The sequence below is a fragment of the Pseudoalteromonas sp. bablab_jr011 genome (assembly GCF_016464045.1).
GTDB classification, from domain to species: Bacteria; Pseudomonadota; Gammaproteobacteria; order Enterobacterales; family Alteromonadaceae; genus Pseudoalteromonas; species Pseudoalteromonas lipolytica.
Window position 1 is genome coordinate 57,672 of sequence record NZ_JACDWU010000187.1, and the last position, 55,375, is coordinate 113,046.

The 55,375-nt window shown below is 42.3% G+C and carries 48 protein-coding genes (1 of these 48 running past the window's edge); 24 read left to right on the plus strand and 24 right to left on the minus strand.

Translation table 11 applies throughout. From position 1 onward, the window contains the following. On the minus strand, window positions 1-2,874 hold the 5' portion of the coding sequence (gene rapA, locus JIG41_RS10895; protein WP_074988942.1) for an RNA polymerase-associated protein RapA. Its footprint begins 21 nt before the window's first position; 2,874 of the gene's 2,895 nt are visible here — the first part of the coding sequence; it begins with the start codon at window positions 2,872-2,874; its stop codon lies beyond the left edge, outside the window. Window positions 2,875-3,172: 298 nt separating this feature from the next. On the opposite strand from rapA, the gene JIG41_RS10900 reads away from it, so the two are divergent. The 3 genes from JIG41_RS10900 (at window position 3,173) to JIG41_RS10910 (ending at window position 8,959) form a co-directional block, all read left to right on the plus strand. Then, complete coding sequence (locus JIG41_RS10900) at window positions 3,173-4,570, plus strand: PhoH family protein (protein WP_036966010.1); 1,398 nt, start codon at window positions 3,173-3,175, stop codon at window positions 4,568-4,570. A gap of 62 nt (window positions 4,571-4,632) precedes the next feature. After that, window positions 4,633-8,073 (plus strand): PAS domain-containing hybrid sensor histidine kinase/response regulator, encoded by a 3,441-nt coding sequence (locus JIG41_RS10905; protein WP_199524733.1) that lies wholly within the window; start codon window positions 4,633-4,635, stop codon window positions 8,071-8,073. Next, on the plus strand, window positions 8,042-8,959 hold the full coding sequence (locus JIG41_RS10910; protein ID WP_036966017.1) for a diguanylate cyclase: 918 nt from the start codon (window positions 8,042-8,044) through the stop codon (window positions 8,957-8,959). The genes JIG41_RS10905 and JIG41_RS10910 overlap by 32 nt, the downstream gene beginning before the upstream one ends. A gap of 36 nt (window positions 8,960-8,995) precedes the next feature. Here the strand turns inward: JIG41_RS10910 and JIG41_RS10915 are convergent, their stop codons facing one another. Both JIG41_RS10915 and JIG41_RS10920 read right to left on the minus strand, forming a co-directional pair. After that, on the minus strand, window positions 8,996-9,379 hold the full coding sequence (locus JIG41_RS10915; protein ID WP_036966020.1) for a DUF3192 domain-containing protein: 384 nt from the start codon (window positions 9,377-9,379) through the stop codon (window positions 8,996-8,998). 160 nt (window positions 9,380-9,539) lie between these two features. Next, window positions 9,540-10,484 (minus strand): D-2-hydroxyacid dehydrogenase, encoded by a 945-nt coding sequence (locus JIG41_RS10920; protein WP_065979680.1) that lies wholly within the window; start codon window positions 10,482-10,484, stop codon window positions 9,540-9,542. Between the two features lie 92 nt (window positions 10,485-10,576). Between JIG41_RS10920 and zntR the strand changes: the two genes are divergently transcribed. The 4 genes from zntR to JIG41_RS10940 all read left to right on the plus strand — a co-directional run bounded on the left by zntR (window position 10,577) and on the right by JIG41_RS10940 (window position 13,862). Continuing rightward, on the plus strand, window positions 10,577-10,990 hold the full coding sequence (gene zntR / locus JIG41_RS10925) for a Zn(2+)-responsive transcriptional regulator (protein WP_083202809.1): 414 nt from the start codon (window positions 10,577-10,579) through the stop codon (window positions 10,988-10,990). Beyond that, window positions 10,974-12,170, plus strand: a complete 1,197-nt coding sequence (locus tag JIG41_RS10930) for an SO_0444 family Cu/Zn efflux transporter (protein ID WP_199524734.1) — start codon at window positions 10,974-10,976, stop codon at window positions 12,168-12,170. Before zntR ends, JIG41_RS10930 begins: the two co-directional genes overlap by 17 nt. Window positions 12,171-12,323: 153 nt before the next feature. Beyond that, window positions 12,324-13,454: a 1-acyl-sn-glycerol-3-phosphate acyltransferase gene (locus JIG41_RS10935; protein WP_074988933.1), complete on the plus strand. Its 1,131-nt coding sequence runs from the start codon at window positions 12,324-12,326 to the stop codon at window positions 13,452-13,454. A gap of 162 nt (window positions 13,455-13,616) precedes the next feature. Then, on the plus strand, window positions 13,617-13,862 hold the full coding sequence (locus tag JIG41_RS10940) for a DUF1289 domain-containing protein (RefSeq protein WP_036966031.1): 246 nt from the start codon (window positions 13,617-13,619) through the stop codon (window positions 13,860-13,862). Here JIG41_RS10940 and JIG41_RS10945 read toward each other — a convergent pair. After that, a complete protein-coding gene (locus JIG41_RS10945; RefSeq protein ID WP_249406641.1) occupies window positions 13,859-14,560 on the minus strand; it encodes a transporter substrate-binding domain-containing protein in 702 nt (233 codons plus the stop codon). The two genes, JIG41_RS10940 and JIG41_RS10945, sit on opposite strands and share 4 nt — an antisense overlap. 134 nt (window positions 14,561-14,694) lie before the next feature. On the opposite strand from JIG41_RS10945, the gene JIG41_RS10950 reads away from it, so the two are divergent. The 3 genes from JIG41_RS10950 to JIG41_RS10960 are packed head-to-tail and all read left to right on the plus strand — an operon-like array spanning window position 14,695 to window position 19,844. Next, entirely contained in the window at window positions 14,695-14,895 is a 201-nt protein-coding gene (locus JIG41_RS10950; RefSeq protein ID WP_036966037.1) for a DUF3283 family protein, read from the plus strand. A gap of 2 nt (window positions 14,896-14,897) precedes the next feature. Then, entirely contained in the window at window positions 14,898-15,323 is a 426-nt protein-coding gene (locus JIG41_RS10955) for a GNAT family N-acetyltransferase (RefSeq protein WP_118844608.1), read from the plus strand. 15 nt (window positions 15,324-15,338) lie between these two features. Further along, on the plus strand, window positions 15,339-19,844 hold the full coding sequence (locus JIG41_RS10960; protein WP_199524735.1) for an EAL domain-containing protein: 4,506 nt from the start codon (window positions 15,339-15,341) through the stop codon (window positions 19,842-19,844). A gap of 35 nt (window positions 19,845-19,879) precedes the next feature. On the opposite strand, the gene JIG41_RS10965 is transcribed toward JIG41_RS10960, so the two are convergent. Next, on the minus strand, window positions 19,880-20,827 hold the full coding sequence (locus JIG41_RS10965; RefSeq protein ID WP_036966045.1) for an ion transporter: 948 nt from the start codon (window positions 20,825-20,827) through the stop codon (window positions 19,880-19,882). 15 nt (window positions 20,828-20,842) lie between these two features. Further along, window positions 20,843-23,512, minus strand: coding sequence for a bifunctional acetate--CoA ligase family protein/GNAT family N-acetyltransferase (locus JIG41_RS10970; protein WP_036966048.1), 2,670 nt, complete (start codon window positions 23,510-23,512; stop codon window positions 20,843-20,845). A 146-nt stretch (window positions 23,513-23,658) separates the two neighbouring features. Here JIG41_RS10970 and JIG41_RS10975 point away from each other — a divergent pair, with 146 nt between their 5' ends. After that, window positions 23,659-24,375: an SIMPL domain-containing protein gene (locus JIG41_RS10975; RefSeq protein ID WP_036966051.1), complete on the plus strand. Its 717-nt coding sequence runs from the start codon at window positions 23,659-23,661 to the stop codon at window positions 24,373-24,375. Here the strand turns inward: JIG41_RS10975 and JIG41_RS10980 are convergent. The 9 genes from JIG41_RS10980 to JIG41_RS11020 form a co-directional block, all read right to left on the minus strand. Next, a complete protein-coding gene (locus JIG41_RS10980) occupies window positions 24,364-25,620 on the minus strand; it encodes a lipopolysaccharide biosynthesis protein (RefSeq protein ID WP_036966054.1) in 1,257 nt (418 codons plus the stop codon). The two genes, JIG41_RS10975 and JIG41_RS10980, sit on opposite strands and share 12 nt — an antisense overlap. A gap of 1 nt (window position 25,621) precedes the next feature. Continuing rightward, window positions 25,622-26,308, minus strand: coding sequence for a hypothetical protein (locus JIG41_RS10985; RefSeq protein WP_199524736.1), 687 nt, complete (start codon window positions 26,306-26,308; stop codon window positions 25,622-25,624). A 99-nt stretch (window positions 26,309-26,407) separates the two neighbouring features. Further along, entirely contained in the window at window positions 26,408-28,243 is a 1,836-nt protein-coding gene (locus JIG41_RS10990; protein WP_036966060.1) for a DUF885 family protein, read from the minus strand. Between the two features lie 43 nt (window positions 28,244-28,286). After that, window positions 28,287-29,423 (minus strand): radical SAM family heme chaperone HemW, encoded by a 1,137-nt coding sequence (hemW, locus tag JIG41_RS10995; RefSeq protein WP_036966064.1) that lies wholly within the window; start codon window positions 29,421-29,423, stop codon window positions 28,287-28,289. After that, on the minus strand, window positions 29,420-30,019 hold the full coding sequence (locus tag JIG41_RS11000) for an XTP/dITP diphosphatase (RefSeq protein WP_065979689.1): 600 nt from the start codon (window positions 30,017-30,019) through the stop codon (window positions 29,420-29,422). The genes hemW and JIG41_RS11000 overlap by 4 nt, the downstream gene beginning before the upstream one ends. 7 nt (window positions 30,020-30,026) lie before the next feature. Beyond that, entirely contained in the window at window positions 30,027-30,467 is a 441-nt protein-coding gene (locus JIG41_RS11005; RefSeq protein ID WP_036966069.1) for a DUF4426 domain-containing protein, read from the minus strand. A gap of 56 nt (window positions 30,468-30,523) precedes the next feature. Further along, window positions 30,524-31,057 (minus strand): YggT family protein, encoded by a 534-nt coding sequence (locus tag JIG41_RS11010; RefSeq protein ID WP_036966072.1) that lies wholly within the window; start codon window positions 31,055-31,057, stop codon window positions 30,524-30,526. 24 nt (window positions 31,058-31,081) lie between these two features. Beyond that, window positions 31,082-31,903 (minus strand): pyrroline-5-carboxylate reductase, encoded by an 822-nt coding sequence (proC, locus tag JIG41_RS11015; protein WP_036966075.1) that lies wholly within the window; start codon window positions 31,901-31,903, stop codon window positions 31,082-31,084. Between the two features lie 17 nt (window positions 31,904-31,920). Next, window positions 31,921-32,634: a YggS family pyridoxal phosphate-dependent enzyme gene (locus JIG41_RS11020; RefSeq protein WP_036966078.1), complete on the minus strand. Its 714-nt coding sequence runs from the start codon at window positions 32,632-32,634 to the stop codon at window positions 31,921-31,923. Window positions 32,635-32,636: 2 nt separating this feature from the next. Here JIG41_RS11020 and JIG41_RS11025 point away from each other — a divergent pair, with 2 nt between their 5' ends. Genes JIG41_RS11025 through JIG41_RS11035 form a run of 3 tightly spaced genes read left to right on the plus strand, consistent with a single transcriptional unit; the run spans window position 32,637 to window position 35,697 of the window. Beyond that, window positions 32,637-33,677, plus strand: a complete 1,041-nt coding sequence (locus JIG41_RS11025; protein ID WP_036966081.1) for a type IV pilus twitching motility protein PilT — start codon at window positions 32,637-32,639, stop codon at window positions 33,675-33,677. A gap of 14 nt (window positions 33,678-33,691) precedes the next feature. Continuing rightward, window positions 33,692-34,825, plus strand: coding sequence for a PilT/PilU family type 4a pilus ATPase (locus tag JIG41_RS11030; RefSeq protein ID WP_036966084.1), 1,134 nt, complete (start codon window positions 33,692-33,694; stop codon window positions 34,823-34,825). Further along, window positions 34,825-35,697: a hypothetical protein gene (locus tag JIG41_RS11035; RefSeq protein ID WP_065979692.1), complete on the plus strand. Its 873-nt coding sequence runs from the start codon at window positions 34,825-34,827 to the stop codon at window positions 35,695-35,697. Before JIG41_RS11030 ends, JIG41_RS11035 begins: the two co-directional genes overlap by 1 nt. Here JIG41_RS11035 and ruvX read toward each other — a convergent pair. The 6 genes from ruvX to JIG41_RS11065 all read right to left on the minus strand — a co-directional run bounded on the left by ruvX (window position 35,694) and on the right by JIG41_RS11065 (window position 39,957). Continuing rightward, complete coding sequence (ruvX, locus tag JIG41_RS11040; RefSeq protein ID WP_036966089.1) at window positions 35,694-36,143, minus strand: Holliday junction resolvase RuvX; 450 nt, start codon at window positions 36,141-36,143, stop codon at window positions 35,694-35,696. The two genes, JIG41_RS11035 and ruvX, sit on opposite strands and share 4 nt — an antisense overlap. 27 nt (window positions 36,144-36,170) lie before the next feature. Then, complete coding sequence (locus tag JIG41_RS11045; protein WP_036966093.1) at window positions 36,171-36,728, minus strand: YqgE/AlgH family protein; 558 nt, start codon at window positions 36,726-36,728, stop codon at window positions 36,171-36,173. Between the two features lie 25 nt (window positions 36,729-36,753). Then, on the minus strand, window positions 36,754-37,707 hold the full coding sequence (gene gshB / locus JIG41_RS11050; RefSeq protein WP_182395428.1) for a glutathione synthase: 954 nt from the start codon (window positions 37,705-37,707) through the stop codon (window positions 36,754-36,756). A gap of 69 nt (window positions 37,708-37,776) precedes the next feature. Continuing rightward, entirely contained in the window at window positions 37,777-38,511 is a 735-nt protein-coding gene (gene rsmE, locus JIG41_RS11055; RefSeq protein ID WP_182395426.1) for a 16S rRNA (uracil(1498)-N(3))-methyltransferase, read from the minus strand. Between the two features lie 59 nt (window positions 38,512-38,570). Beyond that, window positions 38,571-39,035, minus strand: a complete 465-nt coding sequence (locus tag JIG41_RS11060) for a hypothetical protein (protein ID WP_036966101.1) — start codon at window positions 39,033-39,035, stop codon at window positions 38,571-38,573. A gap of 28 nt (window positions 39,036-39,063) precedes the next feature. Then, window positions 39,064-39,957, minus strand: coding sequence for a hypothetical protein (locus JIG41_RS11065; protein WP_199524737.1), 894 nt, complete (start codon window positions 39,955-39,957; stop codon window positions 39,064-39,066). Window positions 39,958-40,030: 73 nt separating this feature from the next. Here JIG41_RS11065 and glnE point away from each other — a divergent pair, with 73 nt between their 5' ends. Next, window positions 40,031-42,823 carry a bifunctional [glutamate--ammonia ligase]-adenylyl-L-tyrosine phosphorylase/[glutamate--ammonia-ligase] adenylyltransferase gene (gene glnE, locus JIG41_RS11070; protein ID WP_199524738.1) on the plus strand — a complete coding sequence of 931 codons (2,793 nt, stop codon included), beginning with the start codon at window positions 40,031-40,033 and terminating at the stop codon, window positions 42,821-42,823. On the opposite strand, the gene JIG41_RS11075 is transcribed toward glnE, so the two are convergent. The 3 genes from JIG41_RS11075 to tolC all read right to left on the minus strand — a co-directional run bounded on the left by JIG41_RS11075 (window position 42,812) and on the right by tolC (window position 45,821). Then, window positions 42,812-43,387, minus strand: coding sequence for a TcpQ domain-containing protein (locus tag JIG41_RS11075; protein WP_036966110.1), 576 nt, complete (start codon window positions 43,385-43,387; stop codon window positions 42,812-42,814). The genes glnE and JIG41_RS11075 overlap by 12 nt on opposite strands. A gap of 59 nt (window positions 43,388-43,446) precedes the next feature. Beyond that, window positions 43,447-44,373: an LpxL/LpxP family Kdo(2)-lipid IV(A) lauroyl/palmitoleoyl acyltransferase gene (gene lpxL, locus JIG41_RS11080; protein ID WP_180311072.1), complete on the minus strand. Its 927-nt coding sequence runs from the start codon at window positions 44,371-44,373 to the stop codon at window positions 43,447-43,449. A gap of 107 nt (window positions 44,374-44,480) precedes the next feature. Beyond that, window positions 44,481-45,821 carry an outer membrane channel protein TolC gene (gene tolC, locus JIG41_RS11085; protein ID WP_036966116.1) on the minus strand — a complete coding sequence of 447 codons (1,341 nt, stop codon included), beginning with the start codon at window positions 45,819-45,821 and terminating at the stop codon, window positions 44,481-44,483. 151 nt (window positions 45,822-45,972) lie between these two features. Between tolC and JIG41_RS11090 the strand changes: the two genes are divergently transcribed. From JIG41_RS11090 to rraB, 9 genes are all read left to right on the plus strand, one after another. Beyond that, window positions 45,973-46,605, plus strand: coding sequence for an NUDIX domain-containing protein (locus tag JIG41_RS11090; RefSeq protein ID WP_036966119.1), 633 nt, complete (start codon window positions 45,973-45,975; stop codon window positions 46,603-46,605). Window positions 46,606-46,620: 15 nt separating this feature from the next. Further along, on the plus strand, window positions 46,621-47,079 hold the full coding sequence (locus JIG41_RS11095) for a DUF1249 domain-containing protein (RefSeq protein ID WP_036966122.1): 459 nt from the start codon (window positions 46,621-46,623) through the stop codon (window positions 47,077-47,079). Further along, window positions 47,066-47,848, plus strand: coding sequence for a metallophosphoesterase (locus JIG41_RS11100; RefSeq protein WP_182395417.1), 783 nt, complete (start codon window positions 47,066-47,068; stop codon window positions 47,846-47,848). The genes JIG41_RS11095 and JIG41_RS11100 overlap by 14 nt, the downstream gene beginning before the upstream one ends. Next, a complete protein-coding gene (locus JIG41_RS11105) occupies window positions 47,833-48,393 on the plus strand; it encodes a YqiA/YcfP family alpha/beta fold hydrolase (protein WP_036966129.1) in 561 nt (186 codons plus the stop codon). The genes JIG41_RS11100 and JIG41_RS11105 overlap by 16 nt, the downstream gene beginning before the upstream one ends. Window positions 48,394-48,426: 33 nt before the next feature. Further along, window positions 48,427-50,316, plus strand: a complete 1,890-nt coding sequence (gene parE / locus JIG41_RS11110) for a DNA topoisomerase IV subunit B (RefSeq protein ID WP_036966132.1) — start codon at window positions 48,427-48,429, stop codon at window positions 50,314-50,316. A gap of 49 nt (window positions 50,317-50,365) precedes the next feature. Continuing rightward, complete coding sequence (locus tag JIG41_RS11115; RefSeq protein ID WP_036966136.1) at window positions 50,366-51,466, plus strand: sorbosone dehydrogenase family protein; 1,101 nt, start codon at window positions 50,366-50,368, stop codon at window positions 51,464-51,466. Window positions 51,467-51,476: 10 nt separating this feature from the next. Beyond that, window positions 51,477-53,774 carry a DNA topoisomerase IV subunit A gene (gene parC / locus JIG41_RS11120; protein ID WP_036966139.1) on the plus strand — a complete coding sequence of 766 codons (2,298 nt, stop codon included), beginning with the start codon at window positions 51,477-51,479 and terminating at the stop codon, window positions 53,772-53,774. Between the two features lie 140 nt (window positions 53,775-53,914). After that, window positions 53,915-54,628 carry a 1-acylglycerol-3-phosphate O-acyltransferase gene (locus tag JIG41_RS11125; RefSeq protein WP_036966142.1) on the plus strand — a complete coding sequence of 238 codons (714 nt, stop codon included), beginning with the start codon at window positions 53,915-53,917 and terminating at the stop codon, window positions 54,626-54,628. After that, entirely contained in the window at window positions 54,628-54,963 is a 336-nt protein-coding gene (rraB, locus tag JIG41_RS11130) for a ribonuclease E inhibitor RraB (RefSeq protein WP_036966145.1), read from the plus strand. Before JIG41_RS11125 ends, rraB begins: the two co-directional genes overlap by 1 nt. Window positions 54,964-55,375: the final 412 nt, after the last annotated feature.

The window sequence follows — 55,375 nt, forward strand, 5'->3', positions numbered from 1 at the left end:
ACGAATCGCATCTAATTTAACTTGGGCTTTTTCAATATAGGTCGTCAGGTCACTGCGTTGTTTATCAAAGAAGCTAAGCTCTTCATCACGAATATTCGGATTAATTTGTTTAAGCGCGGTTAAACGGGCTTGCTCTTCACCTAATGCGGTATGCATTTTTTCTAATGACTCAACACGCAATGCGTCGAGTTTTGTTTGGGCTAACCCCTGAGCGCTGGTGATCATTGGGTGAATGGCACTTTGTAGCGCACTGGCTAACTTGCTTGCCGTTTGACGACCAACCGCAGAAAGCTGTTGGTTAAAGGCATCAAAGGCAACATTATCGGCTAAGTTATTGCTGCTTTTATCAAGTAAAACTCGAATAGGAGTCGGCGGTAAGAAACGACCTACCTGTAATGACTTCGGTGCCATGGCTTCTGCAATGAAGATAAGCTCAACAAAAAATGTACCCGCAGGGAGTTTTTTGTTTTTCAGCAGGGCAACCGATGCTGTACCAAAGTCATCATCGCAAATCATGTCTAAACTGCCTTGCACCATCGGGTGATCCCAGCTGATAAAATGCGCATCTTCTTGCGATAGTGCAGTTGCACGGTCAAAGGTCACGGTAATACCGTCATCTTTTAAGCAAGGGAAAGAGGGATTCAACATATGCTCGGTTGGTTTTAAGATAATGGTATTTTCACCTTTATCTTCTTGGCTTACACCAAAAGTGTCGAACACATTGATCATGTAACTTGGCAATGTAAACTGGTCATCTAGCTCTTCGATATCAGCGACTAAGCTTTCAGCACGGCCTTGACCACTTGAGTGCAGCTCTAATAAACGGTCACGACCACTTTCCATTTGTTTGCGCAGTTTTGCATTTTGGCTAGCAACTTGTTCGAGTAGTGGGTCTAGCTCTTCTTCATCACAATTATGTGTACCAATGAATTCAAGCAGCTCTTCACCGAATTCTTTATACAACATTTGCCCTGTGGTTGATGTTGTTTCAAACGCATCTAGGCCTTCGTTATACCAGCGTAGCAAGACTTCTTGTGCTGTATTTTCAAAGTAAGGCACATGAATGTTTACATCTTGCGTTTGACCAATACGGTCAAGGCGACCAATACGTTGCTCTAACAAATCAGGGTTCAAAGGTAAATCAAAGAGCACTAAATGATGTGAGAACTGGAAGTTACGGCCTTCTGAACCAATCTCTGAACACAGAAGGATTTGTGCGCTGTCGTATTCATCAGCAAAAAATGCCGCAGCACGGTCACGCTCAACAATCGACATACCTTCATGGAACACAGATGCTTTAATGGCTTCGCGCTCTCGTAAAATTTGTTCAAGGCTAATCGCTGTTTCAGCTTTAGCACAAATTAGCAGGACTTTTTCGTGTTTTAGTGTTTTTAATGTTTCGATTAACCAGTCAACGCGTGGGTCGAAGGCGCCCCAACTGGCGTTTTCACCTTCAAATTCTTGAAATATTTTTTCTGGGAATAACGCGCGCAGGGCGCTTAGTTCAGCACTTTGAATGCCGCCTATATTCCCTAAGACCGACATTGCGGTTTTATATTGCTTTGGCATCGCCATTGGGTAAGCGTGGAGTTTACGGCTTGGGTAACCATCAATACCGCTGCGACTATTTCTGAACAAAATACGGCCCGTACCATGGCGGTCCAGTAGCATTGATAAAATTTCATTACGCGCGGTTTCATCACCTTGCTCAGCTTTAGCAAGCACCTCAGTGATATCGGTTTCTTTTAATAAGGCTTTTAATGTCTCGCGAGCCGTGTCATCTAAGCGTTGCTCACTGAGTAGTTGATTAGCAGCTTCTGCGACATCTTTGTAGTTACTTTCTTCTTCAACAAAAGCATCGTAATCATAAAAACGATCAGGGTCGAGTAATTGCAAACGCGCAAAGTGGCTGCGGTGGCCTAATTGATCGGGTGTTGCTGTCAGTAAAATAAGGCCCGGAATATCTTGGCTAAGCTCAGCCATGCGTTGATATTCTGTGCTTGGTTTACCATTTGTAATACTCAAATGGTGCGCTTCATCAACCACGAGTAAATCCCAATCGGCTAATGTTGCTTGTTCAAACCAGCGTTTTTTCTTGCTTAAAAATTCAAGGCTAGTAAGTACTAACTGTTCTGTTTCGAATACATTCGGTGAGTCTGCGAATGCTTCATCACAACGTTCCTCATCAAAAATAGAGAAACGTAAATTAAAGCGACGAAGCATCTCAACGAGCCATTGGTGTTGCAGGTTTTCAGGCACCACAATTAATACGCGGCTAGCTCGGCCACTAATGATTTGTTGATGTAAAATCATCCCCGCTTCAATGGTTTTACCAAGGCCCACTTCATCTGACAATAAAACACGCGGCGCGAAACGTTTACCCACTTCTTGTGCAATATAAAGCTGGTGAGGTATTAGGTTGGCACGTTGACCAATTAAGCCTTTTAAAGGTGATTGCTGACGCTCGAACTGGTGCTGCCAAGTTTGATAGCGAAGGGTGTAACGATCAAAACGGTCTACTTGGCCTGCAAATAAGCGGTCTTGCGGTTTATTAAATTTAATAAAGTGATCTAAAAAGGTCTCTTTTAACTGAACTTTTTCACCGTTATCAACGCGTGTACCGTGGTAGCATAAAAGCTCACCTTGTTCTTCAACTGACTCTACTTCAAGTTCCCACTCTTCAACGCTGCGAATAACATCGCCTGGATTAAATGCGACACGAGTAACAGGTGCTTCTGTTAAAGAATAAACTCTGTTTTCACCACTGGCTGGAAATAAAATGCTGACCTGACGGCCTTCAAGGGCAACTACGGTGCCTAATCCTAAATCTGACTCAGTATCACTGATCCAACGCTGACCTAAGGAAAAATTCATGTATGTCTCGTCTATGAAGAAAAAGGCGGCTATGTTACCTGTAACATCAGGCTACTTCAAGGCAGTAAACTCGCCGCACACAATTAAATTTAGTCAACCTTTTTAAGTCAATATTACAGGTAAATTTTGTATGTATTTTAACCACTTAAATAATTGTAATTTTGGCTGTCATAAAAAGGACTTTTGCTGCAAATAGACTAAACTGAGTATATACCTAACAAATAAATAACCGCTTTAATCGCTGCTTGTTTAGTTAATTGGGTATAGCATAAAAATCATAAAACGTAAGGAAAGTGCTATGGAAAAAGCTTCGAACCTTGATAGTAAAATGTATGTGCTCGATACCAATGTCTTACTCCACGAACCCCTCGCTTATTTATCTTTTCAAGAACACGATGTTGTTGTCCCGATGACCGTATTAGAAGAGCTCGATCATATAAAGGATAGAAAACATGATGTTAGCCGTGATGCCCGTGTTGCAATTCGTGGTTTGGATGAAATACTCAAAGACGCCTCACCAGAGCAAATGTTGCAAGGTGTCGCGTTGCCAAGTAATAAAAAGGCGAAAACAGAGTCTCGCGGTCGTTTAATTATTGTCAATGACCATTTATTTGCCGATAGCATTTCAGGGTTACCAGGCAATGAAAATGATCACCGCATAATTAACTGCGCGGTACATTTACAAAAACAGCACAGTGATAGCAAAGTTGTGTTAGTTACCAAAGACATCAACATGCGCCTTAAAGCGAAAGGAGCAGGGTTGAAGTTTGTTGAAGACTATCGCACAGATCAATTAATTGATGATATTGCGCTATTAACCAGCGGCTACAAAAAAATAGAAGGTGATTTTTGGCAACATGTCGGTGAGTGTGAAACAGAGCAACAAGGACGCGACACTTACCATCATATAGCAAAGAGTACCATAAGTGATGTGTTTTATAACGAGTATATACTTGATAGCAGCGACCATTTTGCGGCACGAGTAAAAAGCTACGACGATAAAACCATTACTTTAAAAGACATTAGTGTCGAACGTCTAATGAACCAAACTGCGTGGGGCGTTAAGCCAAAAAATGTGTACCAAGGCATGGCGCTTGATGCTTTACTAGACCCAACTATTGAACTGGTTATTTTAACCGGCCCTGCAGGCTGTGGTAAAACTCTACTTGCCCTTGCCAGCGCACTTGAAATGATTATTGAAAAAGGCATTTACGATAAAGTTATCGTAACCCGAAATACCCCCGAAATAGCTGAATCAATAGGCTTTTTACCTGGTACCGAAGAAGAAAAAATGGCCCCTTGGCTTGCTGCCATAACCGATACCCTAGAAGTGTTACACAAAGGCGATGAAAACCCGGTGTCTAGTCGCAACTACATTATGGAAAAAGCCAACATGCAGTTTAAGTCGGTTAACTTTATGCGAGGAAGAAGTATTCAAAATGCCGTGGTGATATTAGATGAAAGTCAAAATTTAACCGCCTCTCAATTGAAGACCATAATCACCCGCTGTGGTGAGGGCACGAAGTTAATTTGCTCAGGAAACTTAGCGCAAATCGATAGTAACTATTTAACCCCTGTTACCTCAGGTTTAACCTATATTGTTGAACGATTTAAAAATTTTGAAGGAAGTGCAACGGTTAACTTGAATGGTGTTGTTCGTAGTCGCTTGGCAAGCTTCGCTGAAGAAAATTTATAACTTGCCAGTGAATCTTTGCCTCGTTAATCTAGGTGTTACCGAGGCAAGGTACTTAAAATCGAGTGAATTTTTTACCACTAAAGCATTATTATCGTTCTCTGGCCGTGGCGCTTATTGTGCCATTGCTGGTGGCGTTTATTCTGTGTTTACACTTATATAATTTAAAGCTAGAACGCTCACAAGAAAGCCGACAAAGTAGTTTTAATAATATCTCTGCTCAGCTTGGTCATGCAATGCATGCGGCTGATGGATTGATTGATACGATGTTTAAGTTGTATGAGCAACCACTATCATATGACTTCGACCCCAACTGGGCCCGCAATGTAAATCAGTTTGATCACTACTATTATCAACCCATAAAGGGGGGAGTGGGTGAAATTGTGGGGCAAGGTAAATTTGCATCCACCGCCTTTGCTCTTACTCAGTGGCGTCAAGTGCTTGCATTAGGGCCCTCGTTCAACACAACGCTGGCATTGATTCAATCGTTGCAAGGTGTTGCCTATGTTAACGAACAGGGTTTTGTTTATATAAAGCGCCGTTCAACAGCTGAAAGTGAATTGCTGACGAGTGTGTTGGATAATAAATTTCGACCGTCACGTTTAAATGATAAAGCGCTGGCCTCAAGTGCTGTAATTACTGTTAATGGCCACGCGTACTTTGCAATAGGAAAAAGACGAGCGTTACAAAGCGACGACTACATCATTTTAATTTATGACTTAGAGGCAATCTCTAAGTGGTTAATGAAAACTGCCCCGAGTAACGGCGAGTATATTTTCATTAATCAAGATAACCAAGTAATAGCCAGCTCAAGTAAAATATTAAAAACAGCGATTAATGCAGATGATTATTGGCCCGAAAGTGAGATAAACAAAAACACAAAAAGTCACAGTCACTTAGTGCAACCATCGTCTGATTTACCAATTTATACCCGTTACTTTGAATCTCAAAAAGCACTCAGTGGGCCTGTCCGCTACGACATGTTTATAGAATTTGTGTTCTTAAGTGTTTTTTTAGTCATGATGTTCAGCGCGGTATTTTGGTTGAGTCAGCGCATATTTGTAAAGCCAATGACTCACTTGATGAATTACCTAGAAAAACATGATGAAGGCCAACATACACTGGTAAATTATCGTATTCCTGCTGATTGGCAACCTTGGTTTAGCCGAGTTAAGCGGGTTTTTACCCGTAATGAAGAGCTTGTTCAATCATTGCAAGAGGCGAACAAAGCGCTTGATTCACAAGTGCAAGTTAAATCAAAACAATTGCGCCGCAGTATTGATGCCAAAGAACGTCATTTAGCCTTACTGAACACCATGCTTAATAATGTGCCAGATCTTATTTATTTTAAAAATATTGATGGTTCATTTTTAGGCTGTAACAAGGCGTATGAGAGTTATATCGGTTTACCGCAAGAGAAACTCGTTGGCCAGCAGTTATGTGATATCAGTGACGATAACGGCGAGCTAAGTGAACTTGAGCGACAAGTATTACAAGACCGCCAAGTGTATCAAAAACGTTTAGTAACCAATGATAAAACCTATCATTTGAGTATTGCGCCTTTTTATAACGAGCATCAACAATTATTGGGAACTATGGCGATAGGCCGTGATATTACTGAGCAGCACGCGGCATTAAACGCATTACAAAGCTCTGAAGCCAAATTACGCAGTGCAATGGAGTACGCTGCCAATGGGGTTATATTACTGTCTCTTGATTACCGCGTACTGCAAATGAATAAAGCGGCGCGTAAAATATTTTCACTAGAACGCAGTGACACCTTGAGCAGCCAATATAGGTTGGATGATTTGTTTGGCGAGCAATCACTAGACACGTTAAAAGGTACCTTACTTGAATTGCTTAGCGAAAAGAAAAAAGTGTATCACTTTAGTTTGCCCCAGCAAGAACAAAAATGTTGGCTACAAATTAGTGTTTCATTGGTATGGAATGGTGAAAAAAATCCAGATTACTTTGTTGTCCATGTCCAAGATATCACTGACTTAATACAAGCTAAAAATGACGCCGAGCGTGCCACATTAGCTAAAAGCCGCTTTATTGCCAATTTAAGTCATGAGATACGCACCCCACTTAATGCCGTACTGGGGCTAATAGATGTCATTGCGTTGCAAGGCTTGTCGTTGGAGCAGCGCACACATGCTGAGCAAGCGAAGTCAGCAGCCAACAGCTTATTGTCTTTATTAAACCGTATGCTCGATTTTGCCCGAGCCGAAAGTTCGCAAGTTAAATTAACTAAAGCCCCCTTTAGCCTGTCTGATTTAATTAATTATTGCGAAGGAATCGTCGCGCCACTGTGTAAAACGAAGGGGTTAGAATTCAGCGTTGAGTGCGATGAAAAGATCAATTCTAACCTAAGGGGCGATCAAATCTGTTTACAACAGGTGTTAGGTAATTTACTGACTAATGCCGCTAAATTCACAGAGCAAGGAAGCGTTAAATTAAGTTTAAACTTAGTCGAACAAACCTCTGAACAGCAACTAATTTGCTTTGCTGTAAAAGACACCGGTATTGGGATTAGTGATGCGGATCAAAGTCGCTTATTTGATGCCTTTACACAAGGTGATGAGTCACTTACACGTTCACATCAAGGCGTTGGGCTTGGGCTTGCAATTGTAAAGTACGAAGTGGCGTTAATGGGTGGCGAAATAAAACTAGCAAGTCAACGAGGCAAAGGCAGTGAATTTAGTTTCTGCTTACAGCTAGATAAAACCAGCGAACCGGCGAAAAAGGCGGTTGTATCCCTCCCTTCAAGTGCCGATTTATCGGGTCTATTAGTGTTAGCCGTAGATGATAACCCACTTAATCTAAGCATTATTAAAAGTATTTTAGAGCAAGCCGATATCACCGTTGTGTGTGCAGACAGTGGTGAAAAGGGCATTGAGCTTGCTAATTGTCTCAGACCTGACCTGATCTTCATGGATATTCAAATGCCCCAGATGGATGGCTGCCAAGCTACGCGTATAATTCGCCAGTCATTCACGAAAGAGCAAATGCCGATTTATGCATTAACAGCACACAGCGAAGCGGCTGACATAGAGCAATCCGTTGCGGCGGGCATGAATAAACACCTCACTAAACCCATTGTTGCCAGTACACTGTTTTTGGCGATGAGTGAACTTGAAGTACAGAAACAGGCTTTTTTTGACCGTACGTTTGTTCTCACTCAGTTTTCAAATAATACAGAATTAGTATTAACTATGCTGTCAAAGTTTGCGACCATGGCAGCACAACAGCTATTACAAATTTCAACATTAAAGACCACCGATGAGTTGATCAGAGTTGTCCATAATGTGAAAGGGTCGGCCGGTAATCTAGGCTTTAAACGTTTGTCAGCCTGCGCTCAGCAATGTGAGGCTAAGCTTAAAGCACAAGGCGAACTCCCTGAGTTATTAAACGATGAGTTGCAGTGGCAGATTAAACAAGTCATTGCATTTATCATCGAACAAGGATCTACAGATGCTAAAAAGAGCCAAGGTACTGATTGTTGATGACGATCCGTTGAACCGTTTGGTATTAGAAAAAACATTACAGCAAGATTATGATGTTTTTTGTGTTGAAAGTGGTGAAAAGGCACTGACGTTTTTAAAAACACAGTCCGTTGATTTACTGATTCTGGATATTGTTATGCCCGGTATTGATGGGTATGAGGTACTGAGCAAAATAAAAGAAAATACCGTCACAAATATGCTGCCTGTTATTTTTATTTCTGCTAATTCGAGCCATGACGACGAAGCAAAAGGCCTCGAGTTGGGGGCGATGGATTATATAACTAAACCCTTTAGTGCTGCGATTGTTCGTGCGCGTGTGCGTAATCAGTTATTAATCAAACAAAAAAATGACTTGCTCGAAATGCTAGCGTCAATCGATGGCCTGACTGAAATTCCTAATAGACGTTATCTAGATGAAAATCTTGCCCGAGAATGGCGTCGCTGTCGTCGCGATCAAACCCCTTTGTCTGTATTACTCATGGATGTGGATCATTTTAAACGGTTTAATGATTGCTATGGCCATCGAGCGGGTGATGATTGCTTAAAACGAATTGCTCATGCGCTTGTTGGGGCCTGCGAGCGAGGCAGTGACTTTGTGGCGCGCTATGGGGGGGAAGAGTTTGCGGCTGTTTTGCCTAATACAACGGCAACACAAGCAATCGCATTTGCTAATAAATTACGACATGCAGTGAGTAATTTAGGTATTCCCCATACCGCTTCGTTAAATTCGGATCATGTGACAATTAGTATCGGCATTGCGACCACAGAAACAGGCCAAGTATACGCTGAACAAACGCTGCTTGAAGAAGCTGACTTAGGGTTATATCAGGCTAAAGATGGCGGACGTGACCAAGTTGTGTCGAGATTAGTGAATGTGAGTGGGTAAAGAGTAGGCAAGGCCTACTCTGCCATTTTTGGCTAATTAGCCATTGCTCAGTGATTTATAAATGGTATCACCAACGCCAATTAGCTTATCGTTTTTAAATACTAGTGGTGTGCACTCATCTTTTGTCATTTTACCATCAGAGTGAATGCTATGAGTTGCATAAAACAATACTTGGTAAACATCGTCACCTTGTTTTAGTAATTCAGTGAAGTTAGGGGTGTGAAGTTTATTAAGTACCACTTGGTAGTTAGTATCAAGCGCAAGAGTCGAAATGATTTCGCGGTTATTTTTGTGCTGCTTTTGCCAGCTCGTCGATGAATCACCTGCCCAATGTGTTTCAGCTTCACCATCAGATACTGCAATGACACAGCCAGTTAAAAATGGTGCAGTAAGCGCTGCAATTAAAAGTGCTTTTTTCATTTTTTTATCCCTAGAATTTAATGTTTACGTTGCTCTTAATTAGCAATCAGCTTGCCACATTTTAAAAAGTAAATTAAATCAAGTTATTAGCTTTTAATTGGTCAATTGGCTAGGAGCTTTTTTGCAAACCATTTCGCTCAATTGACCAAAAAATTGCAATTTAGACCAACCTATTGCGCTCATTTCCTTGGTTAAATGCTTTGATATTTAACGCGATTTCTTTCACTAAGCGAATAATAGACTCTTTACTTGCCCAGGCAATGTGCGGCGTAAGTAATAAATTGTCGCCAGTGTATCGGGCAAGTGGGTTATCTGCCTCGGCGGGTTCTTTACTGAGTACATCAACACCCGCGCCAGCAATCACATTATTAGCAAGCGCAGATGCTAAATCAGCCTCATTAATAATCCCCCCACGGGCAGTATTAATAAGGATGGCAGAGGGTTTCATCATGTTCAGCTCATGAGCCGCAATTTGATCGCGAGTTTCTTCTGTTAACGGGCAGTGAACACTGATTATATCAGCCGTTTTTAATGCTTGCTCAAAACTAACGCGACCTTCACGCGGTGTATGTCCTTTACGTTCACTGATAATTACATGGGCACCAAATGCGGTTGCAACTTCAGCAACCGCTTTGCCCAACGAGCCGTAGCCAATAATTGCTAAGGTTTTCCCAGCAATTTCATTAAAGCTGTAATCTAAGCGACAAAACATCGGACTCTGCTGCCATAAACCTTGCTGGCAATCACGAATGTACTTGTGTGTGTTACCAAGCAGATTGGTGATCAATGTAAACGTGTGTTGAACCACTGAAGGTGTTGAATATCCGGCCACATTGGTCACGGCGATGTTATGGGCTTTTGCTGCTGGTAAATCAATATTATTGGTGCCTGTTGCAGCAACGCAAATTAATTTTAATTGAGGTAACTGCGCCATTGCTTGTTGATTTATAACTACTTTATTCGTTACTACTACATCAGCGTCTTGGCAGCGTTCAATTAATTCGTGCTGATTAGTTAGGTTATAGCAAGTGAGTGAACCTAGTTGTGCCAGCTCATCTAACGAAGTGTCTGCTAATGTGGCGGCATCAAGGACGACGATATTCATATACTTTCCTTATTAATTTTTGCTTGACCTTAGGGTGTACTCCAAGGTTTATAGTGAGCATAATAAATAAACGCTTCACAATGGAGACAGTGATGAAAATAGGTGAGTTTGCCCGTCAATTAGGCGTCTCAACAGATACGTTAAGGTACTACGAAAAACATGGTTTGTTAACGCCAAGTTCGCGTTCTGAGGTGGGATATCGGTTTTACTCTGATGCAGATTACAAGCAAATGTCGTTCATTTTGCGGGCAAAAAACGTTGGTTTTAGTCTGTCTGAAATAAAAGAGTTATTGCAAATTAAGTTTCATAAAAATCAGCATTCATGCCATGAGGTTAAAGCAATGACATTACAAAAACGTGATTTAGTGGCCGCACGCATTGCTGAACTCACGCGTTTTTATGACTCTCTTTCATTATTAGCAGATAAATGTTGTGGTGGTGAAGAGCCCGCAGAGAACTGCTCGATACTGACGACACTGGAGGATATTGATGGACTTACTCAATAATTTTTGGCAGTTATTCTTATTATCTGCCCCATGGCTAATGTTAGGTTTATTGATTGCTGGTTTATTAAATGTGTATTTACCGGCCAATTTTCTCAATCGTCACTTAGGAAAAGAAGGGCTTTGGACAACCATTAAGGCTGCTTTTATTGGTGCGCCTATGCCATTGTGTTCGTGTGGTGTTATTCCAGCAGCAATAGGGCTTAGAAGAGCGGGAGCATCGAAAAGTGCGACGACGGCATTTTTAGTTTCAACACCCGAAACAGGCGTTGATTCAGTGTCAGTTTCGTATGTTTTATTGGGGCCATTTATGGCTATCATACGCCCAATCGCAGCGGTGTGCAGTGCGATAGCTGCGGGTGTCTTGGTTGGGAAAGACCATGAAATTCATTCACAGCATAAGCATCAAGCCGCCACTGCAGATGATAATAGTGCAGGCTGTTGCAGCAGCAATACTTCGGCTGAAGTTAAAAAAGAGTCGAGCTGTTGCAGCAGTAATACCGCAGCTGAAGTTAAAAAAGAGCCGAGCGGCTTTAGCACTGAAGATTCTGCATCGATAAAAGCAGACCGTTGCTGTAAAAGCGAAAAGCCCAGTCTTTCGATAGAGAGCCGTGTTGCTAAATTTAAACGCGCTATTCGTTTTAGCTGCAATAAACTGTTAGAAGACACTATGGTGTGGCTGGTGATTGGTCTCTTTTTCGCGGCGCTAGTGCAAACGTATGTTCCTGAGTCTTATTTAAGTCAATGGGGAAGCGGTATTTTTGCGATGCTGGTGGTGATACTGATTAGTATACCAATGTACATTTGTGCGACTGCCTCGACCCCGATAGCAGCAGGGTTACTGTTAAGTGGCGTATCCCCTGGTGCGGTATTGGTGTTTATGCTTGCAGGTCCTGCGACGAATATCGCCACCTTGGGAGTGGTGGGAAAGGAGTTAGGTAAACGCGCGGTGTTTGCTTATTTAACTGGGGTAATTGGAATGGCTTTACTGTTTGGCTTTTTAACGGATTATTTAGTGGATGAATTTGGCTTTGTAGTGGCTCCCATGATGGGCACTGAACATGAGGTTCTACCGCATTGGTTAAGCCTTGCTTCGGGTATCATTTTGGCTATTTTAATGCTGAGATTAGTGTTCAAAAAGGCATTAAAAAAGTTCGTTGATACTGGTAGGAGCATTGCCTAATTAATTGTTGTAAAAATAAAAGTTTTATCAGTATAAGGAAATATTTAGGTTAACTATCGCGTCTCGGTTCGCATTTAAAATTGCCTGAGTTATAATCCGCCAACTATTTAAACGGTACGCCATGCGTGCCGTTTTTTAACTTAAGCAGTTTTTATGAGTGAATGTGTGGATAAATACGCCGATATTAGACCTTACAATGATGACGAAGTCGCTGATTCAGTCGCCCGATTAATTGCTGATAATGCCTTTGTGGATGTTATCGCCAAGTATAATCTGCCGCGCTTTTTATCTTATTTTCCATTTATAACTCGCCCATTAGTGCGCCAGCAATTAAGAAAAAAGTGGGGAAATACGCAATCTGTTGAGCAAGTTCAACAAGAGGTGGCCAGCTATTTAAATAAACTGATCACCCGTACCACATCTGAAGTGACATTTTCGGGTCTTGATAAACTGGATCCCAAACAAGCGTATTTGTTCATTTCAAATCACCGCGATATTGTCTTGGATCCTGCGTTAGTTAACTGGGGTTTGTTTAAACACAACATGCCGACAGTGCGCATCGCCATTGGTGATAATTTGCTGCAAATTCCGTATATCACTGAGTTAATGCGCTTAAATAAAAGCTTTATAGTGAAACGTTCAGCAAAAGCACCCAAAGAAATGCTCAAAGCGTTATCACAACTCTCAGCCTATATTTATGATTCATTGTCAGAGGGTCATTCAATTTGGATTGCACAAAAAGAAGGGCGTGCAAAAGATGGTTTTGATCAAACGGATCCTGCACTGCTTAAAATGTTGCAGCTACAAGGTCGTAAACAGAAAAAAGAATTTGCTGATTACGTTCGCGAATTAAAAATAGTGCCAGTCTCTATCTCGTATCAGTATGAACCATGTGCGATTGCGAAAGCGAAAGAGCTTTATCACAAACAGCATCACGGCCAATATGTAAAGCAACAAGGTGAAGACATTGCCAGCATCGTTGAGGGCTTTAGCACAGCAAAAGGGCATGTACATTTAGCGTTTGGTGAGCCAATTGAATCTGGCTGCGAGTCACCAGAAGAGCTTGCAAAAACGATTGACCAGCAAATTGTTGATTCGTTTTTCTTACACCCAGGTAACTATATTGCGGGGGGGTGTAAGCAGGCCGTGATTGATAAAAAAGATGCTGAAGCGTTTAATGCGCGTTTAGCTAAAGTACCTGAAGAGTTAAAGCCACTGGTTTTAGCAATGTACGCGAAACCTTTTCATCGCAAAGCAGAACTTTCTACGAGTGAATCAGATTAAATAATCTAAAGTTGATAGAATGCGTTCGCATTTAAGTCAATGTGCTAATTACTTTTTTAAGCAATGTTTTGATTCGTTAAATGAGCCACTTTTTGAAGTGGCTTTTTTTATGATTAATTTTCGGGCTATACTTCTAAGATGATTAATTAACTGGCAATTGTGATGCAACAAATTGAAATATTTGAGATCCCAAGCCCTTGCAAAGGGATTTGTCAGGTTAATAATCGGGGCTATTGTAAAGGCTGTTATCGCAGTCGCGATGAACGGTTTTACTGGAATCAGCTGAGTAATGCTGAAAAACGCAAAGTAATCAGCTTATGTCAGCAGCGTTATAAGCGTTATTTACAGAAAAAACAGTTGGCAGAAAATAACCAACCGACACCTGAGCAAGGCGGATTTGATTTTTAAAACTCGGTGAGATTGTATTTCGTTTTTAGCGTGCGCACCGTGCCATCGGCTTCAAGCTTTTTAAGAATATTTGTCAGTTGCGGAATAATTGCTGCGTGGCGTTTATGCACAAAGTGAAAGCTTTGCATCGACATTAAAATCTCTTTATTAAAAGCCGCTTGGTTAAAGTCAGGGTGTTTTGTAGAGAGTAAAAAGTCTAATAAAATGGTGCCTTCAACGCGTTTTTGAGTCAATAAATTCAATTGAGCCGTGACGTTTCTTACCTTTATCACATCACCTTTAATGGGATTTTCTTCTATGTAGCTCTGTGCTGCGGGATAACTTGACTGAATAGCGAGTGACTTAAGATCACGATAATTGCATTGCTTGCAGTTTTTTAATAACACAAGGTTAAATTCGAACAGGGGAAAGTCGACCTTTAATAAATTTGGATAATCGCGGGTAACAAAATCAATGCGCCCCAACTGTCCATCAAGCACACCTTGGTTTGCAGCTGCTAACGAACCTTGATGATTAAAATCAATAACGTGAAGCTCATAACCTATCTCTTTATAAGCGGTACTCAATAAGTCAATCACATAACGTGCTTGCGGTGTGTCGGCTGGGCGATTAAAAATTAAAATATGAGAATTTGCGCTGCTAGGAAAGCAAAAAAACAGCAGAATAATGGTCAAACTAGGTATCAGAAATTTTGGCAACGTGCGTTCCTTGCGAGCATGTATTCGGCGTTAATTTACTGTTATGTGTTTCCAAAATCAAGGTTTAAAATAGGCGATTAATTTGAAGCAACTTTGTTATACTTCATAAATCAATACACTGTTGCTGAGAAAGTATGAGCTTTAATTTATGTAAATTGCCTCGAGAGCAAAAATATCAAATTCAATTAGACTACGAAGCCTCTTTTTGGGCCTACCAGATTAAACGTGGAAAAAATACCCGCGAAGGGGTGTATACAGCAATTAATAATCGTCCTATGTCAGAGCAAGCCTTTTTAAAACAACAGTTTGAGCATTACTTATCCTTAATGAGTTAATCATGACGGAGCTGAAATTTTGTTTGCTTGACGCAATCAAAACCCCGTTGGTAAATAAGTTTTACGATAAACACAATGCGCGGGGGCGTGCCACTAAAGCTGATCAAGTGTGGGTGGCGTACCATGGTTTGGATATCGTTGCGGCATGTCGGGTTCAAAATAAAGCGGGCTTTTTATTTTTATCAACTCTGTATGTTGATGCTGTATGGCGAGGTAAAAAAGTAGCCTCACAGTTACTCACCACGCTTATTGCTGAACAAAAAGGGACAGTTTTTACCTTTGCCTATGAAAATCTGATTGATTTCTATCTAGTAAATGGGTTTAACTATACATTAACATTACCCAATTCTTTGCAATCGTTGTTTGAGGTATATGCGCATCGTAATATCGTCGCGATGCACTTTACGTGTGACACCGCGCCAAGTTAGTAATTTGGAACGTCAATGACTAAGTTCTTTTCTTTATCAGCTCTGCTCATTATTGTGATCTGTGGTTTGTTTAGTCATTCCAGTTTTGCGCAAGTGAAACGCTTGTCAACCAGCGAAGGGTTGTCGCAAAGTTATGTCAATACGATGCTTATCGATAACAGTGGCTATTTATGGTTATCCACTGAGGGCGGTTTAAATCGTTATGATGGCTATGAGGTTGTGCATATCAAAGGCCCTAATGGAGAGCTTGAAGACGCCATCATTGACCGCATTTATCAAGACCCCCAAGGTTATATTTGGATAGCATCTTTGCAAGCAGGGCTATTCCGTTATGATCCGAGTACTGACAGCTACCAACAATTTATTGCAAAGCCCACCACCGAAGAGCAAATTTTTATAGAATCTGTGTTTAGTATGGTTGCGGTTGATGACAAAACGCTCTGGCTAGGCCGAGGCTGGGATTTTGCAAAACTCGACTTAGAAACGCAGCAAGTCACGTCTATTTTTGAAATACCTGATCGTGTAAAAAGCAGCGTTATTCGTGAGTTGTATCCTTATCAAGGTTACATATTTATGGGCACGAGTAATGGGGCATTTGTTTATGAAATCGCATCGGGCCAGGTAAGAAAGCTTGAGCATCTAAGCCAAGCGCCAACACACATGTATCAAAACTATGTGAAGTCGTTTGCCGTAATAGATGAGCATACTTTGTTGGTCGGGGCTGTTCGGGGTTTATACGAAGTCGATATTAGCAACTTACCAGAGATGTTTAACACGCCTGAGGTTCAGTTTAAAAATAAGACCCTAATTAGCGACTTAAATATTTGGGAAATTATTCCACAAAATTCAACGATTACCTTGGGAACCGATAAAGGCTTATTTAACTTTACCCGGGCAACCGGCGACTTGGTTAAAAGTACACGCTTAAAAGACAACGGTTACACCCTTGCTGATACAAGTATCATTGATATCGTAAAAGATCGCTCCGGAGGCATGTGGTTAGCCACCAAGAACGATGGCGCTTTTTATCTCTCGTATGATAATTATAACTTTGTAAATGTGGTGGCCAATTCGATTAAAGGTGACGGCTTATCGCATCATTCAATTTGGGGTATTGCAGAGTTTCAGGGCAGGCTGTGGCTTGCGACCCACAATGGTCTAACGGCCGTTGACTTAGACACGTATGAAAGCGAAGTCTTTTTAAAAGACTACCAAATAGATTTAATCACGACCGAATTCACTGTTTACCAAATAATGCCTTATAAAGCGCAACTTTGGTTGCACACGAATCGGGGAATTTTTAGCTTTAATCCAAAGACGGGTGAAGTGACTCCCGTTAAAACGGCAGACCCTAAGCAGCAAGAACTCATTAACGATTGGGTGCATGGGGTTCTATTAATGCCGTCGGGCGATTTGTATTACGTTCACCCCGATTTCGGTATGTTTGTTTACAATATTGATAGCCAAGAGGTGACACGTTTAGGTGGTAAATTTGATGAATTTGAACCTTTCTTAGCCTATGGGTTCTTGCCGGCCTTATCAAGCAAGCCCGATGCACCGTTATTTTATAATGCGGGGATCTTATATCAGGTTGATCCTCTCAGTTATGAACTGACCACCATTTATACGGTGCCTGAGCAGCATGAAAATGTTGCTGTGAATGTGATGTCTTACATTATTGATAACAATAATGTCTTGTGGTTATCGTTATCGAATTTTGGCTTGATTGGCCTAGATGCCACAACGTACGAGCATATCTACACCATTGATCTTGAAAAAAATAAGCTAGGCACTTTATTGTACGATATGGTGCTTGATGAAGCCGGAATGATTTGGATGAGTAGTCATAAAGGGCTGTGGCGACTCAACCCCGATAATATGCACTTTCAACAGTTTACTGGTTCAGAGGGGCTTTTTTCTACCGAGTTTAATAGTGGCGCATTTACCAAATTAAAGTCTGGGCAAATTGTTTATGGCACCCTTAAAGGCTTTACCTATTTTTACCCGATGGATAACCACTATCAGCAAGCTTTGATTGATCACGTTAATATCACCAACTTGGATTTAATGTCTCGTGACTTACCTGCTGAGCTTAAACAGCCAATAGACAGTGTGGTACTTGAGCATGATGACATCGGTCTCGAGGTTGCTTTCTCAGCCATGGCGTTCAATTACCAAGAGCGTGTTATTTATGAGTATCAACTTGGCGATGGGCAAAAAACCTACACGCGAAATAATAACCGTGTTCTTTTTCCAAAATTAAGTGCAGGCAAGTACCACCTTAAAGTGTGGGCAAAAGACCCCTTAACGGGAGATTTAACCCCGCCGGCAACATTAAACATCGAAGTAAAATACCCACCATGGCGTGCGCCACATTTTATTTTGCTTTACCTTATATTAGCGGCGCTACTTGTAGCTGCTTGGCTCTTTAGACGTAATCGTATGCAGCAAATTTTGCTTGCCGCACACAAAGAAAGTAAAGAAAGTGAGGCGCGACTAAAACTTGCATTAGAGGGAAGTCATTCTGGTGTTTGGGATTGGTCGTCGCAAAGCCCGATTATTTATCAGCCTAGGCTGAAAAATGAACTGGGCTATGACAGTGACAGTGTTAATCTAGATGACTATTTGGCAAAGATTCACCCACATGATAAACAAACCTTTCGCTTAGAGTGGCTGGAGTTTTTATCAACTCAAAAAGGCTATTTTAACTGCACGTATCGTTTACGACACGCCGATGGTCAATGGCGTTGGTATAAAGATTTCGGCAAGGTGGTTGAATGGCAAGACAACACGCCTGAGAAAGTGGCTGGCACCTACACGAATATGACCCGAGAACTGGTATTTGAAGAAAACGCTCGTTTATTTGGTGCGGCGTTTGAACAAACCCGAGACTGGGTGTTTATTATGGATAAAAACTTGCGTATTCGTGCTACCAATCAGTCGTTCCAAAGTGCCTTTGGCTTTCCTGCTGATCCGCGTTCGAGTCGTTCTTTAACTCTCGGGTTGTCTATTCCGGCACGTATTCACTATTTACGAGTAATGCAAAAACTGCAATCAGGTGAACACTTTTCAGCAGAAGATGTTGTTGAAGTTGCCAACGGCGAAAAGCGTCAAGTGCTCATTAAAATAAGTGCTGTTGCAGGGAGTAATCGTCAACTCGACAGTTATGTGATTATTGTCACTGATATCAGCGCGCAAAAGCTGGCTGAGAATGAACTGCACTTACTAGCCAATTACGACACGCTCACCGGATTGCCGAACAAAACATTATTCAGTGACCGTGTAAGCCATGCTATCGAGCAAGCTGATTACCATCAAACGAAAGCAGCCTTGTTAAATGTAAATATTAAGCGATTTAAATACTTTAATGATTCATTGGGTCACGAAGAGTCTGATGAGCTTATCAAGCGAGTTGCAAAGCGATTGAAACAAGTGCTGCGCCCGCAAGATAGTTTGGCAAGGTTTGAAGGTGATGAGTTTGTGATCCTCGCTGAAGATCTCAAACAGGTCGATGAGCTATTATCGCTGTGCGCGAAAGTTATGGACAGTGTTGAAAGCCATATTGAGCTTAATCAACAAGCGGTAAAAGTGAACCTAAGTGTTGGGGTTGCTGTGTATCCCGACGACGCCCTCGATACAAAAGCGCTGTTAAAAGCGGCGAATGTTGCCCTCTACCATGCTAAGCGGTCTGTGGAGGGACGTTATCAGTTCTATAAGCAAGAGATGAATTTACAAGTGCAGCGGACTCTGCATTTAGAGTCACAATTAAGCAAAGCGTATCAAGAGCATGAATTTTGTAATTACTATCAACCCATTGTTAGTTCAAAAACACGTCAAGTTGTAGGGTTAGAGGTGTTATTACGCTGGCCTAGTAATGACGATTATCAGCCTGAAGACTTTGCCAATGCTGCTGAAAGCTCAGGGCTTATCACCAAAATTATGCTGCAAACTTTATCGCGTGCATTAATCGAGTTACGACAATGGCGCGTGTCGCACCCCGATTTATATATCTCTATTAACTTATCGGCATTTGATTTTGAAAGTACCCATTTAGTCGAAAATATTCATCAAGCTTTAACACTCAGCAATGTACCCGCCAGTGCTGTTGTATTCGAAATTACTGAATCAGTGATGATGCGAGATTCAGAGAAAGCCCAATTAAGCATGAATAAATTAAAAGCATTAGGCTGTAAAATTTATATGGATGACTTTGGCACGGGCTACGCTTCTCTAACGTATTTAAAACGGTTCCCGGTTGATGTTTTAAAAATAGATAAAAGCTTTGTGCACGATATCGGGGTTGATAAAGATGACGAAGCTATTATTAATTCAACACTCACATTGGCGAAAAGCCTAGGCAAGGAGTGTGTTGCTGAAGGGGTTGAAAATACCACCCAGCTTCGCTTCTTACACGCTCGTGGTTGTGAATACTTACAAGGTTATTTGTTTAGTAAAGCTGTTCCTGGGGATGAAGTAAGCCCCTTGTTAAATGCGCAGTGGCATGCAGAATTTGATGACTAAACCAGATAAAGCCGCGGGCTTTATCTGTTTTACTGTTAATCTTGGCGCTTACCGCAGTGACGGCAATAAAGATTACTGTGGCGATTTTTAAGTTCGTTATGAATCGCCTTGTTTGCTTCTTGCTTACTTAAACCGAGCTTGTAACGCAGATTCTCAAGGTGTTCTTCTTGAATCGCTGATAAATGACCATCTTCCATTGCTTCATGCACCGCATCAGTAAACAACAAACGGCGCTTACGAAGTTGCTCAGAAAAGCTGGATGCTAATAAACCGGTAGGAATTGCCACCATTCCCATACTGACTAAGGTAATGGCACCCCCAAATAATCGTCCAAGCGGAGTAACAGGCACCACATCCCCATAACCTACAGTCGTCAGAGTGACCATGGCCCACCACATAGCCGATGGAATAGAGCCAAACTTGTCGGGTTGCACATCGTGCTCAATTAAATAAATTCCGCATGATGCAATGATCAGCACAACCGCCATAATGAAAAAAGCGGCAAGCAAAGAGCTACTTTCATCGCGAAATGACTGTAACAACAGCTGCATAGCTCGAGAATAGCGGGTGAGTTTAAAGATACGCATTAAACGTAGTACCCGCAAAAAGCGCAAATCAACACTGACGAAAACCATTAGCAAGGTCGGTAAAATGGCAATAAGGTCGATGAGTGCTAAGGGAGAAAAAAAGTATTTAATACGAATTTTTGAGTTGGTTAGCGGGCTCTCTTTATGGGCACTTTTATCGACACATGACCAAAGGCGCAAAATGTATTCGAGCGTAAAAATACCGACAGAAATAAGCTCGAGCATTAAAAACTCATGCTTATACTGTTTAGCGAGGTGACTTACAGACTCTAAAACAATGGCCACCACATTGATCATGATAAGTGACATTAAGAACACATCGAGTGCTCGTCCTAGGCGTCGGTACTTGCCGTTTCCTTCAAAAACACGGGCGGTATAAGTTCTTAAGCGATGCAACGTTCTAATCCGTTTTTAAGTTAAATTTAACAGCATATTGATGCTGCCTTCTTCAAAGTCGCGGGTAATTTTAAAGCCCAGTTTACGCGCAAGTTCGATCATGCCGGTGTTTTCGGGTAATGTTATTCCGGCAATGCGTTTAACCCCTTGGCTTTTGCAATGTTCAATAGCGGCATTCATGAGTATAGTGCCAAGCCCTAAACCTTGACAGTCAGAGCGTACCACAATTGCAAATTCGGCTTCTTGTTTATCAGGATCCATTAATACGCGAGACACGCCTAGCGTGCATGCAGAGCCATTTTGCTCTTGGCTAACAATGAACGCCATTTCACGGTCGTAATCAATTTGTGTCATTTTTGCCAGTTGGTCGTGATTAAACTGTGGCAGTTCGCCAAAAAAGCGTTTGTAGCGATCTTCTTTTGTTAACGATTGATCAAACTCAAGGTGCGCCTGTTCATCTTCGGGTTTTATTGGTCTAAGTTGAGCTTGAGTATTGTTTTTTAAAGTTACTTCTTTGACCAACTCAATGGGATAAGGGCGTATACACAAGCGCTTGCGGTTTGCTTTTGCTTTGTAGCGGCTTAAGCTTATTGTGGCATCAAGAACTAAAAATTGCCCGTTGCTAGCAAGGATAGGGTTGAGCTCTACGCTGGTAATATCAGGCTGGTCTATTACCAATTGTGAGATACGAGTGAGTAGGGCACATAAACGGTATTTATCGACTTTTTCCGGTAATACGCGGTCTTTTAACACGCCTTTGTCGTGGGCTGCTGCAATTAAATATTTCGCAAGATTCATATTAAGAGGAGGGAGCGCGACCGCCGCTTGCCCAAACTCAAGGCCTGTGCCTGCTTCGCCAAGTAAAATAACAGGGCCAAAGTTTGGCTCTGTTTTAATGGCGATACGCAGTTCATTTGCGCCGGCACGGGGGGCCATTTTTTGCAGTGAAAATCCTTCTATATGCGCATCAGGATAGGTGTTTTTAATCCTAAGCAGCATCGCAAAGGCGGTTTGCTCTACTTCGTGTGCATCGTTTAAGTTAAGTACCACACCGCCTACTTCTGATTTAGACGGAATACTGGGGCTAATTAGTTTTAACGCCACTGGAAAACCAAGCTCAATGGCTTGTTCTTTTGCCTCTGTAGGCGTGTAAGCAACTTCGGTTTGAATACAGTCAATACCATAGTGGGTTAAAATTTGGCTTGCCTGATGTGTTGATAAGTAGCTTTGCTCATCGAGCAGAAACTCATTGACCAACGCCTTGGCAGCTTCTTTATTTATTTTCGCATCATCTGTATTTGATTCGGGTGTCTGTGTTAAATGTTTTTGATTTCGACGATAACTTACTAAGTGCATAAATGCCCCCACCGCGCCCTCAGGAGTGCGGTACGTGGGAATCGCATTATTGGCACACACTCGACGCGCAGCGTAAGCAGCATCTTCTCCCATAAAATTGGTCATCACATAAGGGCGCGCCATTTTGGGAATTTTTTGCAGTGTTTCAACAATAATTTCAGCGTAATCTTCGCTAGGGGCAAGGGCCGAAGGAGTATGAATAATCAAAAGATTTTTAACTTCTTTTGCTTGCAGCAATATCTCTAGAGCTTGTTGATAACGTTTTGGTGCTGAATCGCCAAAAATATCCACTGGGTTTGAGGTCATCTCTGATTGTGGAATAACTTTATTAAGCGCTGCGCGTGTTTCATCGCTAAGCTCTGCTAACTTACCTGAACTTTGTAATAAGGTATCAACGGCCATCACACCAGGCCCACCGCCATTAGTGAGAATAGTGAGTTGCTCAACTTTTAGAAGTTTTGGGTGCATTGCCAGCGTTTGTGTGGCTGCAAATAGCTCCCGCAAATCGTTAACGCGAAGCATCCCCGCACGTTGAAAGAGTGCATCATACACAGCATCTGAACTTTGTGTTCCACCGGTGTGGATTTCGGCGGCCAGTGCCCCTGCGCTAGTTTTACCTGTTTTTATGGCTATAACAGGTTTGCTGAATGCAGCTGCACGGGCTGCTGAAATAAAATTGCGAATATCTTCAATGTTATCAATATATAAAAGAATGGCTTTGGTTTTAGCATCACGGCCTAAGAAGTCGAGGAGCTCATCAAAGTCAATATCCAGACAGTCACCAACAGAGACAAAATACGAAAAGCCAATTTCTTTGTTTTTAGCCCAATCAAGTATGGTTGAACACACCGCGGCTGATTGCGAAACAAAAGCGAGCTTACCTGGGCTTGCAATTGTGTGCGAAAAGCTTGCATTTAAGCCAATATGCGGAATTAATAAGCCAAGGCAATTAGGCCCAAGTAAAGATACATTTGCCGTTAAAGCGGCTTCTTTTAGAGCCAGCTTTTGCTCAGGGTTAAGCCCCGCAGCAATCACCACCGCGTGTTTACAGCCTATTTCACCCAGCTCATTAATAATATTTATTAAGGTATTTTTGTTAGTACAAATAACAGCAAGGTCTGGTATTTTTGGTAACTCGGCAATACTTGGGTAGGCAAGTACACCATGCACCGCCGTGTGATTTAGACTCACGGGCATGATTGGACCTTTAAAGCCTCCTTGCAAAAGGTTACGCATTACCACAAAACCGGCTCGGTTAGGGGAATTAGAGGCGCCAATAACAGCGACTGACGTTGGATTAAAGAATTGGCTAATGCGTTTAACGCTCATGCTGTGTCCTTTGCTTGCGCATTGTTGTAAACATTTCAGGGTCTGTTAAGTTTATATACATAAGATAACCCTTTTATACATATAAGATAACCTGTTTACTGTGACTTTTCGAGTCGAAAACAGTGACCTATATCAAGGAGAAAGGCATGAGTAAAGCACAGCCATTTAATATTGTTATTGCTGCTGTGGCATTGGCAATAGGTTTACTGGGACTTGGCTTTATATTGAAAAGTGCGGCACTTGATGTCAAAGCAATGGAGCGCACCGTCAATGTTAAAGGGCTTGCTGAAATGGAAGTGGCTGCAGACACCGTAATTTGGCCATTACAATTTTCAGATGCCGATAATAACCTAGAGAAGCTTGTTGCACGCATTGAGAATAAAAATGATGCGGTGGTGGCATTTTTAAAATTACACGGCTTTAATGACGAAGAAATTAGCAATGGCAGCCAATCAATTATTGATAAACAAGCCCGAGAGTATGGGGGAGAAAATCAGCAATTTCGCTACATTGCTCGCTCAAATGTGATTGTATATTCTAGCGATATTGAAAAAGTTCAGCATGCTTTGGGTCAAGTTAGTCAATTAGCCAAGCAGGGCATTGCCGTGGTACAAGATAATTACGAAACACGCATTCAATATTTGTTTAATGGTTTAAACGAAATTAAACCAAAAATGGTCCAAGAAGCGACCGAGAAAGCACGTGAAGTCGCCATGAAATTTGCCAAAGACTCACAGTCTAAATTGGGCAAGATAAAAACGGCGCATCAAGGCCAGTTTTCGATTAATGATAGAGATTCAAACACACCACAACTTAAAAAAGTACGCGTGGTGACCAGTATTGAATATTATTTATCTGACTAAGCCAAATACAACAGCAAGAGGCAGTCGCATGTGAGTGCACACAATCACCATGCGACTCAGAGCACCTAATATAAACCCGCCACTAAATGCGATAGCAACTCCCAGCAAACCCCACTGATCTTTTAAAATGAATGCCATTAAAATTGTCACGCTGGTCGCCGCTAATAATACGTATAAATTAATCAGCGGATTGCCTTTTAATTTTATAAGACTGCTTGCGAGTATGCGTGCAGGCAGAAAAAGTTGCCCGAGTAACATGAGCATAAGCACCCAAAAACCTTGTTGTAATTGTGTTTCGCCATACAGGCTCAGCAGTGGCTTTGCTAATAGTGCTAGGATAATGATTGCGCCAAAATTAAATCGCCACAGTACACTCATTAACTCACTAACGGCTTTTGAATTATCGTTTTCGGCCATTAATATCGGTTTTAAATACTGGTTGGCGGCATTGCCTAAAATAGTCAGCAAGCCTGCAATCACAACCGCAGGAAAAAACACACTTACGCCCTGCGCGCCAAACCAATGATGAACAAGAAGTACATCGAGCTTAGCAACCAGCACTGTGCCTGCACCGCTTGCTAACATGATTAAGGAATCTTTACACCACTGTTTCGTTTGATAGCGTGCGATACGTGGTTCAATTATGCCTTTGATGAGCCAGTATTGATAACACACTACGCAGAGCATACTGCAAAACAACAACACACAAATACTGACTAGTGATAATTCGCCATAGCTAAAATAAAGCAAAAGACATAAAAGTGCGCTGAGCAGTTCAAAAATGCATTGCTGGGTGATAAGGCCGATTTTAGGTTTATTTAAAGCCACTAAAAAAGCAGACTGACTTTGCATAATGGCACCAATCGGGACTAGTAGCAGTAAATAAATAACGTGTTCTTTGGCACTTTGATGCGGTGAAATTGCTTGAAAGCTAATAACGATAGAGGCCACAAAAAGCACCCCAAAAATAGCCGACGCTGCTAAATAAACATGCCTTAAACCACGTAATAAGTCATGTTGTTGGTGTGTGTATAGCGGGTAGCTAATGCGCATTAATGATGAGGAAAAACCCATGCTGGCTGGCAGTAGAAGAATTTCACACAGCGCTAATAAAGCAGCAAAAGTACCAAATTCATCAGTGGTAAGTAACCGTGCCAAGCACAAGGTAAGAATGATACGGCTGCCATGGTTAAGGGCCGTAAAACTACTTAAAGACAAAAAGCCTTTGACGACATCTTTGTTCATATTACGACTGTTTAAGTGCCGTGATTAATTGACTCGTTGATACTTGTAAATAGGCTGCACACAGCAAAACTTTACAGTCTGCATTTGTTGGCAAATGCGACGCGTAAAACGCTTTTAGTTGAGAGATTAATGCATTTACGGCGGAAGGACTGTGGCGTTGGTCAACTTCCATCATGGCCAGCAGAGCTGAAAACTCATGCTTTGCCAGCATTTGGGTATTTTTATTACACGCGATAAAGCAGCCAATTGGCGTTAACTGATCATGGTTTAGGGTTGTTAGAGCATCAGCTAAACTTTCGTTACTTTCAAAGAGCATGAGTGAGCGTAGGTAGTTAAATGGTAGCGCGTCTGCTCTACATTGACTAAAAAGGTGATGTAACAGGGTATTGCCTTGCTGATCGGTGATACTAAACGCGTTTTGAAATTTCAGACCGGGCGTGAAAAAGCTAAGCTTATCAATATCATCGATAAAGCTCACCGCTTCGCTAGGCAAAGGGCTTGCCTCAAGTAAGTGCGCTGCAACATTTTGTAAAAACAAGTATTTTACTTCACTACTGCACGCTAGTTGATAGAGGTGTTGTAATTGCGCTGCCTGCAAAACCCCCGATAAACGTTGGTAATCGCTAAGCAGTTCTTTTAATTGATGATGCTGAAGTCGGCTGTTCAATTGATCAATAGCGCTTTGCATGAAAATACTCGTTTTTTATTATTTATACATTTATAGCTCAACGACTTGTTTAAATAAATAAAAAAGGCCGCTGAGCGGCCTTTTTAAAGTCTATTTAGTTTAAGCAGCTTGTTTTTTTGCAACCCACTGGTCAACAAATTTCTCAAGTACATTTAATGGTACTGCACCATTTTTAAGTACAACATCGTGGAACTCACGAATATCGAATTTATCACCCAGCTGTTCTTTTGCAGCTTCACGCAGCTCTAATATCTTTAACATACCCACTTTGTAAGCGGTTGCTTGAGACGGCATTACAATGTGACGCTCAACCATTTTAACGCCATCAGACGTTGCGTTTGGTGTGTTATTAACGTAATAGTCAATACCCTGTTGGCGTGTCCATTTCATCGCATGGATACCGGTATCAACAACTAAGCGACACGCACGCCATAATTCCATTGCAAGGCGACCGAAGTCTGAATATGGGTCTTCATATAAGCCCATTTCTTTTGGTACTAGCTCAGAGTATAAGCCCCAGCCTTCAACATACGCAGTGTAACCACCAAACTTACGGAACTTAGGCACGCCTTCAAGTTCTTGTGCGATGGCGATTTGCATGTGGTGGCCCGGAATACCTTCGTGATAAGCAAGTGCTTCCATTTGGTAAGTTGGCATTGCTTCCATATCGTAAAGGTTTGCGTAGTAAATACCTGGGCGAGAGCCGTCTGGCGCAGGTTGTTGATAGAACGCTTTACCTGCTGCTTTTTCGCGGAATGCTTCAACAGCTTTTACTTTTAAATCGGCTTTTGGTTTAACAATGAAAAGCTCATCTAAGCGAGATTTCATGTTATCAATGAGGGCTGTCGCTTCATCAAGGTAGCGCTGTTTACCTTCCGCTGTATTTGGGTAGTAGAACTGCTTATCAGTTTTCATGAATTGCATGAATGCTTTTAAGTCACCGTCAAAGCCTACTTTTTCTTTAATCGCGCGCATTTCGTCGTGAATACGTGCAACCTCAGCTAAACCAATTGAGTGGATTTCTTTTGCCGTTAAGTCGGTTGTTGTTGTGCGTGCAAGGGCATTGTTGTAGAACGTTTCACCGTCTGGGAATTTCCACGCACCATCACGCTCGTCAGCGCGTTTTTCTAACTGCGCTAAATAGTTAATTAACTTCGTGTAAGAAGGCTTAACAGCCGCTTTTAGTGCTTTTTCTGCATCGTTGATAAGCGCTGATTTTTCGCTTTCACTAATCTCTAATGCGGCAACTTTACGTTTAAAGTCAGCTAAAAGAGTTGAGTCTTCACCTGTATCAAATGGTGCACCATGTAGAATGTTCTTACTTGAATCAATGACATGTGGGAATACAAATTTAGGTGCGATGATACCTTTATCAGCACGCACGTCGAGGTCTTTGATTAGCTGATCAATAACCATCGTTACGCCGTTTAAGCGAGAGATATACGCTTTCGCATCTGAGACATCAGCAATTTGATGTTGGTTAATTAAAAATGCAGGGATCATCGAATGAACACCAAACATTTGATTTACAGGGTAGTTGTAATGACGCCATTTGAAATCTGCAATTTCATTTTCAAGTGCTTGTTTTTTTAGGTCGTAGCTTACTTTTGTCGCGTCATCTAATAGTTCGCGGTTAATTGCTTTTAAAGCGACAAGATCAGCTTTGGTTTGCTCAAAGTCTGCAAGAACGCGTTCTTCGCTACCATCATCCCATTTATCGTAATCTTTTTTGATACCCATGTATGTTTGATAAACAGGGCTTTTCATTACATCACGGTTAAACGTGTCTTCAAAAAACGCATTCGCTTTATCGATTTCACTTTGTACAGGTTGGGTTTGTACAGTGGGCGCTGGGGTTGGTTGTTCTTGCATTTGTTGGCAACCGCCAAGTAATGCAACACTTACCGCTGCAGCGATGAAGGTCAGTTTACGCATTATCGTTCCTTTCTTGTTAGAAATTTAATTATTAATAGAATTCTTAAACGAACAATTCTAGCAGGTCATTTAAAAAGCGCTGGCCTTTTGCACTGACTTGCCAATTGTTTTTATTATCTGTTAGTAAGCCTTTTTTAATTGCTTCGTTCAAGGCTTGTTCTTGGCTTTGCAGTGACAAATTTGTAAGCAAAGATAAATCACCTTTTGGGCAAGGCTCAACTAAACGAAAACGATTCATAAAAAATTCAAACGCTAAATCATCGTCAGCAACCTGCCATTGTTCGTACAAATAAGGCTTTGCGAGATCCATATAACCACGCGGATGTTTTACTTTTACTGTACGCGTGATGATCTTCGTATTTGCGTCAGTCACCTTACCATGGGCCCCACAGCCAATACCGAGATAATCGCCAAATCGCCAATAATTTAAGTTATGTTGACATTGGTAGCCGGGTTTCGCATAGCCAGAAATCTCGTATTGCTGATAACCTGCATCTGCAAGGAGTGCTTGTCCCTGTTCTTGAATGTCCCACAATATATCGTCGTGCGGTAACGTGGGGGGTTTTGAGGCAAACTGAGTATTAGGTTCAATTGTTAATTGATACCACGAAATATGCGGGGGATTTAATGCGATGATTTTTTCAAGGTCACTAAGTGCATCCTCAAGAGACTGCCCAGGTAAACCATGCATTAAATCTAAATTAAAACTGTTGAGCCCAGCTTGGTGTGCTTGTTTTGCTGCATAGCTTGCTTCATCTGCGCCATGTATACGACCGAGGGCTTTCAGCTTGTCGTTCTGCATGCTTTGCACACCAATCGAAATTCGGTTTATGCCAGCCGCGACATACTCTTTAAAGCGGCCTGTTTCTACAGTGCCTGGGTTGGCCTCTAAAGTGATTTCGCAGTTTTCACTCAGGCCAATTAATCTATCGACCTCGCCAAGTAAGCGGGTGTATGCCTCACCTGTGAGTAAACTTGGCGTGCCGCCACCTATAAAAATACTGTGGATTTTACGCCCTTGTACTAAATGTAAATCCGCTTTTAAGTCATCAATTAGGTGTTGAACATACTCTTTCTCGGGGATCGTACCTTTTTGACCATGGCTGTTAAAGTCGCAGTACGGACACTTTTGCACGCACCACGGTACGTGCACATATAAACTTAACGGGGGTAAACTCACAGGCCGCCTTTTTGCTGCAATTGCGCAAGTAGTTGCTTAAGTGCTTGGCCGCGGTGGCTCAGGGCATTTTTTTGCTCTTTTGTCAGCTGTGCGCTGGTGCATTGTTCTGAAGGCACATAAAAGATGGGGTCATAACCAAAACCGCCTTGGCCATCTTGGCTGTGCGTGATTTCACCTTCCCAGCTCGCACTGCAAATAAGCGGTGTCGGGTCATCAGCATGGCGCATTAAAACCAGAACACACCAAAAACGAGCGCTACGTACAGGGTTATCAGCCAGCTCGCTTAAAAGTTTATCAATGTTGTCTTGGTCACTGGCATTTTCGCCAGCAAAACGTGCAGAATAAACACCTGGTGCGCCATGTAAGCCATCGACTTCGAGGCCAGAATCATCTGCAATTGCAGGCAGCCCAGTAATCTTTGCTGCATGACGCGCTTTTATTATCGCGTTTTCAACAAATGTAGTGCCTGTTTCTGGCACATCAGGAACCTGAAAATCGCTTTGTGGAACCACATTAATGTTAAGCGGGCTAAGCATGCTCGCCAGCTCTTTTACTTTGCCAGGGTTACCCGTGGCTAAAACTAAAGTGTTGTTCATAGGGGCATTAATCTACGTAAAATTTTTGCTGAAATGTCAGTGTTTGTACTTTGCCGTTTTTATTAATCTCGATATTAAAACGGTAAATTTCTTCATTGCTGTAGTCGATTTGTGCAAGGTAATAAATCGCACCGCCTTCAACAACTTCTTTAAATTCAAGTTGTTTACTATTGCCGAGTAGGTTACGTGCCGTGCCTGTTAGTGTGGCAGTTTGCGCCGTTTTATCGCTGTTTTTTAGCACCGAAATATTAATAATTCCTTTGCTTGGGCTGCGCACTAAATCGTAGTTTTTGGCAATGTCGGGTTGTATAAAGGTTGAAGGAAAAGCGATGTAATGTACTTCAAATGGACCAAGTATTTTATATTGTGCGCCGGCTTGTTGTTCAGCCTTCGCTGCTGTTGTGAATAAACTGAGGGCAAGTAAGGTAAAAAGAATAATCTGTTTCATGGTATTTCTCACTTAATAAAAGAGGCCTTACGGCCTCTAAATTAGATACTCAATGTTTAGCCAATCAAATCAATTAATAAAAATTGTAAGAACTGCAAGGCAATGATCAGTACTAAAATTGACAAGTCTAAACCACCCAGTGGTGGAATAACTTTACGAATAGGGCGTAACATAGGTTCAGTTAGCTGGTGGAAAACCGCTTCAATAGGGTTGTAGCCTTGGCTTACCCAGCTTAATAAAGCACGAATAATTAACACCCAAAATAGTAAGTTTAACCCTTCTTTTATGACCGTGATTAACGCAGTCACAAAGACAGGCGCGGCAGCCCAACCACCATAAAACAGTAAAAAGACGGCACTAAGCTTTGCCACTGCGACTAAATACGCAAGGACTAACGACGCGATGTCAAAGCCACCCAACCCTGGAATGATTTTACGTAATGGGTTTACTGCAAACGATGTGGCTTTTACCACAAACTGGCTAATTGGATTATAAAAGTCAGCTTTTGCCGCTTGTAACCAAAAGCGTAAAAGGACCACCATTAAAAAGAGATCAAAAATAATCTCAACGAGGAATTGCATGGCTTGCATAGTTTTACCTTCAACAAAGTAAGCTTAAAGTTCTTTTTCCATTTCTTCTGCGCGGGCAATACAGGCATCCATTGCATCGGCAACGGTACCAACAAGGCCTTGTGCTTTCAGGTGCTCAACGGCTGCGTGAGTTGTACCGCCTTTTGATGTGACGTTTGCACGCAGCTGTGAAATACTAATGTCTTGCTGAGAAAGCGCCATTTCAGCTGCACCTAGCGCCGTTTGTTGTACTAAGCGGCGTGCATCTTCATCACTAAAGCCAAGTGCTTTTGCCTTTTCTTCGATGGCTTCCATAAATAAGAAAAAGTAAGCGGGCGAAGAGCCGGTAACGGCGATGATATCGTTTATTTGCGACTCTTGCTCGACCCATACAACAATACCTGTACATTCAAATACTTGCTGTACAAACTCATGCTCTTCTGCGGTTTCGTCAGCGCCAAATAGACCCGACACGCCACGACCAAGTAATGACGGTGTATTTGGCATACAACGAACCATTTTTACCTTTTGGCCCAGCATTTCACGTAAACGATTTACGGTTAAACCTGCCGCGACAGAGATAAATAGCTTGTCGCTAAAATCAACGCCTGAATCTTGGAATGATTGGCATAAATCGCCCATCATTTGTGGTTTAACAGACAATACAATCACATCTGCATCACGAAGTGCCGCGTTGTTATCCGCGGTGGTTTGCACCCCGAAATCAGCAGCAACCTTAGCTAATTTCTCTTGGTTGCGATTGGTTGCAATGATGTTTTTTGCTGCAAAACCGTTCTTTACCATGCCGCCAATAATGGCGTAGCTCATGTTACCCGTGCCTATAAATGCGATTTTTTTATCTGACATATGTCTGTTATCACCTTTTAATTTCGTTGGCCAAATATATCCGTGCCAATGCGTACCATGGTTGAACCAGCTGCAATTGCTGCTTCAACATCGTTACTCATACCCATCGACAAGGTGTCTACTTGGGGATATTGGGCCTTTAGTTTATCAAAGCAAGCGCTTAATTGCTCAAAATATTGTAATTGTTGCTGTGCATCGTCGGTTTTGGCTGGGATAGCCATCACGCCACGCAAACATAAATTATCGCAGCCACTAATAAATTCTGCCAGTGACATTAGCTCATCAGGGTGGCAGCCTGACTTAGCCTCTTCTAAACTGATATTAACTTGGATTAATACGTTCAGTGGTGTTTTGTCTTTTGGTCTTTGCTCGTTAAGACGTTTGGCTATTTTTGTACGGTCGACACTTTGTACCCAGTCAAAATGTGTGGCCACTTGGGCGCTTTTATTGGACTGAATGGGGCCAATAAAGTGCCAAACTATGTCTGTTAAGTGGGCAAGTTCAGTGACTTTTGTCACGGCTTCTTGCACGTAAGACTCACCAAATTGGCGTTGGCCGTGCTGGTAGGCAGCCACAATATCTTCGACTGGTTTAGTCTTTGAAACTGCTAACAAGCTAATAGCGTGTTCATCGCGTTGATTATTTTTTGCAGCTAGGGCAATTCTTGCGTAGGCGGATTTGAGTCGTTCTGCTATTGTAACCATATAATTATCAGTTGGTTGTGGAGTCATAAATGGATATTACCGAATTATTGGCCTTTAGTGTGCAACACAAAGCCTCGGATTTACACTTATCATCGGGTGTGTCACCTATGATACGCGTTGATGGCGATGTGCGTCGTATTAATATTCCAGCATTAGAACAAAAAGATGTAAATAGTCTGGTTTACGATATTATGAACGATAATCAGCGTAAGGACTATGAACAAAACCTAGAAGTGGATTTTTCATTTGAAGTCCCTAATCTTGCGCGTTTTCGTGTTAATGCTTTTAATTCAAACCGTGGTCCTGCGGCGGTATTCCGTACTATCCCCAGCGAAGTATTAACGCTTGATGATTTAGGTGCGCCAGATATTTTTAAAACCATTTCCGATAACCCGCGTGGTTTAGTGTTGGTTACTGGGCCCACGGGTTCGGGTAAATCAACTACCTTAGCGGCAATGGTTGATTACATTAATCAAACTAAGCATCATCATATTCTCACGATTGAAGATCCTATCGAATTTGTTCACGATAACAAACTGAGTCTGATTAACCAACGTGAAGTGCACCGTGATACTCACAGTTTCTCGAATGCGCTGCGCAGTGCGTTGCGTGAAGACCCAGATGTTATCTTGGTTGGTGAGCTACGTGACTTAGAAACTATCCGTCTTGCTATGACCGCGGCCGAAACGGGTCACTTGGTTTTTGGCACTTTGCATACGACCTCGGCACCAAAAACAATCGACCGTATTATTGACGTTTTCCCTGGTGAAGAAAAAGACATGGTGCGCTCAATGTTGTCTGAATCATTACGGGCTGTTATCTCGCAAACACTGCTTAAAAAAGTAGGGGGCGGGCGAGTGGCTGCACATGAAATCATGATTGGTGTGCCTGCAATACGAAACCTGATCCGTGAAGATAAAATTGCGCAGATGTACTCATCGATTCAAACGGGAGCATCTCATGGCATGCAAACCATGGATCAATGTTTAGCAAATCTAGTGAACTATGGGATTGTTACAAACGCGGATGCGCGTGCGAAGGCGCAAGATAAAACCCAATTTGGTGGCTAACGGAGAAAGTTGACATGTCTTTACCTTTAAATCATTACTTAAAAGTGATGATTACTAAAAACGGCTCTGACTTATTTGTTTCAAGTGAGCTGCCAGTAAGTGCGAAAATTAATGGTGAACTCATCCCGTTAAGTGACGAGAAACTTTCTGATGAAAGCGCACTTGCTATGGTTGAGTCAGCGATGAACGAGAAGCAGCGCAAAGAGTTTCACGACACCAAAGAGTGTAACTTTGCGATTGCTAACGATGAAGGCCGTTTCCGTGTTTCGGCATTTTGGCAGCGCGATCGGGCTGGCATGGTTATTCGTCGAATCGTGACCACCATCCCTGATGTTACTGATTTAGGCTTACCCTCTATTCTTACCGATGTGATCATGGCGAAACGGGGTTTAGTTCTGTTTGTAGGTGGCACGGGAACGGGTAAGTCAACCTCGCTTGCGGCACTGCTTGGTTATCGTAATCGAAACCAGCGCGGGCACATTTTAACTATTGAAGACCCGATTGAATTTGTCCATGAACATCGTAAAAGTATCATTACTCAACGTGAAGTGGGCCTTGATACCGAGAGTTTCGAATCGGCGTTGAAAAGCTCACTGCGTCAGGCGCCAGATGTCATTTTGATTGGTGAGATTCGCTCGCAAGAAACCATGGAGTACGCATTAAGCTTTGCTGAAACAGGGCATTTATGTGTGGCAACACTGCATGCTAATAATGCTAACCAAGCCATTGACCGTATCATGCACTTAGTGCCAAAAGAAAAGCACGATAAACTTAAGTATGACTTAGCACTTAACTTACGTGCCATCGTCGCGCAGCAATTAGTGCCGACCTCTGATGGGGAAGGGCGCGTTGCTGCCATTGAAATTTTACTTAATTCTCCTATGGTTGCGGAGCTTATTAAGCGCGGCGATATTGGCTCAATAAAAGAGACCATGGCAAAATCGAAAGAAATGGGAATGCAGACCTTCGACCAAGCTTTGTTCGAACTTTACAAGCAACATCGCATCAATTATGCCGATGCCTTGCATCATGCTGATTCACCAAACGACTTACGCTTGATGATTAAGCTGCAAAATAATGAACAAAAGGGTGCTGGATTCTTACAGGGCGTCACCATTGATGGCCTTGATGGTAAGAGTGAGGACTGATGTTGTTGCGAATAAATTTAATCGCTGTGTTATTGCTGTTGAGTTGTGCGCTGCCCGCGCACAGTATTGATGCAAATGAAGTGGTTATTTTTATTCGCGATGATGTGTTTGATGATTACAGCCGGTTTTTAAAAGGGCGAGAGCCTATTGAAGTAAAAGACTTTAGCGGCGCGTATATTCGTCGTGATGTGGTTGATATGATCATTGCCCAGCAAGCTTTGATATTGGGGGGATTTACTAAGCCTTTTCGATATCACAAAGGCAATATCAATTACCGAAACACCAAACTGTTAGAAAATGGTAAGTTGCTTATTAGTTTTGACAGTGTGTGGTCACTCGATGCAAATAAGTTGACACGGGATGTGTATGTGTCCGCCCCGGTGATCCGCGAAGGGGAGTATTTTGCGGGGGTATATACTTCTCCTCGTAATGAAAAAGTATTTAAGATAAACCAGCTGTCTGACTTTTCTCAGTTAACGGCGGTTTCTACACCACGCTGGCAAACCGATTGGCAGACACTGTCTGCGTTACCGCTAAAAGAATTACTGCGCGAAGATGAGTGGCTGAGCCAAGTCCGAATGGTATCAATGCAATGGGTTGATTTTGTGATGATGCCCTTAATGCCAAGTTTAAATAATCGCTATATTCTGGAAGATATTAACCTTGTCGCGGTGCCTGATGTGCTACTGCAGCTAAATGATAGTCGTCATTTTATTATTTCGAAGAAACACCCCGATGGCAAAGCAGCGTATACGGCTTTGCAAAAAGGCTTGCAGCAATTACGCGAGGCGGGTGCAATAGAAAAAGCCTACCGCGAGGCAGGCTTTATTCCTGATTTAACACACTATACGGTTATTAATAAACAACCTTAGTCGCCATAAAACTGTTCAAAGAAACTTTCAAGAATAATAACCGCAGACATATTATCCACGTTACCCTTACCTAGATTTCTGTAACCGCCTTGTTCAAATAAGCGCGCTTTGGCATCTGCCGTGGTGAGCCTTTCATCCTGGGTTTCAACCGGAATCGCAAAGTGATTGTGTAGTCGGTTCGCAAACTTTTTGGCTTTGAATGTGACATCTTGCGTGGTGCCATCCATATTGAGTGGCAAGCCAACAACCATCAAATCAGGTTGCCACTCATCGACCTGTTTTTTAATAAGTTGCCAGTCTGGGATACCGTCTTTTGCTTTCACTGCTTGTAAGCTAGAGGCTGTCCCTGTTAACTCTTGACCTATGGCGATACCAATGCTTTTGGTACCAAAGTCAAAGCCCATTACAGTGCGTTCACCGATGGGCTTAAAAGTGCGTTTTGTCATAGTTGCCGTTTAATTAGTGCGTTTAGGTTAAGCGTGACCGGCTTCAGAGCTTAGTTGACTGACATCAAAACCCAGCATAGAAACCGCTTTTTCCCAGCGTTTTTCTACGGGGGTATTAAAAATAATCTCAGGGTCAGCTTTAATGATTAGCCACGCATTTTCAAGTAGTTCTTGTTCAAGTTGTCCTTGATCCCACCCGGCATAACCTAAGGTGATAATAAACTGCTCGGGTGCTTGCGCTGTGGTGAGAGTTGCGAGCACATCTTTTGAGGTGGTGATCATAATATCACTACTGAGCTTTTGACTCGCCGTGTAGCCCGGCTTAGGCGAGTGCAGTACAAAGCCGCGATCCGTTTTCACGGGGCCGCCGGCGAACACTGCGCGGCCTGCGGCTTGTTGCGTCTTGTCGTTATCAATCTCGATTTTATCGAGTAACTCACCCACCGTGATATTGATAGGCTGGTTAATCACCAAGCCCATCGCACCATCTTGATTATGCTCACAAATATAAGTAACAGCACGCTTGAAAAAAGGGTCTTGCATGCTTGGCATCGCGATTAAGAAATGGTTCTCTAATGACTGCATAGGTCGCCCCTTTTGTTAGGTTTAATTAAGTATGGCTCAGTTTTCTCTCAATGGCATCAAATAAGTGACCAGTAATTGAAATGTCGTAAGCGGCTTCAATTTCTTTGACACAGGTTGGTGCCGTCACATTGATTTCTGTTAGGCGGTCGCCAATAATATCTAAACCAACAAAAATAAGCCCTTTCGCTTTTAGTGTCGGTGCGACAGCTTCAGCAATTTTACGGTCTGAATCACTAATAGGACGTGCTTCGCCACGACCGCCAGCCGCAAGATTGCCGCGCGTTTCGCCATTTTGAGGAATGCGAGCAAGGCAGTATGGCATGACTTCACCATCAACGACTAATACGCGTTTATCGCCTTGTTTTATTTCTGGAATATAGTTTTGTGCCATGGCAAAACGGCTACCATGTTCAGTCAACGTTTCGCAAATAACACCAATATTCGCGTCGTCTTCTTTAACGCGGAAAATTGACGCTCCCCCCATACCGTCCAATGGCTTTAAGATAATGTCTTTATGCTCAGCTAAAAATGCACGAATATCGGCTTGGCTTCGTGTTACGAGCGTATCTGGAGTGTGCTCACTAAACCAAGCGGTGAACAGTTTTTCATTGGCATCACGTAAACTCTGTGGTTTGTTGATAACCAACGTGCCTGCTTGTTCTGCACGCTCTAAAATATAAGTTGCGTAAATATATTCGGTATCAAAAGGAGGATCTTTACGCATTAAAATTACGTCTAAATCAGCAAGGGCAATGGAGGCTTTTTCTTCAAGCTCATACCAATGATTTACATCATCAAATACACGGGCTTTTGCTGCTGTGGCATAGCCTTGACCTTGGCGCAGTGACAGGTCGTCCATTTCCATGTAGTAAAGTTCGTAACCGCGTTTTTGTGCTTCCATCATCATTGCGAAGCCAGTGTCTTTTTTAATATTAAAGCCACTAATAGGATCAGAGATTATGCCTAACTTAATTGCCATGTTTTTGCCTTTCAATGGTATTGCCATACTGTGGTTAGTGATCTTGATATATGGGTGTTTTTACGATTTTCAATTCGCTAAATCACCAAACTGTAATTGCAATGCACTCAGTACCGTTAATGCCGCGGTTTCGGTGCGCAGTACACGTGGGCCTAAACGAATATCAACGAACGCTTGTTGTTTCGCAATCTCAAGCTCTTCATCGGTAAATCCTCCTTCAGGGCCCACTAAGAACCGCACGCCTGACGAAGGAACTTGAATGGTCTTAATGCTGTGCTCTGCACGTGGGTGCAAGGTTAACTTTATGGCATCGCTGCTTTGTTCTAACCACTCTTTGATATCAATTGGAGGGTGCACCACAGGGACAAAATTTCGTCCAGACTGCTCAGCAGCTGCGATGGCTATTTTTTGCCATTGTTGGTGTTTTTTAGCTAAACGTTCACCGCTGAGTTTGACACCACATCGTTGACTAAAAATAGGGGTGATTTCAGTGATCCCCAGCTCCACTGATTTTTGAATAGTAAAGTCCATTTTGTCACCTCGTGAAACCCCCTGACCTAGGTGGATTTTAAGTGGAGACTCTACGTCATGATCAATAAACTCGAGTGGTTGTACAACGACGTTCTTTTTACTTACTTCAATGATTTCACTGAGGTATTCGCCACCTTCACCATTAAATATTGACACCTGCTCACCGACTTTCATACGAAGTACGCGACCAATATGGCCAGCAGCATCTTCATCAAGGGTGACGGGGTTATCTAATATGATAACGGAAGGTTGATAAATATGAGGAACTCGCATGGGCTGTCACTTATAAAATAATTTAGCGATATGGTAAGTAAGCAGCGGCTTAGGTGCAATTATTTATTTAAATCTTCGCTTAAAGTGAGGATTTCAGCGCGCGTTTCGGCAATATCTGTTTGGCAAGATAGGTGGTTAATATGTGCGGGATCAGGGCAGGGAATGAAATCAAAGCCTTGCTCGTCTTGGTTTACTAAAAAGCGTACTTTATGCAGTGAGTTATAAATAAATTTTTGCGCGTCGTCTGCTAATTGGTAATCGGTTTGATTAATTAAAACACCTTGAATGTTATGGTGTTCATGTAAATAGCTGGCAAGCTCAGAGACACTTATTTCATTACTAAAATCACAGTAGCAATAATCTTTGATGAGTTGTTCAAACATCAGTTTGACCATATGACGGCTATTCGCACCTGCTACCACAAGGGTAGACCCTTGTGCGTTGGCAAAGTAATGTTGCGTAAATGCGCGACTAAAGTCACTGTCTACATCAACAAGTAAGTAATTGTTTACTTTAAATGGCATGGTGCCTCACGATGTACGTACTTCCGTATCAAATTGAAAACATACTAATTAGTAAATAGCCTATCGCGCCGAAAACGGCAAACTCTATGCATGCAATACCTATGTTATCTTGGTGATCCACTTCTAATGATGTATCTATATTGGGTAGTGAAATATATTTAATTATGTAGCTTAGCACATATAACAATACCCACATCGCACCACAGTGAGACACTAAAGTAAATAAGTTTTCAACCATCTTACCACTAATAAATGAAGCACTGGCAAGACCAGCGTAACCCGCCAATGCAAGGCCAATAGACTTACCCGCATAGCGAATACCAATAGAGGTGTTTTCTAAATTAAAGTTACTTTGTAATGAGGCACCTTGATTTGCTTTAGCAAAGCGGTATTCACGAATTTTACTGTCCAGCGCAAACATCCCTTGTAATACAAAGAAACTGACCGTTGCGATTAATAAACTACTGTATCCTTGAGTATGGCACCAGTTGTAAAGTCCTAAACTGATAATACAGTTTGCGATTAACATACCGGAGTCAACAAGCGCGGCACACACGTTTTGCTTGAGAATGGCGGCCTCTTCGTTAAAGCGATGTAGAATCCATTTGCGATGAATTAAGTGGCCGACTTTAATAAAGGCAAATAATAACGCGATTAAAATAACCACCTTGAGTGGGTTAGACTGGGCTGCACTTAAACTAATTTCATCAAAAATGTACGCGATAGTCGCGATCACTACTAAGATTTCACTGGCAAAGCTGATCCCCATTGCAAAGTTATCATGCTGGGCTAGTTCTTCCTTAAGCGCTTGTTTTGCTTTGATTTGCGTTAGGATGCGTAGGAGCACGATGGTGACGCAAATTACAGCGAAACTAATGGCAATCGCAAGTAAACTAGTGTTAGATAGTGATAAATATTGCATGCAGATCCCTGCTAAAAAGATTCTTTGATAATCATTCTAGTACGGTTACAGGTAAGTTAAAAGAGAGTATTTAATGAGTAATTTACACCCGCTTCCAGAAGCGCTTCAGCAGCTAGGTCAGACACGCTTTGCTGATTTGTATCCAGGCCAAGATGTTGAACCAAGTATTGTTAACTTATTGTCTTTAAGTGACTTTGCCTGGAGCTGCTTACAATCGCAACCAACATTAAAAGCGTGGTTGTTAGATACCTATGAACTTGCTAATCGCACCACAGAACCGCCCCTCAATAGCAATGAACTCTCAACCCTTGATGATGCGGCGGCAATGGCAAAATTGCGTGTATACCGAGAAAAATATTGGCTAAAAGTCGCCTATTTAGACTTATGTTGCCAAAACCCGATTGATGACAGCATTGCTTATATCTCCGAGCTTTCAGATCAACTTATCGACAGTGCGAATCAGTGGGCATTTGCACAAGTAGCAAACGTGAGTGGCACACCGCTGAACAGTGCTGGAGAGGCCATTCCTATGATGGTACTTGGCATGGGGAAATTAGGGGGCAAAGAGCTTAATTATTCGTCTGATATTGATTTGATTTTTTCATACCCGCGAGATGTCGCAACCCAAGGTGGACGTCGCTCTGTCGAAGCACAGGTCTTTTACACAAAGGTTGCCCAAAAGCTTATTATGGCGCTAAATCAAACCACCGTTAATGGCCAAGTTTTTCGTGTTGATATGCGTCTGCGCCCATTTGGCGAAAGTGGCCCTCTGGTCATGAGCTTTCAAGCACTTGAAGATTATTACCAAGAACAAGGGCGTGAGTGGGAGCGCTACGCCATGCTTAAAGGGCGTTTAATTGGCGCTGAAAATGGTTACTGGAAAGAGTTTTATGAGCTACTAAGGCCCTTCGTATACCGACGTTATATCGATTTTTCGGTGATTGAATCTTTACGAAAAATGAAACAAATGATCGCACAAGAAGTACGCCGAAAACGTTTAACTAATAACATAAAACTTGGCGCAGGCGGAATTCGTGAGGTGGAATTTGTGGTGCAAGCACTGCAAATGGTTCGCGGCGGGCGCGAAGCTAACTTGCAAACTCAGTCGCTCTTATTAGCTTTGCAAGAGCTTGTTAATAATCAAGTGATTGAGAAAAAAGAAGCTGATTTACTTAAGCATAATTACTTAGCGCTTCGTCGTATTGAACAGTATTTACAAATTTTCGCAGACAAACAAACACAAACATTGCCAGATGACGCGCAAAATCAGCAGCGTTTATGCTACTTACTTAAGCAGCCCGATTTTGATAGCTGTCTTGTGGCTATTAATAAAATAATGGCCGACGTGCACGGTGAGTTTGAGCAGGTGATAGGCTTTGAAAGTGACAGTGCAGACCCATGTGAAAGTGAATTTATCAGTGCATGGGAAATGACCGACGTCAGTTTGATGTGTGAGCCTAATCTAGATTGGCAGACTGCGCTTGATGATTTTAAAGCACGCTTAACGAAAGCCAAAATAGGCACCCGTGGTCGTGATATTCTCGATAAACTCATGCCACTATTGCTTAAGCAACTTACGGTAACGAAAGCGAGTAGCGATGCCTTTACCATGATTTGCCAAGTGCTGAATAAAATTATCTCGCGAACGGCTTACCTAGAGCTTTTATATGAAAACCCAGGTGCACTTAATCAATTGGTTGCACTGTGTTGTCATAGTAAATGGATTGGCGAACATATTTCTCGTTATCCAATTTTGCTTGATGAATTAATTGATCCCCAGGTGCTTTACAAACCAACGCCGTTATCTGCTTACAAAGATGAAATTAGGCAGTATTTTCTACGCATTGAGCATGGCGATCTTGAGTTACAAATGGAAGCTTTACGCCAGTTTAAGCAAACTCATCAATTGCGGATTGCCGCGGCCGATGCCACTGGTGTTCTTGATGTCATGAAAGTAAGCGATCACTTAACTGCGCTTGCAGAAGCGATTGTAGAGCAAGCGGTTAATATTGCATGGCATGCTTGTGTTGAGCGTTTTGGCCGACCAACAAATACCTCGGAGCAAGAAAAAGGATTTGCAGTCATTGCTTATGGAAAAACGGGGGGATTTGAAGTGGGCTACGACTCTGATCTCGATTTAGTGTTTGTTCACAACCACGATGGCAGCAGCTACACCGATGGCGACAAGTCGATTGATTCGCGTCAATTTTATTTAAAACTCGCTCAGCGATTAATGCACTTATTTAATACTCGTACAGCATCAGGCATATTGTATGAGCTGGATACGCGTCTGCGCCCTGAAGGGGCGTCGGGGTTACTCGCAATTAATCTTGAAAGCTACTACCACTACCAGCAAACGCAGGCATGGACATGGGAGCATCAAGCCCTTGTACGCTCGCGTATGATCTACGGTCAGGCATCGTTGAGTGAACGTTTTGCAGAAATTCGTCAAGATGTATTGTGCCAAGCGCGTGAAGCAGACAAATTACAAAAAGACGTGGTTGAAATGCGCGAAAAAATGCGTGCCCATCTTGCCAAGGGGACCGAAGAGTTATTTGATTTAAAGCAAGACCAAGGCGGTATAACCGATATTGAATTTATCACTCAATATGTTGTGCTCAAAAATGCGCATCAGCACCGTGCGCTGACATGTTGGTCTGATAATGTGCGCATTTTGGCTGATGCCGCTCGTTTTGGGTGTATTTCAGAACGTATGCAGCGCGATTTAGTCGCTGCATACATTGAGTATCGCTCGCGTTATCATATGATGAGTTTAAATCAGCAAGGCCGTTGTGCCCCTCGTGCTGAGCTAACTCAGCACATAGCACTTGTAAAGCAGGTGTGGCAGCAAGTATTAGCTTTTTAAACGACGGCAGTTTTCACGTACATAAGCAGAGGGCAGTTCAGTGATCACCGCTGCTCTTTGCTTAAAGCAGAAAAATGTATACACCTCGCTTTCAAAGTCGTCGTTAATTGCCCTGCCTACTTGGTACAGGGCAGAGACAAAATTACTATCAACACGAAAGTGATCTTTAACAACGTAATCTTTGCTTAAATACCAATACAACACAATGTCTTCGTTACGTGCGTAATCGGACAACACATCCTTGAGGGTTGTGCCGTTTTCAAAGCGACGCGGTTGCACATCACCCGTCCAGTTAGGTGAAGAGGGCTCAACGACTTTTTCTCGTTCAAACAACGCCATATCAAGGCTTGTTTCAGGTGCGGGCAACTTGAGTACGTATTTATCACGCTCGTTGTCTTTACTGTTCACTTGATTTCTAAGGGCAGCGTAAAAACGGGATAGTCCCTGTGCTGCAGCATTCTGAGTATCCTTGATATCAAGAACTGGCCCGCTGCCAAATAAAAAATAAATCGCAGCAGCAATTAAAATTACAGCTAATGATAAATGCTTAACCCAAAACCACATTTCTAATTCTCTTGTTGTTTACTCGTTTAATAAAACCATACAAATTAAAAATTGTCACTCTACTTATAATAAGATGGGGCATTCTCATCAGGGCGTGTTTTAAAACGGCGGTGTAACCACATGTATTGTTCGGGCGCTAAGTCGATTGCCTGTTCCATACGTTGGTTAACACGCGTCACATCTGTCAGGTTATCGCCAGATGGAAAATTTTCAAGAGCCGGCAGTACCGTTAAATGATAACGCCCTTGCTCATCTCTGCGACTGGTCAAGCTCACCGTTTCACAATATTTACTGCTTGAAAAAAGTAATGTTCCCGTGGTGGTTGCTGCATCTTGAACGGCATAAAAGGGCGCAAACTCACAACGGTTACGGCCATAATCTTGATCAGGTAAGTAATAGCATACTTTTTTGTTTTTAAGCGCTTGTAGTAAGCCTTTTACATCGCGTTTGCCAATTAGGTATTCGTTAGAACGCAACCGCCCGTTGGTGGTGAAGTATTCCATCAATGGGTTATTGTGTGGGCGATAAAAGCCTATGCCTTGGTGCTTTATTCCCATGATTCGGCTGGCCATTTCTAAATGCAAAAAATGTGGAACCAGTAACAAAACTCCTTTACCCGATTGCTGCGCTTTTTCAAAGTGTTCAAGTCCTGTTACTGAACCAAACACTTTTTTAATTCGCCACTCTGGCCACCACCAAGCCATGCCTGTTTCCATCATGGCTATGCCGGTGTTTTCCATGTTTTTTAGTACCAACTCACGTTGCTCGTGTTCAGGCATATTAGGAAAACATAACCGAATATTTACTTCTGCAATATGGCGGCGGCGCTTCATAAAGCGATGCACTAAACGGCCGATGAGTTTGCCGAGAAATAATTGGAATTTATGTGGTAACCAAGAAATTAAATACAGAAAAAACACGCCAACCCAAGTAAGCCAATAACGAGGGCCTAAAAAAGACGCTTTAAAGGGAGATGAACTAACCACAAAAATTATCTCTAAAAATAAAAAAGCTAGTTTAACTGTAAGTGTTTAAAAATACAAAAAGCCAGCAATAGCTGGCTTATAGAATCGTCAAGAATGATAAAAAATACTTAGATTTCTTTTAATCCTTGATTAATCGCGACGAGGTCTTCACCTGTTAATGTACCCGCAGCTTGCTTCAAGCGTAATGTAGAAACAACATAACGGTAACGTACGTTGGCAAGGTTACTTTTCGCGTTATAAAGATTTTGTGTGCTGATCAGTACGTCAACAATGGTACGTGTACCGACTTCAAAACCTGCTTCAGTCGCTTTTAATGCACTTTCGGCTGACACAACCGCTTGTTGAAGTGCTTTGTATGTAGCGATATCTGAAACCACTTGGTTATAAGACGTAATAACAGAACGTGTAACTGCACGTAAGCTTGCTTCTAAATCTTCGCTTGCTGCAACGTAGAATGCACGCGCTTGATCTGTCGCAGCTACGGTTGCTCCGCCAGAGTAAATTGGTACACTGAAATTAACACCCACTCTGGCCGTATCTGTGCGTGGCTCATGTGAGTTTTTATTTAAATCTTCTAGGCCGTCACTGTACGATGCGTTGAGTGTCAGCTTAGGGTAGTGCCCTGCTTTTGCTAAGTCGATTTGATCTTTTGCAATATCGACAGTCACTTTTGACACTTGCAGATTTAAGTTTTTCTCTTCAGCGATTTTTATGTAATCAGTTGACTGTTTACTAGGTGCAACCGTTGAAAAAGTGTCCGTGTTCAACATGTCTAATTTAGCATGATATTTACCCGTGATTTCACGCAGTTGCTCACGCGCTGTTTCGACACTGTTCTTAGCAACAATTTCTTTTGCGACTGAGTTATCAAACTGAGCTTGGGCTTCATGAACGTCAGTTATCGCGGTTAAACCCACTGCATAGCGCTCTTTTGTTTGTTGAAGTTGGCGCTCAATGGCACGTTTCTCAGCTTGCACAAACTCTAAGTTATCAATCGCGCTCAATACATTGAAATAGCCTTCTGCCACACGCACGATAAGATCTTGTTTTGCAAAGTCGTATTGTGCAGATGCTTGTAAAGCCTGTTTATCAGCAATACCTAGGGTATTCCAAGCACCTAAATCAAATAATGTTTGGCTTAAGCTGATGCCACGGCTGAATACATCTGTATCGCGACTAAACTCAGCATAACCTGTCGCATCAGTGCCTTCGTATAATGTTGAATCTGTTGATTCATAGCCAAGGCTAAGACCAATTTGCGGTAATAGTGCACTTAACGCGCGATCGCTCTCATAAGCTTGCGCATCTGCTTGGGCTTTTGCTTTAAGTACGGTAGGATCGTTTGCTGTTGCAATCTCGTAAACTTGAAGTAGGTCTTCAGCGTAACTTGCTGTTGCAGTCAATGCGCTTGAAAAACCGATAAGCGCAGCGAGTAGTGTTTTTTTCATTGTTCGTTCAGTCCTTAGACAATTTTCGTACTGTCACCATGGTACTCTTTTTTAATGAATAACCAAAAAAAAAATACGTAAATCTGCATGTCCAAGTGTAACAGAATATAATTGGCCGTATTTTTTACGCATAATGTATAGGAAATAGAGAATGAAAATAACCGCAATCTCACAATTTAGCCATGACGACATAGAGTTAAAGCCTATTGAACGTGTTTATGATGGTTTTTTTAAGATCAATTTATATTGCTTTCGTCATGCACTGTTTGCCGGTGGACAGTCTGTCGAAGTAAAGCGTGAAATATTAGAACGAGGCCATGCGGTTGCCGTACTTCCTTATGATCCGGTGACTGATCAGGTGTTGTTAATTGAGCAAATACGCATTGGGGCATTGGCCTCAAAACACTCTCCTTGGTTACTTGAATGCATAGCGGGTATGGCTGATGGCAGTACTGACTATGAAGAAGTCGCCAAACGCGAAGCGTTTGAAGAGGCGGGGATTGAGCTTGATAAACTTGAATTCATGATGTCGTATCTTTCAAGTCCGGGTGGAACAACAGAGCGTTTGTTCTTGTATTTAGCCTATACTGACCTATCTCAATACCAAGGTGGTATTTTTGGTCTTGATAACGAAGATGAAGACATCAAAACACATATAATGTCATATGATGAAGCCATGCTGCGATTGGAGCAAGGTGAAATAGACAATGCTGCAACGGTTATTTCGCTACAATGGTTAGCACTGAACAGGCAACGTATAGTGTCTGATTTGCAAAACGACTAACGAGTAGGGGGCATTTTGACGTACGTCACGGCTGAACAACGTTACATTCAGAGCTTACCTAAGTACTTAACTTTGTGTGAGCACAATTATGTGCGTGCATTAAAGTTACTTCCTCAAGAGCGTCAAGTTGACCAAGAACGTAAAGTTCAGTTGGGAAGTAGTACTTTTGTGGTCAAAATTGACAATACAGCAAAGTACACCATGGATATCTCGATTAGCCAGGAAGCGGGGCACGTACATTCGGTTAAACCGCTGTATTTAACCGTTCGTATGTACCATGATGCGAAAGTCGCCGAAATAATTCATCATGATTTTCATCAGCGCATTAAACCTTCGTATGCTTATCCTAATCCAAATATGCATCAAAAAGACGAGAAATATCAGCTGAATGCTTTTTTATATGACTGGTTAGTGGCTTGTGTTGAAAATGGTCGCGCAGTATTAAATTGGGATGTTAACAATGGCTTGGTTTAGCGACGCTTACCATTTTGAAAAATCGCAGTTAACGGTTGCCCATATTACAGATTGCCACTTATTTAAAGATCAAAGTGGCGAGTACTTTGGGGTTAATACCGCAGAGTATTTTGCACGTTGTTTAGCCGCAATTGCAGAGCATCAAGTCGACTGCGTTGTATTTGGTGGTGACTTAACGCAAGATCATAGCAGCGATTCATACCAGTTATTCGCTAAACTAATTGCGGATTCACCGTTGTTGTGTCCCGTATTTTGGTTGCCGGGTAATCACGATGAATTACAGGAATACCATGCGATTGCGGGTTCTCACATTTTAAGCCATAAGCGAATTACTTTTCAGGGTGGGCAATTATTGTTGGCTAACTCGAAAGGCGCAACACCTGCGGGGTGGGTAAAGCAGGCGCATTTAGAGGAGCTTAGTAAGGGAGTGGATGACATACCTAGTGTGGTGTTTTGTCATCATAACCCATTACCTATAAACGGTTATCTCGATAAACACCTCCTTGAAAATGGCCCGCAATTGTTAAATGCGTTGGTGAACACTCATCACTGCATCGCGTTGTTTCATGGTCACGTTCATCATGATTATAAGTATGCATTTCGCGGCTTGAATATATACGCAACACCCGCAAGCTCCATCCAGTTTACCAAGCAAACTACACAGTGGCAGCAAGAGGATTTAGGGCCTGCTTTTCGTTTAATTACCCTAAACTTTGATGATACGCATAGCGTGCAATTAACAACGGATGTAGTATGGCTAAACGGGTAATTTATATTCATGGCTTTAACAGCTCTGAAAAGTCTTATAAAGCGGTGCGTTTTGGTGAGCATATGGCGCAATTTGATGTTGACTATCAAGTGCCTCGTTTAACCCATGAGCCATTGCATGCCATGCTACAGCTAGAGCAGCTCATCACGGCAGATACCGTGTTGTTAGGCAGTTCGCTTGGTGGGTTTTATGCGACGTATTTGTCGCAGCGTTATGGCCTCCCTGCTGTTGTCATTAATCCCGCGGTTCGTCCTTTTGAGCTGCTTGATAATCTCTTGGGACCAAACTATAACCCGTATCAAAATGTTCATTATGAGCTTGATAAGCGGCATATGGATGCATTGCGCAGCTTGTATTTAGCGCAAATAAAAACGCCGTCATTACTCTATTTGTTACAGCAAACAGGCGACGAAGTACTGCCTTATCAAGAGGCGGTTAAATATTATTCTCAGTGTAAGCAACGCGTTGAATTTGGAGGCGATCATAGTTTTATCGGCTTCGAACAAACCTTTGCAAGTATTGTAGATTTTCTTAAAATCACGTAAAACATAGCTAAGCGCATAAAAGATATAAAAACTATGAGTCAGCAAAATTATAACGCCGAAGCAATTGAAGTCTTAAACGGGTTAGAACCTGTTAAACGCCGCCCTGGTATGTATACCGACACGGTGCGTCCTAATCATTTAGGCCAAGAGGTTATCGATAACAGTGTCGATGAAGCAATGGCAGGCCATGCAACAAAAATAGATGTCATTCTTCATGAAGATAACTCATTAGAAGTCATTGATGATGGCCGAGGGATGCCAATCGATATTCACCCTGAAGAAGGAATTCCCGGGGTAGAGCTTATTTTTACCAAGCTACATGCAGGTGGTAAGTTCTCAAATAAGAACTATCAATTCTCAGGTGGTTTGCACGGCGTAGGTATTTCGGTTGTGAATGCGCTATCTACTCGTGTTGAAGTGACTGTTCGCCGCGATGCGCAGCAATTTAGAATGGCCTTTGAACACGGCGATAAAGTCGAAGACTTAAACGTTATTGGCACGGTTGGTAAGCGTAATACCGGGACAACGGTTCGTTTTTGGCCTGATGCCAGCTATTTTGACTCAGCGAACTTTTCGATCACCAAACTTAATCACTTATTAAAAGCCAAAGCCGTATTATGCCCAGGTTTGCGCATCAAGTTTACCAATAAGCAAACTAAAGAAACACTCGAGTGGTACTACGAAACAGGCCTAAAAGACTATTTAAATGAGGCTGTAAAAGGCTTTGATGTCTTGCCTAAAGAGCCGTTTATAGGTGAGTTTGCCAGCTCAACAGAAGGCGCTGATTGGGCAGTTGTGTGGTTACCTGATGGTGGTGAATCGATTGCCGAGAGCTATGTAAATTTAATTCCAACCGCACAGGGCGGAACCCATGTAAACGGCTTGCGCCAAGGGCTTTTAGAGGCGATGCGTGAGTTTTGTGAGTTTAGAAACTTACTGCCACGTGGTGTAAAACTGACCCCAGATGATATTTGGGAGCGTTGTAGTTATGTGCTGTCAGTTAAAATGCAAGACCCGCAATTTGCAGGTCAAACAAAAGAAAAGCTGTCTTCGCGTTCATGTGCTGCATTTGTGTCTGGTGTGGTGAAAGACTCATTTAGTTTATGGTTAAACGAGCATACCGAAACTGCCGAGTTACTTGCCGATTTATGTATCTCTAATGCGCAACGTCGTTTACGTGCAGCCAAAAAAGTAGTGCGTAAACGCATTACCTCTGGCCCTGCATTACCTGGTAAGTTAACCGATTGCAGCGCGCAAGATAATGACCGCACTGAACTGTTTTTAGTTGAGGGTGACTCGGCGGGTGGTTCGGCTAAACAAGCACGTGATCGCGAGTTCCAAGCGATTATGCCGCTGCGAGGTAAAATCTTAAATACGTGGGAAGTTGAGTCTGGGCAAATTTTGGCATCGCAAGAAGTGCACGATATTTCGGTGGCACTCGGCATTGACCCTGATTCAAGTGACCTATCAGGTCTGCGCTACAATAAAATCTGTATCTTAGCGGATGCTGACTCGGATGGATTACACATAGCCACCTTGTTGTGTGCATTGTTTGTGCGTCACTTTCCTGCGCTTATTAAAAAAGGCCATGTGTACGTGGCAATGCCCCCCTTATTTCGAATCGACATTGGTAAGGATGTGTATTACGCCCTTGATGAAGACGAAAAAAATGGCATTTTAGCCCGGATAGAAGCAGAGAAAAAACGCGGTAAAGTTAATGTACAACGCTTCAAAGGTCTTGGTGAGATGAATCCGCTGCAATTACGCGAAACCACCATGGATCCTAATACACGTCGCTTAGTGCAGCTAACACTTGATGAAGAAGAGCAAACCATGGAAATGATGGACATGTTGCTTGCTAAAAAGCGTTCTTCAGACCGTCGTCAGTGGCTAGAAGATCACGGTAATCGTGCACAAGTTTAAATATAGAGCTGCAACTTAGTTGCTGAAAATGAATTAAAAGGCAAGAAAAATGAAAAAAATACTGACTTCATTATTATCACTGAGCTTGTTGTCAGCGCCAGTGATGGCAAAAGATATTTTAGATAAACTAACGGTTGCAGATGGCTTCAACGTTAGTTTATTTGCAGATGATGTTGAGAATGCGCGTCAAATTGCCGTTTCTAAAAAAGGCATTGTGTATGTCGGCTCGCGAAAAGCGGGCAATGTTTATGCGCTTATCGATCATAACAGTGATGGTGTAGCAGATAAGAAAATTGTGATAGCCAAAGGGCTCGAAATGCCGTCGGGTTTAGCAATAAAAGACGGCGATTTATACGTTGCTGAAGTGTCACGTATTATTCGTTTTAAAGAAATTGATAAACATTTAAAAGCACCCAAATTTGAGGTGGTTTACGATAAGTTCCCAACCGATCGTCACCATGGCTGGAAGTTTATTAGCTTTGCGCCAACGGGGGAGTTAATTGTGCCTGTTGGTGTACCGTGTAATATTTGTGCAGAAGATGACAAGTACGGCCGTATTTTCTCTTTGGATGTTGATACCAAAGAAATTAAAACGATTGCCAAAGGTGTACGTAATTCAGTGGGCTTTGATTATCACCCAACTACCCATGCTTTTTGGTTCAGTGACAATGGCCGTGACATGATGGGCGATGACATGCCTCCATGCGAGATTAACCGAGTAGGTGAAGGAGAAGAAGGCGCTCATTACGGTTTCCCTTATGTGCATGCAGGGGCTATTTTAGACCCTGAATTTGGCAAAGGTAAGCGTATTGCTGATTACAAATCACCTGCACTGGCGCTGGGGGCGCATGTTGCACCACTCGGTATTCATTTCTACAACGGTAAGCAATTTCCGGCCAACTACAAAGAACAGTTATTTGTTGCTGAGCATGGTTCGTGGAATCGTTCGAAAAAGTCGGGTTATAGAGTCATGCTAGCCAATGTTGAACAAGGCCGTATTACAAAGTACACCCCATTCATTACTGGCTTTATGCAAAATGAAGAAACATTTGGTCGCCCAGTTGCATTTGCAGAACTTGCAGATGGCAGCTTATTGATCTCAGACGATTACGCTAATGCGATTTACCGCGTTAGCGCTAAGAAAAAATAGGTAAGCGTTAATGAGTGATACAGATACCTTGCTGATGCAGGGCATAGAACAACAAACAATGGGGCGCTTTACTGAAGACGCCTATTTAAATTATTCGATGTACGTCATTATGGACCGCGCCTTACCGCATGTAGGCGATGGTCTAAAACCTGTACAGCGCCGTATTATTTATGCGATGAGTGAGTTGGGCTTATCGGCACAAGCAAAATATAAAAAATCAGCGCGTACCGTGGGTGATGTTTTAGGTAAATACCATCCACATGGTGACAGCGCATGTTACGAAGCCATGGTCTTAATGGCGCAGCCGTTTTCTTACCGTTATCCGCTGGTGGATGGGCAAGGTAACTGGGGGGCCGCGGATGACCCTAAGTCATTTGCTGCAATGCGTTATACCGAAGCACGTTTATCAAAGTTCTCAGAAGTTTTACTTAAAGAGCTTGGGCAGGGAACTGTTGATTGGACGGCTAACTTTGATGGCACATTAGATGAGCCGATGGTGCTGCCTGCTCGTTTACCGCATATTTTACTTAATGGTGTGACGGGTATTGCGGTGGGGATGGCAACCGATATTCCACCACACAATGTGCGTGAAGTGGCGAGTGCATGTTGTTTACTACTCGATAAACCAAAAACTGAAATCGAAGAACTGCTGGAATTAGTGCATGCGCCTGATTACCCAACAGAAGCTGAGATCATCACACCAAAAGACGATATTCGTAAAATTTATCAAACTGGTCGTGGTTCAATTAAAATGCGTGCAATCTACACCGAAGAACATGGTGATATTGTTATTACGGCGCTACCGCACCAATGTTCAGGTGCTAAGGTACTTGAACAAATAGCTGCGCAAATGAATGCGAAAAAGCTGCCAATGGTGGCAGATTTACGTGATGAATCTGATCACGAAAACCCAACGCGTATCGTTATTGTACCGCGCTCAAATCGCATTAAAGCAGAGCCATTAATGGCTCACTTATTTGCGACAACCGATTTAGAAAAGAACTACCGCGTAAACTTAAATATGCTGGGTTTAGATGGACGCCCACAAGTAAAAGATTTACTCAGCATTTTAACTGAATGGTTAACGTTCCGCCGTGAAACAGTACGTCGTCGTTTACAGTACCGTTTAGATAAAGTACTTGCGCGCTTACATATTTTAGAAGGTTTATTAACTGCTTTCTTAAATATTGATGAAGTGATTGAAATCATCCGTACTGAAGATAAGCCAAAGCCAGTGCTGATGGAGCGTTTCGCAATAACAGACACGCAAGCCGAAGCGATTTTAGAATTAAAACTACGTCACTTAGCAAAACTTGAAGAGTTTAAAATTAAAGGCGAGCAGGATGAGCTTGCCAAAGAGCGTGATAAATTAGAGCAAACGCTAGGCTCAGATCGTCGTATGTCGACGTTAATGAAGAAAGAAATTCAAGAAGCTGCTGAAATGTACGGAGATGATCGTCGTTCGCCTGTTGTTGAGCGTGTTGAAGCAAAAGCGTTGAGCGAGAAAGATCTTATTCCATCAGAATCAGTCACTGTTGTGCTGTCTGAAAAAGGCTGGGCACGTGTCGGTAAAGGCCATGATTTAGATGTGGAAGGACTCAGTTATAAATCAGGCGATAACTACAAAGCATCGGCGCGAGGTAAGAGCAACCAGCCTGCGGTGTTCCTTGACTCAAGTGGTCGAGCATTTGCCACGGATGCGCACAGCTTACCGTCAGCGCGAAGCCAAGGTGAGCCAATGACAGGGCGCTTTAATTTAAGCTCTGGGGCTAACTTTGAACATGTGGTGATGGCAGAAGACAATCAAGTATTATTGATGGCTTCAGATGCAGGTTATGGCTTTATTAGCGACTTTAAAGATCTTGTTAGTAAGAACAAGAATGGTAAAGCGTTGGTTAGTGTGCCTAAAGGCGGAGAACTACTTGCTCCTATCCGTGTGAGTGATGTTGCGACAGATTACTGTATGGCGATTTCAAATGAAGGCCGTATGCTGTTATTCCCATTACGTGATTTACCTAAGCTAAGCAAAGGCAAGGGAAACAAGATTATTTCTATTCCTAGTGCAAAAGTACAAGCCCGTGAAGAGTTTGTAAAAGTACTTGCGGTGGTGCCAGAGGGCAGCAGTGTGACACTTCATGCAGGCAAGCGTAAATTAACCTTAAAACCAAGTGATCTTGAGCATTATCATGGTGAGCGCGGTCGACGAGGTAATAAGCTACCACGCGGGTTACAGCGTGTAGATGAAGCGGTGGTAGAAATAACACACACCGATGAACCAGACGAATCCTCAACAGATTTGAGTGAATAAATTAAGAAGGCCTGCTAAGCAGGCCTTTTTTATTGCAACGAAAAGAGATTAATATCTTAGCGCACACATGTACGCCAAAAGCTATGGTAATGACATATTTCACGTTATAATGCGCGCTGATTTACTCGAGGAGAATCCGTTTGTTAGCTGTTTTTCGTATTATTATCATGGCGTTATTTATTGTTTTAAGCTGTGTGTTTGGTTTGCTTTTATGCATTTTTAAACCATTTCACAATAATAATGTGCACATTGTTTCAGGTTGGTTTAGTAAAATGGCGGTGTTGCTAGGCGTTAAGCTTGAGCTGACTTATCACCCTGACGCTAAAAATGTGGGTCCAGCAGTGTATGTAGCAAATCATCAAAACAACTACGACATATTCACCTTACCCGCGATGGTGCCAGAAAATTGCGTCAGCCTTGGTAAAAAAAGCTTAAAGTGGATTCCGTTTTTTGGTCAACTATACTGGCTTTCAGGTAATATTTTAATTGACCGTGCAAACCGCTCAAAAGCAGCGGGGACCATTTCTAAATCAGCCGAAAAAATAAAGCAAAAAGGTCTGTCTGTGTGGATGTTCCCAGAGGGAACTCGGAGTTATGGTCGCGGTTTACTGCCTTTTAAAACGGGGGCATTTCATACCGCAATGAGTGCAGATGTTCCCATTGTGCCTGTTTGTATGAGTACCACGCATAAAACTATTAAGCTAAACCGCTTAGACAATGGTACAATTTACCTTGAAATGTTAGCGCCGATTTATCTTGATAAAGACGTAACTGCACGTGAGCATGCGTCGCATGTTCATAATATTATGGCTGCTAAAATAACTGAATTAGATGCTCAAGTGAGAAATAAATAATGGAAAATTGGCGCGAAATTAGTGAAGACATTGTTACTTCACTCCTTGAAGATGGCTCAGATCCTGAAGTACTGTATGAAGTTGAACATCACTTCGTAAGTGAAAACTTCGAAAAATTAGAGCAAGCTGCGCTAGCCGCATTTAAACTTGGCTACGATGTTGAAGAACCTGCAGAACTTGAGCTAGAAGATGGCCAAAAAGTATGGAGCTTTGACGTCGTTGTTGAAGCTGAGCTTGACGTTGAAGTCATAATGGAAGATGTTGATAAATTAGAAGCCCTTGCACAGCAATGTGACGTTGAGTATGACGGTTGGGGCACATACTTTCAGGAATAAAATGTAGCAGCGGGTTTACCCCGCGTTACTGTTTGAATTATGGCGCGATATACAATCGCGCTTATAATTTCCTAACCTCTGACCTCAATCTCTAACCTCTAATCTCTAACCTCTAACCTCTAATCTCTAACCTCTAATCTCTAACCTCTAATCTCTAACCTCTAACCTCTAACCTCTAACCTCTAGTCTCTAATCTCTAATCTCTAACCTCTAATCTCTAACCTCTAACCTCTAACCTCTAACCTCTAACCTCTAACCTCTAACCTCTAACCTCTAATACCATTCCGCATAAAGATTAAATCAATTTAATCCATTCCCGATTGCACATTTTCTTCACTCGATCCGGGATTGAAATAAAGTGATTCCATGCCTTTGAAACTTCATCGACAATTTCGTCATAGCCCGAAAACAC

Bases quoted from the DNA above. Each gene is read 5' to 3' on its own strand.
- JIG41_RS10900 (WP_036966010.1), top strand. From the start codon at position 3,173: ATGGAAAAAGCTTCGAACCTTGATAGTAAAATGTATGTGCTCGATACC.
- JIG41_RS10910 (WP_036966017.1), top strand. From the start codon at position 8,042: ATGCTAAAAAGAGCCAAGGTACTGATTGTTGATGACGATCCGTTGAAC.
- JIG41_RS10915 (WP_036966020.1), bottom strand. From the start codon at position 9,379: ATGAAAAAAGCACTTTTAATTGCAGCGCTTACTGCACCATTTTTAACT.
- JIG41_RS10920 (WP_065979680.1), bottom strand. From the start codon at position 10,484: ATGAATATCGTCGTCCTTGATGCCGCCACATTAGCAGACACTTCGTTA.
- zntR (WP_083202809.1), top strand. From the start codon at position 10,577: ATGAAAATAGGTGAGTTTGCCCGTCAATTAGGCGTCTCAACAGATACG.
- JIG41_RS10930 (WP_199524734.1), top strand. From the start codon at position 10,974: ATGGACTTACTCAATAATTTTTGGCAGTTATTCTTATTATCTGCCCCA.
- JIG41_RS10935 (WP_074988933.1), top strand. From the start codon at position 12,324: ATGAGTGAATGTGTGGATAAATACGCCGATATTAGACCTTACAATGAT.
- JIG41_RS10940 (WP_036966031.1), top strand. From the start codon at position 13,617: ATGCAACAAATTGAAATATTTGAGATCCCAAGCCCTTGCAAAGGGATT.
- JIG41_RS10950 (WP_036966037.1), top strand. From the start codon at position 14,695: ATGAGCTTTAATTTATGTAAATTGCCTCGAGAGCAAAAATATCAAATT.
- JIG41_RS10955 (WP_118844608.1), top strand. From the start codon at position 14,898: ATGACGGAGCTGAAATTTTGTTTGCTTGACGCAATCAAAACCCCGTTG.
- JIG41_RS10960 (WP_199524735.1), top strand. From the start codon at position 15,339: ATGACTAAGTTCTTTTCTTTATCAGCTCTGCTCATTATTGTGATCTGT.
- JIG41_RS10970 (WP_036966048.1), bottom strand. From the start codon at position 23,512: ATGAGCGTTAAACGCATTAGCCAATTCTTTAATCCAACGTCAGTCGCT.
- JIG41_RS10975 (WP_036966051.1), top strand. From the start codon at position 23,659: ATGAGTAAAGCACAGCCATTTAATATTGTTATTGCTGCTGTGGCATTG.
- JIG41_RS10980 (WP_036966054.1), bottom strand. From the start codon at position 25,620: ATGAACAAAGATGTCGTCAAAGGCTTTTTGTCTTTAAGTAGTTTTACG.
- JIG41_RS10985 (WP_199524736.1), bottom strand. From the start codon at position 26,308: ATGCAAAGCGCTATTGATCAATTGAACAGCCGACTTCAGCATCATCAA.
- JIG41_RS10990 (WP_036966060.1), bottom strand. From the start codon at position 28,243: ATGCGTAAACTGACCTTCATCGCTGCAGCGGTAAGTGTTGCATTACTT.
- JIG41_RS11000 (WP_065979689.1), bottom strand. From the start codon at position 30,019: ATGAACAACACTTTAGTTTTAGCCACGGGTAACCCTGGCAAAGTAAAA.
- JIG41_RS11005 (WP_036966069.1), bottom strand. From the start codon at position 30,467: ATGAAACAGATTATTCTTTTTACCTTACTTGCCCTCAGTTTATTCACA.
- JIG41_RS11010 (WP_036966072.1), bottom strand. From the start codon at position 31,057: ATGCAAGCCATGCAATTCCTCGTTGAGATTATTTTTGATCTCTTTTTA.
- proC (WP_036966075.1), bottom strand. From the start codon at position 31,903: ATGTCAGATAAAAAAATCGCATTTATAGGCACGGGTAACATGAGCTAC.
- JIG41_RS11020 (WP_036966078.1), bottom strand. From the start codon at position 32,634: ATGACTCCACAACCAACTGATAATTATATGGTTACAATAGCAGAACGA.
- JIG41_RS11025 (WP_036966081.1), top strand. From the start codon at position 32,637: ATGGATATTACCGAATTATTGGCCTTTAGTGTGCAACACAAAGCCTCG.
- JIG41_RS11030 (WP_036966084.1), top strand. From the start codon at position 33,692: ATGTCTTTACCTTTAAATCATTACTTAAAAGTGATGATTACTAAAAAC.
- JIG41_RS11035 (WP_065979692.1), top strand. From the start codon at position 34,825: ATGTTGTTGCGAATAAATTTAATCGCTGTGTTATTGCTGTTGAGTTGT.
- ruvX (WP_036966089.1), bottom strand. From the start codon at position 36,143: ATGACAAAACGCACTTTTAAGCCCATCGGTGAACGCACTGTAATGGGC.
- JIG41_RS11045 (WP_036966093.1), bottom strand. From the start codon at position 36,728: ATGCAGTCATTAGAGAACCATTTCTTAATCGCGATGCCAAGCATGCAA.
- gshB (WP_182395428.1), bottom strand. From the start codon at position 37,707: ATGGCAATTAAGTTAGGCATAATCTCTGATCCTATTAGTGGCTTTAAT.
- rsmE (WP_182395426.1), bottom strand. From the start codon at position 38,511: ATGCGAGTTCCTCATATTTATCAACCTTCCGTTATCATATTAGATAAC.
- JIG41_RS11060 (WP_036966101.1), bottom strand. From the start codon at position 39,035: ATGCCATTTAAAGTAAACAATTACTTACTTGTTGATGTAGACAGTGAC.
- JIG41_RS11065 (WP_199524737.1), bottom strand. From the start codon at position 39,957: ATGCAATATTTATCACTATCTAACACTAGTTTACTTGCGATTGCCATT.
- glnE (WP_199524738.1), top strand. From the start codon at position 40,031: ATGAGTAATTTACACCCGCTTCCAGAAGCGCTTCAGCAGCTAGGTCAG.
- JIG41_RS11075 (WP_036966110.1), bottom strand. From the start codon at position 43,387: ATGTGGTTTTGGGTTAAGCATTTATCATTAGCTGTAATTTTAATTGCT.
- tolC (WP_036966116.1), bottom strand. From the start codon at position 45,821: ATGAAAAAAACACTACTCGCTGCGCTTATCGGTTTTTCAAGCGCATTG.
- JIG41_RS11090 (WP_036966119.1), top strand. From the start codon at position 45,973: ATGAAAATAACCGCAATCTCACAATTTAGCCATGACGACATAGAGTTA.
- JIG41_RS11100 (WP_182395417.1), top strand. From the start codon at position 47,066: ATGGCTTGGTTTAGCGACGCTTACCATTTTGAAAAATCGCAGTTAACG.
- JIG41_RS11105 (WP_036966129.1), top strand. From the start codon at position 47,833: ATGGCTAAACGGGTAATTTATATTCATGGCTTTAACAGCTCTGAAAAG.
- parE (WP_036966132.1), top strand. From the start codon at position 48,427: ATGAGTCAGCAAAATTATAACGCCGAAGCAATTGAAGTCTTAAACGGG.
- JIG41_RS11115 (WP_036966136.1), top strand. From the start codon at position 50,366: ATGAAAAAAATACTGACTTCATTATTATCACTGAGCTTGTTGTCAGCG.
- parC (WP_036966139.1), top strand. From the start codon at position 51,477: ATGAGTGATACAGATACCTTGCTGATGCAGGGCATAGAACAACAAACA.
- rraB (WP_036966145.1), top strand. From the start codon at position 54,628: ATGGAAAATTGGCGCGAAATTAGTGAAGACATTGTTACTTCACTCCTT.